This is a genomic window from Streptomyces sp. WMMB 714, assembly GCF_900090125.1.
Taxonomy (GTDB): domain Bacteria; phylum Actinomycetota; class Actinomycetes; order Streptomycetales; family Streptomycetaceae; genus Streptomyces; species Streptomyces daqingensis.
On record NZ_FMHJ01000006.1, the window covers coordinates 1 to 57,671 of the forward strand.

The following is a 57,671-nucleotide window of genomic DNA, read 5'->3' on the forward strand; positions in this document are numbered from 1 at the left end:
GCACCACCATGAACAACGTCGCCGACGACTCACGCGCCAACTCCACCAACCCACGATGCAACCCCGGCTCCAACCGGAAACCCACACTCCCCCCACGATGCGTGAACACCGCAGGACGCGGACGATCCGCCGGAATCTCCAACTGATCCGGCAACCCCGCAAGACACCCACGCCAAAAACCCAACTGACGCGCCATCTCACTACCGCCGTCAGACTCCTCCCCCAACAACTCCCGCTGCCACAACGCATAATCCGCATACTGCACAGGCAACGCACCCCACCCCGGCACACCACCCGAACACCGCGCCTCATACGCCACCGCCAGATCCCGCCCCAACGGACCCAACGACCACCCATCACCCGCAATGTGATGCAACGTCAACAACAACACGAACCGCTCCGCACCCAACACGAACAACTCAGCACGCAACGGCAACTCCACCCCCAAATCGAAGGGGATGCGGACGGACTGGGCGATGGCCTCGTCGAGGCCGTCGGGGGCGACGTCGGTGACGCGGAGCGCGCACGGCGGCGCGGGGTCGAGGATGCGCTGCGACGGGCGGCCGTCGGTCTCGGGGAAGACGGTGCGCAGGCTCTCGTGCCGGGCGACGACGTCGTTCACGGCCTCGCGCAGGGCGTCCTGGTCGAGGGCGCCGGTGATCCGCAGGCCGAGGGGGATGTGGTACGTGGGGCTGGGCCCCTCCATCTGGTTGATGAACCACAGCCTGCTCTGGGCGAAGGACAGCGGTATCTCCGCGGGACGTTCGGCCGGACGCAGCGCCGTGCGCTCCGCCTCGCCGGCTCCGCTGAGGAGCGCCGCGAGCCCTGCCGGGGTGGGGTGCTGGAAGAGCCGGCGGATGGGCAGGTCGACGCCGAGGGTCGAGCGGATGCGGTTGACCAGCCGGGTCCCGAGCAGCGAGTGCCCGCCGAGGTCGAAGAAGTCGTCGGTGGGGCCCGCCTGGGTGAGGCCGAGTACGTCCGCGAAGAGGGAGCACATGATCTCCTCCTGCGGCGTGCGGGCGGCACGGCCCGCCCCGGACAGCGGCGCGGCGTCCGGCAGCGAGCGGCGGTCCAGCTTGCCGTTCGCGGTGCGCGGCAGTTCCTCCAGGACGGTGAGCGTGGCGGGCACCATGTACTCGGGGAGGCGTTCGCGCAGGTACGGGCGGAGTTCCTGCGCCAGAGCCGGGTCGCCGGCGCTGCTCAGGGGATCGTTGGTCAGCCCTGCGGCGGCCGGCCGCGGCACCGGCGTCCCGGAGGTACCGTCCGGCGCCCCCGGGCACAGGTCGGCGAAGACGGGTGCCGGTTCCGTGGAGCGGGGGGTGAAGACGGCGTCGAGACCGGCCTCGGGACCGGTGGCGGACCAGCCGAGGGCCAGGTGGTGGCCGCTGCGTTCGGCGAGTTCCGCGAGGTCGGCGGGGTCGGGGACGCCCGCGCCGGCGGTCGCCGAGAGCGCCGCGTGGGCCTGACCGGGATCCGCGCCGCCGGCGAGCAGGTCCGCCGCGGCGGTCTCGCCCGCGAGGCGTGCGTTGGGCAGACCGGTGACGCGCAGCGCCGTGCCCGCCTCCAGGAGTCCGGCGAGGCCGTCGGTGCTGTCGACGTCGCTGCCCCAGGCGAGGGCGGGCACGTCGGCGGCGCGCGGGGTGTGCTCCGTCGCGCTGTGCAGGACGACGTCGTAGCGGTGACGGCTGAGTTCGTTGTGGTGCACGGCCCGCTTCACGCGGATGTCGACGGCGTCGAGGGCGGGTACGTCGTCCCGCAGCGCCGTGAAGAAGGCCGGGCTGAAGAGGAGTTCCTTCTCCTGCAGGATGCTGCGCTCGACGGCGGCGCGGACGCTCGCCGCGTCGGCGGCGCCGCCGGCGCGGGAGGCGCGCTCCAGCTCGACGGCGGTGCGCAGGACGCGGTGGTGGCGCAGGTCGCGTACGTCGCCGACGAAGATGCGCCCACCGGGGGCGAGCAGCCGCGCGGCGTTGCGCAGCACCTCCACCGCGTACCGGGCACCGGGGAAGTACTGCACCACCGAGTTCAGAACAACCGTGTCGAAATACCCCTCCGGCAACGACTCCGTCTCCAGAGCCGAACCCACCCTCAACTCCACACGATCAGCCCACGGTTGACCCTTGACCGCCTCACGCAACCCCTCGACAGCCGCCGCCGACAAGTCCGTACCCCAATAACACTCCGAACGCCCCGCCAGCTCACGCAGCAACAACCCGTTACCCACACCGAGCTCCAGCACCCGCCCCGGACCCAGCGCCGCGATCCGCTCCACCGCGCCCGCCCGCCACTCCTCCATCTCCCCGAACGGAATCGCCACACCGTCGAAGCTGCTGTTCCAGCCGGCGTAGGGGTCCTCGCTACGCTCCCGGTAGAGGTCCTCGTAGATGCCGTGCCATTCCTGGACCTGTTCCGTCTCGGTGGGCAGGTCGCGGGCGGAGGGCCCCGATCCGTCGGCGGGGACGACGTAGGCGACGAGCTCCCTGTCGCCGGGGCGCTCCTCGCGCACCGTGACGGTCGCCTCCGCGAGTTCCGGATGGCGGGCCAGGGCGGCTTCGATCTCGGCGGTCTCCACCCGGAAACCACGGATCTTCACCTGCCCGTCCGTACGCCCCGCGAACTCCAGCACCCCGTCACCACGCCACGCAGCCACATCCCCCGTCCGATACATCCGCTCCCCCGGACCACCGAACGGATCAGCCACAAAACGCTCACCCGTCAAACCCGCACGACCCGCATAACCACGCGCCAGACCCGCACCCCCCACATACAGATCACCCCGCACACCCACCGGCACCGGACGCAGACCACCATCCAGCACATACACCCGCGTATTCGCCATGGGTGTGCCGATGGTGACCGGGTCGCCGGGGAGCAGCGGGGCAGCCGTGGACCAGATGGTCGTCTCGGTGGGCCCGTAGAGGTTGAGGACCTCGGCGGCGGTGCCGGTCAGGTCGGCCGCGAGGTCGTCCGGCAGGGGTTCGCCGCCGGTGAGGACGCGCAGTCCCCGCAGGGCGCCGGCGTGGCCGGGGACGAGGGTGCGCCACAGCGTCGGCGTCGCCTGCATGACGGTGGCGCCCGAGGAGGTGACGGCCTCCGCGAGGGCCTCCGGGTCCAGGACGGTGTCCTGGTCGGCGAGGACGACGGTGGCGCCGGTGATCAGGGGCAGGAAGAGCTCCAGCGCGGCGATGTCGAAGGAGACGGTGGTGACGGCCAGGAGACGGTCCCCGGGCCCCATGGGCACGCGTTCGCGCATGTCGGCGAGGAAGTTGGCCAGCGCCAGGTGCGGTACGGCCACGCCCTTGGGGCGTCCGGTCGAGCCGGAGGTGTGGATGGTGTAGGCCGTCTGGGCGGGGTCGGGCACGAGGGGCGTGAACTCCGAGGCGCCCGCGGCGTCTTCGGCCCCGTCGCCGCCGGGGTTCACGACGGGGAGCCCGGCCGGCAGGGCCGTCTCGTGGATGCCGTCGCTCAGGACGCAGACCGGGCGGACGTCGCCGAGGACCTGGGCGATGCGCTCGGCGGGATGCCGCGGGTCGAGCGGCACGTAGCCCGCGCCCGTCTTGAGCACGGCGAGCAGCGCCACGGGCATGCCGGCGGTGCGTTCGGCGAGCAGCGCCACGTGGCGCTCCGGCGCCGCGCCGAGCACGGCGAGCCGGGCCGCCAGCGCCGTCGAGCGGCGGTCGAGTTCGGCGTAGGTCAGCTGCTCGTCGCCGGCGCGCACGGCGACGGCCTCGGGCGTCTTCGCGGCCTGCTCGGCGAAGAGCTGCGGCAGGGCGGAGCCGGGCAGGGGGCGTTCGGTGTCGTTGCGTGCGACGAGCAGTTCGTAGCGCTCCGCCGCGGGCAGCATGTCGACCGTCGCGGCCTTGCGGTCCAGGTCGTGGGCGAGGAGTTCGAGGAGGCCGGTGAGGCGCTCGGACAGCGAGGCGATCTCGTCGCGCCGGTACAGGTCGCTGCGGTAGCTCAGCCGCAGTTGCAGGCGGGCTCCGGGCAGGACCATCAGGCACAGCGGGTAGTGCGTCGCGGCGTGTTCGCTCACCTCGGTGAGCCGGATGCCGCCCGCGGCGATCTGGAGGGTGTCCGGGTCCAGCGGATAGTTCTCGAAGATCACCATGGTGTCGAACAGTTCGGCTGGTTCGACGAGGCTCTGGATGGTGCTCAGACCGAGGTGCTGGTGGGGCATCAGCTCGCCGTGCTGGTCCTGCATCCGGTGCAGGGCCGTGGCCAGCGTCTCGCCGGGCATGGCGCTCAGCCGCACGGGGAGGGCGTTGGCGAACATGCCGATCATGGACTCGGCGCCCGCGAGGTCGGCGGGACGTCCGGAGACGATCTCGCCGAACGTGACGTCGTCGCGGCCGGTGAGGCCGCCGATCAGCAGCCCCCAGGCGCCCTGGACGAGGGTGTTGAGGGTCAGGCCCGCGGCGCGTCCGCGGGCGACGAGGGCGGCCGTCAGCTCCTCGGACAGGTCCGTGACGAGTTCGTCGGGCGTTCCCGTGGGGCGGCCCTGCTGCCCCTCCGCGACGAGGGTCGGCTCCTCGACGCCGGAGAGGGCTTCGCTCCACGCCTGCCGTGCGGCTGCCTCGTCCTGGCGGGCCAGCCACGTCAGGTAGCTGCGGAACGGGGGGACGGCGGGCAGCTGACCGGAGTCGCCCGCCTGCTCGTAGAGGCTGAAGAGCTCCTTGATGAGCAGGCCCATGGACCAGCCGTCGAGCAGCAGGTGGTGGTGGGTGAAGACCAGGCGGTGCGTGCGCGGGCCGAGGCGTATCAGGGTGAACCGCATGAGCGGCGGGCGCGCCGGGTCGAAGCGGAGCACGCGGTCGGCGGCGAGGGTGCGCTCGAGTTCGGCGGCGCGCTCGTCCTCGGGCAGCGCGGACAGGTCGAGTTCGTTCCACGGCAGGCGCACGGTACGGGGCACGACCTGCACCGGGCGGCCCTCGCGGCGCTGCTGCCGGAAGCCGGCGCGCAGGTTGGGGTGGCGCACCAGCAGCGCCTCGGCGGCGGCGCGCATGCGCTCGCCGTCCAGGGGGCCGTCGATGTCGAAGCGGAACTGCACCACGTAGACGTCGTCGCTGCCGCTGTCGTCGTACCGGGAGAGGAAGAGCAGTCCCTCCTGGAGCGGGGAGAGCGGGAGTACGTCTTCGATTCGGGACCTGGTCACTGCGTTGCCTCGTCTTCCTCGCCCAGTTCGCTCTCAAGCAGGTCGATGTCCGTCTGGCTCAGTTCCACCATCGGCAGGTCCGAGGGGGTGCGTCCGCCCGAGCCGTCGGCCTCGGTGTGGGCCGCCAGGGCCCGCAGCACCGCGAACCAGCTCTCGGCCAGCTCCCCCATGTCCTCGTGGGTCCACAGCGCGCCCGGCCAGGACCACAGGGCCGTGAGCCGCGGCCCGTCGGCGAGGTCGCGGGTGTACGCGTTGAGCGTGAGCGACCGGCCGAACGGCAGTGCCGGGTCGACGCTGCCGCCCAGGACCTGGCCCTCGGGTGCGGGTGACCAGTCGGTGTCCGCGGGCTCCGGGAAGCGTCCGAGGTAGTTGAAGAGCAGCTGGGCGCGGGCGCCCCGCGCCAGCTCAGGTGCGGCTCCGGGGTCGAGGTACCGCAGCAGGCCGTGGCCGAGGCCCTGCTGCGGCACGGCGCGCAGCTGCTCCTTGACGCGTTTGACGGCGCGCCCCAGCGCGGGCCCCGCGGCGGTGAGTTCGCGGTGGTCGACGCGGCCGATGTCAAGGCGTACGGGATGGAGGCGGGTGAGCCAGCCGACGGTGCGGGAGAGGTCGAGCTCCTCGCCCTCGATGTCGCGGCCGTGCCCCTCGACGTCGACGAGCAGGTCGGTGGCGTACGACCCGCGGGACCGGCGCCATTCGGTCACCGCGGCGGCGAGCGCCGTGAGCATCACGTCGTTCACGCCCGCGTGGAACGCCGCCGGAACCGAGGTGAGCAGCGCCCGCGTGGTCTCGGCGGGCAGTTCGACGGTGAGGAGGCGTGCGGTGCCCGCGGTGTCGCGGGCCGGGTCCGGCGGGACGAGCGACGGAAGGGGCTCCTCGGGGCGGGCCAGGTGGCGCCAGAAGGGGAGCTGGTCGCGCTGTCCGGGCCGTTTCGCGAGGGCTTCCATCCGGTGCGCCCACTGCCGGAGCGGCACGGCGACCGGCTCCGGTTCGGGGGTGCGGCCGGCCGCCACGTCGGGCCAGGCGGCGGACAGGTCGTCGATCAGGACCCGCCACGAGACGCCGTCCACCGCGAAGTGGTGCACCGTCAGGAAGAGGCGGCCGGGCTCGTCTCCGGCGTCGAACCACACGGCCCGCACCATGTCGCCGAGCGCGGGCCGCAGCAGCCGGTCGGCCTCGGCGCTCTCGCGTGCCAGGACGTCGCGCAGCGCGGCGGTTCCGAGGCCGCGCACGTCGACGCGGCGGATGCGCTCCGAAGCGGTGACGGACCCGGCGGGCAGCACCTCGGGGGACCAGGCCCCGTCCGGGCCCGCCGTCACGCGCAGGCGCAGGGCGTCGTGGTGGTCGATGAGGCTCTGCAGCAGCGAGGCGAGCCGCTTCCCGTCCAGCTCCGCCGGGACGCGCAGCACCACGGACTGGCTGAACCCGTCGACGGGGCCGTCGAGTTCCCTGAACCAGTGCATGATCGGCGTCATGGGAACGGGGCCTTCGGCCTCCGTGCCGGGTTCGTCCGCTTTCCCCTTGCGGGACTCGTCCTCGACCGGCACGGCGACGGCGGCGAGCCGGGCGACGGTGCGCTGCTCGAAGACGTCCCTCGGGGAGACCACCAGGCCCGCCTTGCGTGCGCGTCCGGCCAGCTGCATCGACATGATGCTGTCGCCGCCGAGTGCGAAGAAGTCGTCCTCGACGCCCACTTCGGTGGCGCCCACGACCTCCTCGAAGAGCCGGGCCAGCAGGGCCTCGCGGTCGCCCCGCGGCGCGCTTCCGGCCCGCGCGCCGGCGACGACGGGGGCGGGCAGGGCCTGCCGGTCGATCTTGCCGTTGGCGTTGCGCGGCAGTTCGGCCAGGACGACGCAGGCCGCGGGCACCTGCTGGCCGGGCAGCGTGCGGCCCAACTCGTCGCGGAGCGCGGCGGGTTCGACGGTGTGGCCGGGTTCGGGCACGACGTACGCGACCAGCCGGCGCACGCCCGGCGTGTCCTCCCGGGCCAGCACGAACGCCTGGGCGACGTCGGCACGGGCCTCCAGGGCGGCTGCCGTCTCACCGGGCTCGACCCGTTGACCGCCGATCTTCACCTGGTCGTCGGCGCGTCCGAGGAAGTCGAGGCTCCCGTCGGGGCGCAGCCGCACCAGGTCGCCCGTGCAGTACAGGCGGCTGCCGGGCGGCCCGAACGGGGAGGCGACGAAGCGGGCGGCCGTCAGGCCCGGCCGGCGCAGGTAGCCGCGGGCGAGCATGACACCGCCAACGTACAGCTCGCCCGCGACACCGGGCGGCACCGGGCGCAGCCACTCGTCGAGCACGTACAGGCGCGTGTTGGGCACGGGCGTGCCGATAGGGGCGGAACGCGGCCATGCGTCCGGGTCGGGCCCCATGGTGCCGGCGGTGACGACGTGGGTCTCCGTCGGCCCGTACAGGTTGTGCAGCCGGCGCTCCGGATGCCCCCGGAAGAGCCGTTTGACGTCGTCCCCGGGGGTGAGCGACTCCCCCGCCTGGACGATCTGCAGGAGCTCCGGGAGGTCGCGCCCGTCGGTGGCGGCGGCGTCGGCGAGGGCGTCGAGGACGGTGTTGGTGGTGTAGAGGTGTCGGGCGCCGTCCCGCTCCAGCCACGCCAGGAGCTCCCTGGGGTCGTGGCGGGCGAGGTCGTCCGCGACGGTGACGGACTGGCCCTGGGTGAGGGCGCACAGCATCTCCAGCGGCGCGGGGTCGAACGCGAGCGTGGAGAACTGGGAGACCACGGAGCCGGCCGGGCCCGGTATCGCCGCGGCGTACCAGGCCATCAGGTTGAGCAGCGGCTCGGCGTGCATCACCACGCCCTTGGGGCGGCCGGTGGAGCCGGAGGTGTAGAGCGTGTAGACGGGGTGTTCGACGCCGAGCGGGCGGAGGCGGTCGGCGTCGGTGAGGCCGGTGTCCGCCAACTCGGCCGTCTCCGCCTGGCACTTCGGGTCGTCCAGCACGACGGGGTCGGTGCCGGGCGGCAGCCGCCGGGCCTCGTCCGCGGTGGTGACGACCGCCGCCGGCTCCGCGTCCGCCAGCAGGAACGCGATGCGCTCGTCGGGGTAGGAGGTGTCGACGGGGGTGTAGGCGGCACCGGACTTCAGCACCGCGACGAACGCGACGACCTGCTCGGCCGAGCGCGGCAGGGCGAGCGCGACCAGCGCCTCGGGTCCGGCGCCGCGCCGCACGAGCAGCCTGGCCAGGCGGTTGGAGCGGGACGCCAGTTCCCGGTAGGTCAGCCGCTCCTCCCCGAAGACGACCGCCACGGCGTCAGGGGTACGCGCGGCCTGCCGGTCCAGCAGGACGGGAAACGGCTCGCGGGGGAAGGGCCGCTCCGTGACGTGCGGCGTCGGCACGGCCGCCGCGCGCTCCTCGTCGGAGAGCAGGCCGATCCGCGCGGCGGGCACCTCCAGGTCCGCGGCCATGGCGTGCAGCAGCCGGCGGACGCGCGGGGCCAGTTCGGCGGCGATCTCGGGGGCGCAGCGGCCCGGGTGGTACTCGACCCGCAGGCGCAGCCGCTCCCCCGGGATCACGACGAGGCTGAGCGGGTAGTGGGTGGCGTCGCGCACGTCCAGGCCGTGCAGGCGGAGGCCCGCGGACTCCAGGGCGAGGGCTCCGGCCTCCAGCGGGTAGTTCTCGAACACGAGGAGGGTGTCGAAGAGTTCGGGCTGCCTGACGGCCCGCTGGATCGCGGGCAGACCCACGTACTGGTGCCCCGTCAGGCGGGCCTGGGTCTCCTGCAGCCGGCGCAGGTTCGCGGCGAGGCTGTCTCCGGGACGGATGCGCACCCGTACGGGCACCGTGTTGATGAAGAGGCCGACCATCTCGGCGGAGCGGTCGACCTCGGGCGGACGTCCGGAGACGACGGCGCCGAACGTGACGTCGTCCCTGCCCGTCAGCGCCCCCAGCAGCAGGCCCCAGGCGCCCTGCACGAGGCTGTTGAGCGTGAGTCCGTGGCGGCGGCCCTGAGCGGCGAGCGCTTCCGTGGCTCTCTCGTCGAGTTCGATCCACTCCTGACGCGCGGGCGCGTCCGCGGCCTCCTCCGGCCCCGCGCCGGTCCCCGGGGTGCGGGCCACGGTGGTGGGCTGGTCGAGGTCGCCCAGCTCCGCGCGCCAGGCACGGGCGTCGGCCTCGGTGTCGCGGGCCGCGAGCCAGGCGAGGTGGTCGCGGAACGAGGGCGGCGGGGGCAGCGCCGACTCGTCCCCGTGGTGCTCGTAGAGCGCGAACAGGTCGGCGAGCAGCAGCGGCATCGACCAGCCGTCGATGAGCAGATGGTGGTGGCTGAGCACCAGCCGGTGCTCCTCGGCCCCGAAGGAGACCAGCGCGCACCGGGTCAGCGGCGGGCGGGCCGGGTCGAAGCGGCGGGCGCGGTCGGCCGACAGCACGCCTTCCAGGGCGGCTTCACGCTCGCCGGCGGGGGTCGCTGTCAGGTCGTGCTCGGTCCACGGCAGGCGGACGTTGCGCGGGATGACCTGCACGGCCCGCTTCATGCCGTCCTGCCAGAAGCCGGCCCGCAGATTCGGGTGGCGGCGCAGCAGCGCCTCGGCCGCGGAGCGCAGCCGCCCGGCGTCCAGGGGGCCGCGCAGGTCCAGGACGAACTGGACGACGTACACGTCGGCGGCCCGCTCGTCGTAGAGGGCGTGGAACAGCAGGCCGTCCTGGAGCGGCGACAGCGGAAGAACGTCCGTCAGTCCCGTACGCGTCACTTCGTCTCCTCAACTCGCGCCCGGCCGGTGGTGCATGCCGTCCCCCCGCGCCGTTCCGGATTCCGCAGGGCAGCATCCTTACAAAGGGCGCTGATTCCTCGCTGACGGAAACCTGACGGAATGGCCGCACCGAAGTGCGGGGCGGCGGCGGATTCTTTCGGCCCCTTCCGCCGGGGGAACCGGCTGCTAGTCTCCGGAAAGACGGAGCGGTATTCGGGCCGGCCGGGTCCGGGCCGCGGGCTGCCGGTGTGCCGGAGCGGCGGATTCGGATCCTTCGTGACTGGTCAGGCTGCCCGCCAGGGCTCACGCATACTCCTCACCGAGCCCCGCCGACCACGACAGGAGGCCGGACACGATGGGTGATGAAAATGCCCGCTGACATACGCGTCACCACCGGGGAGACGGGGTTTTCCTTTCCAGTGACACGCTTCGGAAAACATGCCGGGAATTGTCACGCATACCCGGCCCCGGAAGAATTCCGGGCGATGAGCGGTCCCCGTTCCCGGCGGCCGCGCGGCAGCGGCCCCTATTGCTGCCGGAGGCCGTGAAATGCCTGCAGCCGACACCGGCACCGCCGCCGTATGGCGGCCCGGCGCCACCGGCCCGCTGCGCGACCCCGGGCCGCTGCTGCCCGACCCGGCGCCGGTCCGCCGCGCGGGCACCCCGGAGGCGGCGCGCGTCGAAGGCGGCCTGGCCCGCGGGCTGTACGCCTCGCTCGTGCGCGGCAGGCGCTTCAACGAGCAGGCCACGGCGCTCGCCCGCCAGGGCCGTCTCGCCGTCTACCCCTCCTCGACCGGGCAGGAGGCCTGCCAGGTGGCGGCGGCAGCTGTTCTGCGGCCGGCCGACTGGCTCTTCCCCACCTACCGCGACACGCTCTCCGTGCACCTGCGGGGCGTCCCCGCCGCGGAGACCCTGGCGTTGCTGCGGGGATCCGAACACAGCGGCTACGACCCGCGCCGCTGGTGCACCGCTCCCCTGTGCACGCCCCTGGCCACGCACCTCCCGCACGCCGTCGGCCTGGCCCACGCCGCCCGGCTGCGCGGCTCCGGCGCCGTCGCGCTGGCGCTCGCCGGGGACGGCGCCACCAGCGAGGGCGACTTCCACGAGGCGCTGACCTTCGCGGGCGTGCTGCGGGCGCCCGTCGTCTTCCTCGTCCAGAACAACGGTTTCGCGATCTCCGTGCCGCTGTCCCAGCAGAGCGCCGCACCCTCCCTCGCCCACAAGGCCGTCGGCTACGGCGTCCCCGGGCGGCTCGTCGACGGCAACGACGTGTTCGCCCTGCACGAGGTCCTCGGCGACGCCGTCGACCGCGCCCGCTCCGGTGCGGGCCCCGTCCTCGTCGAGGCCGTGACGTACCGGATCGATCCGCACACCAACGCCGACGACCCGCGGCGCTACCGCAGCGAGTCGGAGGTCGCCGCCTGGCGCGAGCACGATCCGGTGCCGCTGGCGGAGAACCAGCTCCGCGCGGCCGGGCTGCTCGACGAGGCGACCGTGCGCGACGCCGCGGAGGCCGCCGAACGCACCGCCGCCGAGCAGCGCGCCGCCTTCGGCGAGCCCGCCGGCCCGGACGGGCCGGACGGCCCCCGGCCGGCGCCCGACGCGCTCTTCCAGCACGTCTACGCCCGTCCGACCGGCCAGCTGCGCGAACAGGCCGCGACGACCGCCGGGACCCGCGTGTCCGGCGGTCCCGAGGAGGCGCCGCGATGACCATGCTCGAGGAGGGCGGCCCGCCGCCGGGGACGGAGCCGCACCCGCCCGTCCGGCCCGGGGCGCGCGACGGGGACTTACCGCCCGTCGCCATGTCCCGCGCGCTCAACCGGGCGCTGCGGGACGCCATGCACGCCGACGCCACCGTGCACGTGCTCGGTGAGGACGTCGGCGCGCTCGGCGGCGTCTTCCGCGTGACGGACGGCCTGGCGGCGGAGTTCGGCCCGGAGCGGTGCACCGACACCCCTCTCGCGGAGGCGGGCATCCTCGGCACCGCCGTGGGTATGGCGATGTACGGGCTGCGGCCGGTCGTGGAGATGCAGTTCGACGCGTTCGCCTACCCGGCCTTCGAGCAACTGGTGTCGCACGTCGCGAAGATGCGCAACCGCACGCGCGGGGCGATGGCGCTGCCGCTGACGATCCGGATCCCCTACGGCGGGGGCATCGGCGGCGTCGAGCACCACAGCGACTCCTCCGAGGCGTACTACATGGCCACCCCCGGGCTGCATGTGTTCACGCCCGCCACGGTGGCCGACGCCTACGGCTTGCTGCGTGCGGCCGTCGCCTCCGAGGACCCCGTGGTCTTCCTGGAGCCCAAGCGCCTGTACTGGTCGAAGGAGCCGTGGAACGAGCGGGAACCGGAACCCGTGGAACCGGCCGGCCGGGCCGCGGTACGGCGCGCCGGACGGTCGGCGACGCTGATCGGCTACGGCCCGTCGGTTCCCGTGTGCCTCGACGCCGCCGAGGCGGCCCGCGAGGAGGGCTGGGACCTGGAGGTGGTGGACCTGCGTTCGCTGGTGCCCTTCGACGACGACACGGTGTGCGCCTCCGTGCGGCGGACCGGGCGTGCGGTGGTGGTGCACGAGGCGGCCGGGTTCGCCGGGCCGGGCGCGGAGATCGCCGCCCGGATCACCGAACGCTGCTTCCACCACCTGGAGGCGCCGGTGCTGCGGGCCACCGGGTTCGACATCCCGTATCCGCCGCCGCTGCTCGAACACCACCATCTGCCGGGCGTCGCCCGCGTCCTCGACGCGGTGTCCCGGCTGCAGTGGGAGCAGTGGTGAGCGCCGTGCGCCGGGAGTTCCGGCTGCCCGACCTGGGCGAGGGCCTCACCGAGGCGGAGATCGTCCGCTGGCTCGTGGCGGTGGGCGACCGCGTGGACGTCGACCAGCCGCTGGTCGAGGTGGAGACGGCCAAGGCGCAGGTGGAGATCCCCAGCCCGTACGCCGGCGAGGTCCTCGAACGCCGCGGCGCTCCCGGGTCGACCCACGCCGTGGGAGCCGTCCTGGTCGTCATCGCCGAGCCGGCCGGACGGGACCCGGGCGGCGGAATGCCCGCCGGGGAGCCGGTCCTCGTCGGCTACGGGACGCGGGACGCCGCCCCCGCGGTCCGCCGGCCCGCATCCGTTCCCGCCGCCGCGTCCGCCGGCGGACGCGCCGCCGCGCCGGCTCCCCCGCGGCAGGGGACGCTGGACGGCCCGGTCCCGGTGGTGTCGCCGCTGGTGCGCCGCATGGCGCGAGAGCACGGCGTCGACCTGCGGACGGTGCGGGGCACGGGTCCCGCCGGACTCGTCGGACGCTCCGACGTCACGCGGGCGATCTCGGCACCGGTCCACCCACGGGGCGCCACCCCGCCCGCCCGGAACGGCACACCAGCCGCGACCGGCAGCGGCCCGCCCGGAACGGGGCCCGGGGACGGCGTGACCGTCTGGCACGGAGCACGCCGCGCCGCCGCCCGGAGGGTGACGGACGCTCACCGCGAGATCCCGGCCGCGACGTGCTGGCGGGACGCCGACGCCACCGGTCTCCTCGACCTGAGCCGCGCATCCCGGGAGGGCCCCGGCCCGCGTGCCGGGGTGCTCGCTCTCCTCGCCCGGATGTGCGTGGTGGCCCTCCAGCGCCACCCGGAGCTGTGCTCACGCGTGGTGCACGGCGCGGACGGCACGGCCACGGGCGTCCGGGCCCCCGCCTCCCTCGGCCTCGGCATCGCCACCCACACGGAGCGCGGCGTGGTGGTCCCCGTCGTCCACGACGCCGGGCGGCTCACCACGGCCCAGCTCACGGCCGAGATCGGCAGGCTCGTCGGCGCGGCGCGCGACGGCACCCTCACCCCTCACGAGTCGACCGGCGGATGCTTCACGCTCAACAACCACGGCCCCCTCGGCACCGACGGCGCCGTCCCCCTGATCAACCATCCCGAGACCGCGATGCTGGGCGTCGGCCGGATCGCCCGCAGGCCGTGGGTGTCCGGCGACGCCGTGGTGCCCCGCAGTGTCGCTCCGCTGTCGCTGACCTTCGACCACCGGGTGTGCGACGGCGGCACGGCGGCAGCCTTCCTCGCGTGCGTCGCGGAGGCCGTCACTCGGCCCGGCACCCTGCTGCTCCACCTGTGAAGCCGCCTCCCCGGCCGCCCCCCGCCACCGCGTCGACGTGCAACTGCGCCGCACCGGACGGGAATTGCCGTTGTCCGCCCGCGCCCGCGGACGTACACTCCAAGGCATGATCTTCTGACCGGAGCGGCGGGATTCCACGAAACCCCAGCCATCCGCCCATGCGCAGGCGCACACCGCGCCCCGTGCCGGACGACGTCCGGCGATGGGCCGTGGGGCACCCCCGTGTCCCGGAGGAGATCCACACACATATGCCTTCTCAGCTCACTCTTTCCGGCGTGTCCAAGGGATTCGCCGACCATCTCGTCCTCGACCAGGTCTCGTTGAGCATCCGGCCCGGTGAGACGGTCGGCGTCGTGGGCGAGAACGGCGCCGGCAAGACGACGCTGCTGCGTCTGATGGCCGGTGCCGACGCCCCCGACGAGGGCACGGTCACCGTCGACACCGAGGGCGGCGTCGGGCTGCTCGGCCAGACCCTCGACCTTCCCGCGCACTACACCGTGAGCGACGCCATCGACTGGGCACTGGCGGACCTGCGCGAGATGGAGAGCCGGCTGCGCGCCATGGAGGCGGACATGGCCACCGCGGCACCCGCCGAACTCGACGCGTACGACGAGCTGGTGAACCGCTTCGAGGCCCGCGGCGGCTACACCGCCGACGCCCGCGCCGCGGCAGCCCTCGACGAGCTCGGCGTCGGGCACATCCCGCGCGACCGTCCGCTGAACGCCCTGTCCGGCGGCGAGCAGAGCCGCCTCGCCCTCGCCTGCATCCTCGCCGACGAGCCGAGCCTGCTGCTGCTCGACGAGCCCTCCAACCACCTCGACGACCGGGCCATGGGCTGGCTGGAGAACAAGCTGCGGCGCTTCCGCGGCACCGTCGTCGCCGTCTCCCACGACCGCGTGTTCCTGGAGCGCGTCACCGACGTGATCCTCGAGGTCGACGGCGACCGGCACACCGTCAACCGCTACGGCAACGGCTACGCCGGCTTCCTGGAGGAGAAGGCGGCGGCCCGCAGGCGCTGGGAGGAGGCGTACCAGACCTGGCTGGACGACATGGAGTTCCAGCGGGTGCGCAGCGTGACCACCGCGCACCGCGTCGGCTACGCCAACCGCTTCCACTCCAACAAGCTGCAGTTCCACAACCACGGGCTGCGGGCCGAGCGCCAGGTCGGCAGCCGCGTGCGCAATGCCCTGGAGAGGCTGCGGCGCCTGGAGGAGGACCCGGTGCCCCGTCCCCCCGACCCGCTGCGCTTCGCGGCGGGCCTCTCGGGCACCGGTGAGCAGTTCGACGGCCCCCTGGTGGCGCTGAAGGACGTGGTGGTCGACGGCCGGCTGCGCGTCGACGCGCTCAGCGTCGGCAAGCAGAGCAGGCTGCTCGTCCACGGACCCAACGGGGCGGGCAAGACGACGCTGCTGAACGTCCTGGCAGGGGTGTGCGAGCCCGACTCGGGCGAGGTGCTGCGCCAGGGAGGCATCAGCTACCTGCCGCAGGAGGTGACGGTCCGCAAGCCGGAGCAGTCACTGCTCGCCGCCTTCGCGGAGGGACGGGTGGGGACGCTGGACGAGCACCGCGAGCAGCTGACATCCCTCGGCCTGTTCCCCGCGGACTCCTTCCACGTGCCGGTGGGCGGGCTGTCGGTGGGTCAGCAGCGGCGGCTGGCGCTGGCACGCCTCGTCGTGCAGCCCGCGGACCTGCTGCTGCTCGACGAGCCCACGAACCATCTCGCGCTGACGCTGATGGAGGAACTGGAGGACGCGCTCGCCCTGTTCGAGGGGGCCGTCGTCATCGTCTCCCACGACCGGCGGCTGCGTGACCGCTTCGACGCCTCCCCCGTCGAGGTACGGGACGGCGTCCTGCGGGCCGCCGAGCCCGCGGGCTCCGCCCCGGCGTGAGGGCGCGCCGCCCCGGCGAACCGCGCCGGGGCGGCGGTCACCCTGTGATCGCCGGCGGCTCCGACTCCGGGCAGGGCACGGCCCGTTCGGCTTTCCGGGCCTGCTCCTGGGAATGAGTCTGGGTCTGGGCCTGCTCCTCTTCCGCTCCCTTGCAGCGCGGGCACCGGCACGGCGGGTACGCGATGGAGTACGGCAGGCTCACGGCACGTCACCGTCCTCGTCCGGTTCCTCCGGCCCGTCATCCCCCACCGGCAGCCGCTCGCCCCGGGACTCGGCCACAAGCAGCACTTCTTCCAGGGACTCCGTCAGGCGCCGGATCACGTACATGGCCTCACCGGGATCCGGCTCGCGGGGCAGCCCCAGCATGTCCCGGGCAACCGCGGCCATGAAGCGTCCGGACTTGACCTGCGACTCCTCCACCTCGTCTGCCAGCTGAGCGATCCGGCCGCCGGGGCAGTCGTCGGGCGTGCAGGCGGCGCGTCCGTCCGGCTCGCTCCAGGGCAGTCGGCGCAGCCGGGCTCTGCGCATCTCGGTGACGTTCATGCCCTGCATGTGGCATCGCTCCTTCGCGGTGGTGCCCACATCCCGGGCCGTTCGTCGCGGTCGCGGGGCGACGCTCCCCGACAAGGGAGCCTCCGTGTTGTGACGTTGTGCATACGGAGAGTTTCGCGGCAGCACCAGGGCTCTGTGGGGACGAAGGACGGGACGCTTCGACCACCATGGCGTAGTGTCTCAAGTGGCCCAAACGTCCCTGGAGTTCCCCTTGAATCGCGCCCTTTCAGATGCTATGACCGCTGCCGGTGTGAAGCCCTATCAGGTCGCAGACGCGGCTGGCGTGACCACCAAGACCGTGGAGCGCTGGCTTTCCGACACCGAGCGATGCCCTCATACAGTTGTGCGGGAAAAGGTCAGCGTCTACCTGGGAGTCAGTAGCGACATGCTGTGGCCACGCGCCATGCGGTCCACCGTCAAGACAGGGGCGGACCGGGAGATCGTGTCGGCGTACCCGTACCGGAACGCCTGCCCGTCGACCGTCTGGTCCACGCTGATCGACCGGGCGGAGCGGGAGATCACGTTCGCCGGGTACACGAACTACTTCATCTGGCAGGAGCAGCCCGCCTTGGCGGAGCGGCTGCGACGGAAGTGCGAAACCGGCGTTCGCGTCCGCTTCCTGATCGGCGACCCGGACAGCGAAGTCACCCGTCAGCGCGAAGAAGTTGAGGCAGTCCCTCTGACGGTGCGCACGCGCATCAACATCACGTTGGACGCGCTGGAGAAGATGCGCCCCTGCGAGGGCCTGGAGGCCCGTTACTCGGACAAGCACATCGCACTGTCCGTCTTCAGCTTCGACAACGAGGCGCTGGTGACGCCCCACTTGAGTTCGCTCCTCGGCCACGAGTCACCCATGCTGCACCTGCGACGGCTCAGCGAGGACGGTCTGTACGACAGGTTCTCCGGCCATGTGACGGCCCTTTGGTCCGAGGCCCGCCCCGTCTGGTGACCGGGCACGGCTCCGGCAGGGCGGCGCGTGCGCGCCGCCCCGCCGGGGGTTCGGGTGACCGCGGGCCGCGCGTTCACCGGGTCACCACGTCACGGGGATCTCCGAGAAGCCGCTGAGCATCGAGCCCGGGCTCGACCAGCGCAGGTTCGCCACGTCGGTCGCCAGGTCGAGCTTGGGGAAGCGGCGCAGCAACGAGCCGATGGCCACCTGGAGTTCGACCCGGGCCAGTGCCGCGCCGAGGCAGAAGTGGATGCCGTGGCCCAGCGCCGTGTGCTGGTTGTCGGGGCGGTCCAGGATCAGGCCGTCGGGCTCGTCGTAGCGGCGCGGGTCCCAGTTCGCGGCCTGTGTCGACGCGAGGACCGCGCTGTTGGCGGGGATGTGCGTCCCGCCGATGGTGACGTCGTCGAGCGTGACCCGGAACAGCGCGCCGTCGCCCGCGGGGGCGTAGCGCATCAGCTCCTCCACCGCGGACGGCAGCAGATCCGGGTCGCGGCGCAGCTGTTCGAGCCGGTCGGGGAAGCGCAGCAGCGTGAGGATGCTGCTGCCCAGCTGGTTCGAGGCCGGTTCGTACCCGGCGAGCAGCAGGATGAGCGAGAGCGAGCGCACGTCGTGCTCGGTCAGGTCCTCGTCGGTGGCGGCCGTCTGGACCAGGGCGCTGAGCAGGTCGTCCCCGGGGTTCTCGCGCTTGGCGACGACCAGCTCGTCCAGGTAGTTCTCCAGGGAGTCGCGGGCGGCCGTCCACTCCTCCATGGAGTAGCCGGTGAGCGAGACCATGATGTCGGCCCAGCCCCGGAACCGGGCGACGTCGACCATGGGGACACCGAGCAGTTCGCAGATGACGGTGATGGGGAACGGCGCCGCGAGCGACTCGACGATCTCGGCCGGCGGCCCCTGCTTCTCCATCTCGTCGAGCAGGCCGTCGACGATCTCCTGAAGCCTCGGGCGCATCCGCTCGACGCGGCGGGCGGTGAAGTTGCGGGAGAGCAGGCGCCGCAGCCGCGTGTGGACGGGCGGGTCCGTCGTCATCACGCTCTCGAAGGTCATCTCGGTCAGGCGCGGCGCGCCCGGCAGGTCCTGGCGGACGCTGAACCGGGAGTCGGAGAGGACGAATCGGACGTCCTCGTACCGGGTGACCAGGTATCCCGGGTCACCGGTCGCCATGGTGATCCTGGCGACGCGCTCGGTCTCGCGGAGCTCCTCGTACAGCGGCGGGATCTCCGTCGGGACCGCACGGTCGAAGGGGTACTGGTGACGCGTGTCGCTGGCTGCCATGTCTCTCCATGTCCCTCGGTGCGGACAGTCCGGTAAGCCCGCTCGTCTCGTCCGCCAGTGAGTGTCCTCGCCCACGCGCCCCGGCGAGAGGGGGCGTTCACGGTCCGTCAGTCCGTCATCAGGGAGCCATCAGGCATGCCGCTCATAGTGGGTCGGCAACCACCGGACCGGCGAGGAGGCCTGATGGCAGTCGGCACGACGGGGGACGACCGGGACGGCGGCGGCAGCGGCTGTACGGACGACTCGACGGTGCTCCTTCCACAGCTGGCCGAGGACGTCGCCGAGACACGGCTGTCGAGGACCTACCGCCGGGCCGGCGAACGCGTCACCGCCGGCGAGCCGCTCTTCGAGTGCGAGACGGACAAGGTGACGGTGGACGTCGACGCCCCCGTCAGCGGCGAGTTGACGCAGTGGCTCGCGGAGGAGGGCGACGTCGTCGCGGTCGGAGCGGCCGTGGCCCGCGTGCGCCCCGACGCCCCCTCCCCGGCCGCCTCCCCGTCCTCCTCCGCCGGCACGTCCTCACCGTCCGGCACCGCGGAAGCCCCGGGCACCTCCCCCGGCGGAGAAGGCGAACCCCCCACGCCTCCCGCCCGCGCGCCCCTCCCCTCCGCCGCGTCCCCCTCGGCCGAGCCCGCACCCCCGCGGGCCGCCGGCGGCGACGGCGGAGGGGAGGCGGAGCGTGCGGGGGACGGCGCGGCCCCCGCGGTGCGGATGGCGCCGCTGGCGCGCAAGCACGCAAGGCTGCTCGGACTCGCCCCGGGCGAGCTGGCCCTGATACCCCGTCGAGGATCGCTGCTGACGCCGTCCGACATCGACCGGTACCTGGCCTCCGCCCGGCGGGACGGCCCGGAGGAGGCCGGTGCCGTCACCGAAGACGCCGGACCGGACGCCGCCGAGACGGGCGGCCCCGCCGGCCCGGCGCGGGGCGGGTTCGACGACGTCCCCCTCTCCGCCGCCCAGCTCCGGCTCAACCAGGCGCTGGAGCGGTCCCGTGCCGAAGTGACCGCCGGCACCGTCACGGTGGCCCTGGACGCCCCGTCGCTGAGCCGCGCCGCGGACCGGCTGCGCACGGAGTCGGGAGCGGGCTTCGTCAGCGACTTCCAGGCCCTGGCACGCCTCGCCGCGCTCACGGCGCGGGAGCACCCCCGGCTGCGGGCCCGGCTCGTGGGCCGCGGGACCTTGCGGACCTTCCACCGCGTGACCCTCGGCGTCGCCGTCGCGACCGGCGACGCCGACCTGCAGGTGGCGGGCCTGCCGGACGCCGACGAGGACGACTTCGGCACGTTCGCGCGCCGCTGGGTGGCGGGGCTGGAGGAGGCGGGAGCCGGACGGTCCACCGTCGACGGCACCGCCACCCTGCTGGTGTCGTCCCTGGACGACGACGGCGCTCTCCAGGCGGCGCCCGTCGTCGTACCGCCCGCGGTGGCGACGCTCATGCTCGGTGCGGCCCACCCGGGGCCGGACGGCACGCGGCTGCTGACCCTCGCCTACGACCACGCCGTACTCAACGGCCGCGAGGCGGCGCGTTTCCTCGACGCGGTACGGCAGCGCGTCCACGACACGGCGGCGGAGACGGAGACGGAGACGGGCGGAGACGCCGCCGGGCGGCACGCGTCCGGCGGGCGGGGCCCGGACCGGACGCACGCAGAACGGACGGGCCCGGACCGGACGCCCGCAGAACGGGAAGGCGCGGTCCCGGCGGCTGCGGGCCGGAAGGACGCGGACCGGCAGGCGGGCCGCGCTCCCGGCCCGTCGACCCTCGGCGCGCTCACGTCGCTCGTGCGGGACATCACCGGCGCCTCGCCGGAGCCGGACCGCCCGCTCGGCGAGGCGGGACTCACGTCGAGGGCAGCGGTCCAGCTGGTCGCGGCGGCCAACGAGGCATTCGGCGTGCGGCTGCCGGACACCGCCGTCTGGCATCACCCGACGATCAGGGCCCTGGCGGCGGCGGTCGAGGAGGCCGGCGGACGCCCTGCGCCCGGCTCCCCCACCGGGACCGCACCGGAGGCGGACGGGCCGTCCTCCACCGGGGCCGGAAGGCGCCCGGCCGCGCCGGTGCCGTCGCCCGTCGGGGACGCGGCCCCGCCCGTGTCCGGCCGGGACCGGGCCGCCGTCATCGGCATGTCCTGCTCCTTCCCCGGCGCGGAGGGCCCCGACGCCTTCTGGGACCTGCTGGAGCGCGGCGACTGCGCCGTCACGGACCTGCCGCCGGAGAGGCTGGCGGGCCCCGCCCCGGCACCCGGCACCGCCGGGTCCGTCCGGCACCGCGCCGGCCTGCTGGCCGAACCGGACGCGTTCGACGCGGAGTTCTTCGGCGTCCCGCTGCGGCAGGCCCGCTCCATGGACCCGCAGCAGCGTCTGCTTCTCGAACTCAGCCATCACGCCCTGGAGGACGCCGGGCTGGTGCCCGACCGCCTCGCCGGCAGCCGCACCGGCGTGTTCGTCGGCGCCTCCAGCTACGACTTCCGGGAGCACACGGTCGCCGCCGGCGGCGCCGACGGTTACGCCACGCTCGGCACGTTCCCCACGTTCCTGGCCAACCGGATCTCGTACCACTACGACCTGACCGGGCCCAGCGTCACGGTGGACACCGCCTGCTCGGCGTCGCTCACCGCGCTGGCCCTCGCCGTCGCCGCGATCGAGCGCGGGGAGTGCGAGACGGCCCTCGTGGGCGGAGTGAACCTCCTCGGCAACGGCTTCAACCAGGTCGCGTTCCAGCAGGCCGGGATGCTCTCCCCGCAGGGCCTCAGCCGGGCCTTCGACGCCGGTGCCGACGGGTACGTGCGCGGTGAGGGCGCCGCCTGGCTCGTCCTCAAGTCGCACCGCAGCGCCGTCGCGGACGGCGACCCGCTGCTGGCCGTGGTGCGCGGCGCCACCGCCAACCACGGCGGCCGGGCCAGCGGGCCGACCGCCCCCAACCCCCGGGCGCAGGCGGCGCTGATCCGCGACGGGCTGGCGCGGGCGGAGCTCGGCGGCCGGGACCTCGGGTACGTGGAGGCCCACGGGACCGGCACACCGCTCGGCGACCCGATCGAGATGGAGGCCCTGCGGGCGGCGCTCGAACCCGGCGGTCCCGACGGGGGACGCGCGGCGGGCCCCGGCGGTGTGCTGCGGGTGGGCTCGGTGAAGGCCAACATCGGCCATCTGGAGGCGGCCGCCGGACTCGCCGGCACCGTGAAGGTCCTCCTGGCCATGCGGCACGGAACGATCCCCGGCACCCCGCACTTCACCCGGCTCAACCCCGCCATCGACCTGTCCGGCGGCTTCCTCGCCGTCGCCGACCGGGCAGTCCCGTGGGTCTCGCCGGGGACGCCCCGCCGGGCCGCGGTCAGCTCCTTCGGCATCGGCGGCGCCAACGCGCACGTCGTCCTTGAAGAGGCGGAAGCCGCGGCCGCCGCGGCGTACGACAGCCCCGGGCCCTGGCTGCTCCCCCTCTCGGCGGCGAGGCCCGAGGCCCTTCCGCTCATGGCCCGCCGTCTCCTCGACCACCTGGACCGCGGCGCGGACCGGGGACGTCCGGCCGTCCTCGCCGAGTGGGCGTGGACCCTTCAGACAGGCCGTCAGACACTGCCCGTGCGGCGCATGCTGACGGTGCGTGACCGCGCCGGGCTACGCGAGGCGCTGCGGGCTCTGGCGGCCGGGGAACGGCACCCCGCGGTCGCCGTCCCGGGCGAGGGCGCTCCCGCTGCCCCGGGGCACCCCGCCCTCGCGGCGGCCGGGCAGTGGCTGGCGGACGGAAACGCCGACTGGGCCGCTCACTGGCCGGAGCACGAACGCCCCCCGCGCCGAATCCCGCTCCCCGGCCACCCCTTCCGCAGGGTGCGGCTCGCGCCGCCGTGGGAGGACGGCGCCCCGCACGCCTCCACCCGTGCCGTCCCGACGCCGGCTGCAACGGCACCTCCGTCGGTGCTCGTCCCGCGCTGGGTGCGGGCTCCCCTCACGTCGCGGCAGGACGGCGGCGATCCGCCCGGCACCGTCCTGCTGGTGCACGACGACAGCACCCGCGTCCAAGCCCGGGCGTGGGCGGGCCACTTGGCGGCCCGCCACGGCGCCCGTCCGGGCGGCGGCCCGCATCCCCACGCCCCCCGGGTGATGGTGACCGGCCGCGACGAGCCGCCGCCCACGACGGAGGACGGGCCCGTGCGCGTGCTCTTCCTGGCCGGAGGGGCGCAGTGGCCGCTCGGCGACGCCGGACTGGGAGAGCTGCACCGCTGGCTGGCGGCCATGGTCCGTACGGCCCGGGAGCTGGACGCACGCGGCACCCCGGCCGCCCTCACGCTCGTGACGACCGGGCTGGCGGCGCCCGAAGCTCCGGCAGGACCCGGCGCCGCCCAGCAGGGAGCCCTGCTCGGAGCCCTCCGCGCGCTCCCCCACGAGTCGCCTCTGCTGACCGTCTCGGCGGTCGACCTGCCCGGCCCGCTGCCCGCCGCGGCCCCGGCGTGTGACGCCGTGCTGGCCGAACCGTGCGGCGTGCGGGCGCCTCTCGTCTCGCTCGACGCGGCGGGCGGCGGCAGACGCGTCGAGTGCCTCGTGCCCTCGGAGAACGCGGCCGGAATCGGCGAAGCCCCGGGCACCGGCGGTGGGAAGGAGCCCGGCCCGGGGGCCCTGTGGCCCGGGCACTCGCCCGTCCTGATCGTCTTCGGCGGTGCGGGCGGGGTGGGCGGCGCGGTCGTCAGGGACCTCGCGGCGCGGCGGGCCGCCCGGATGATCCTGGTGGGCCGTTCCGCCCCGGACGAGCCGGTGCGGGAGATCCTGCGGTCGGTGCGCGACTCCGGAGGGAGCGCGCACTACGTACGCGGCGACATGCGCCGGGAGGCCGACGTCGACGCGGCTTTCGCCCAGTGCCTGGAGCGGTACGGCACACCGCACGCCGTGCTGCACGCGGCGGGCGCCGCGCACGACGCGCTGCTCCACGAACTCACCGACGACGCCCTCGATCCGCGGCTCGACGCGAAGCTCGCGGCACTCGGTCCGCTGCACCGGGCGCGGGCGCGGTTCCCCGGCACGGCCCTGGTGCTGTTCTCGTCGTTCCTCGGCACGTTCGGCAGCCAGGGCGGCCTCGGCTACGCGGCGGCCAACGCCTGCCTCGACCGGGTCGCCGCCGCGCTGGACGGACCCGGCACGCCGACCCGTGCCGTGGCCTGGGGCCTGTGGCGGGACACCGGGCTCGCGCGCCGCTACTCGGATCCCGTCCTCGCCGGCTTCCCCGGCCTGGAGACCTTCACCGCGGAGGACGGGTGCGCCGCTCTGGAGGAGTGCGTACGCGCGTCCCACCCGTTCTCGCTGGTGCTCGGCGGACGGCCGCACGCGCTGGACGCCTTCCAGCTCAAGGCGGTGGAGACCGCCTCCGCTCAGCACGCCGGCGGCGGCCCGGCGGACGCCTCCCCCGACCCCGACGACCAGGAGGTGCCCGGCATGCCGGAGGAACGGCAGGCGTTCGCGTCCGGGGCTCGCGCGGCGGAATCGCACGCCGCGGAAGCACATGCCGCGGAAGCACATGCGGCGGATTCCCGGCGGCCGGTGACCCGCGCACCGGAAGCGGGCGCGGCGGAGCCGGAAGCGGGCGCGGCGGAGCTGGACGCGGGCGCGGCAGAGGCGGGCGCGGCGGAGCTGGAGGCGCTGGAGGAGCGCATCCGCACCGTGGTGCGCGAGGTGCTGCCGGGCGACCGGCCGCTCCCCGCCGACGTGCCGTGGCGGGAGCTGGGCCTGGACTCGCTGCTGCACGTGGAGCTGACGACGGCCCTGGGCCGCGTCTTCGGGCCGCTGCCCGGCACGACCCTGCATGAGCACGGCACGATCAACGCGCTGGCCGGACGGCTCGTCACGGACCCCGGCACCGCTACCGCGCAGGCGGGCGCACCCGGGATGCCGCCCGCCGTGGCGGCGGCCGCGGACGGCGGCCGGCCGGACGGACCCGCGTCCCCGCCGCCCCCGGCACCCGAGCACCCGGTCGAGGCCGCGCCCGCCTCCGCGGAGAGCGGCGACGGCCGCGTACCGGAGCGGCCGGACCGGTCGCCCGCCGACGGCACCGCCGGACCGGCCCGCGCCACGACCTCGGCGCCCGAACGCAGCGCGGGCCGGTCCGGCGCCGCGCAGCAGCCGGTCGCGGTGGTCGGCCTCGCCGGCCGCTACCCCGGCGCCCCCGGCCCGGACTCGTTCTGGCGTCTGCTGGCGGAGGGGCGCAGCGCCGTGCGCGAGGTGCCGTCCGACCGCTGGGACTGGCGGGTGGCGCACGTCCTCGATCCCGCCACCACGCGGTTCGGCTGCTTCCTCGACGACTGGGACCGGTTCGACGCCGCGCTGTTCCGCATCCCGCCGCGCGACGCCGCCGTACTCGACCCGCAGGAGCGGCAGTTCCTCCAGACGGCCTGGGAGGCGTTCGAGACAGCCGGCTACTCCCGCTCGTGCCTCTCCCAGCGGGCGACCGGGGACCGGATCGGCGTCTACGTCGGCGTCACCTCGCACAGCAACCTGCTGGCCCAGCGGGACGCGCGTCTCACCGGCGCCGACAACGCGGAGTACGGCATCACCGCGTACTCCTCCATCGCCAACCGCGTCTCCTACGCGTTCGACCTGAACGGCCCGAGCCTGGCCGTCGACACGATGTGCTCCTCGTCGCTGACGGCCGTGCACCTGGCCTGCCAGGCGCTGGCCGCCGGCGACGCCGACGTCGCGCTCGCGGGCGGCGTGCACCTGTTCCTGCACCAGGACCGGTTCGCCGCGCTCGGCTCGGTCGGCATGACGTCGCCCGGTCCGCTGAACCGGGCGTTCGGCGCGGGAGGCGACGGCTTCGTGCCGGGAGAGGGCGCGGGGGCGGTCGTCCTGAAGCCGCTGGAGCGGGCGATCGCCGACGGCGACACCGTGTACGCGGTCATCACCGGGAGCGCCGTCAACCACGGCGGCCAGGGCAGCGGTTACACCGTGCCGAGCCCCGTCGCCCAGGCGGACCTCGTCACCCGGGCCCTGGAGCGGTCGGGTCTGCGGCCCCGGGACATCGGCTACGTCGAGGCGCACGGCACCGGCACGGAGCTGGGCGACCCCATCGAGGTGCGGGCACTGGCACGGGCGTTCGGCGGCGATCCCGGGGCGGGTCCGGGGTCCGTGCGGATCGGCTCGGTGAAGTCGAACATCGGGCACGGCGAGGCCGTGGCCGGGGTCGCCGGACTGACCAAGGCCGTCCTGCAGCTCTGGCACGGGCGGCTGGTGCCGAGCCTGCACGCCCGCCCCGAGAACCCCCGCCTGGAGCTGGCCGGCAGCCCGCTGCGGGTGCAGCACGAGGCGGAGGAGTGGCCGTCCGCCCCCGGCGGGATGCCCGCGGTACGGCGCTCCGCGGTCAGCTCGTTCGGCGCCGGCGGGTCCAACGCCCACGTCGTGATCGAGGAGTTCCCGGTGCCCGCGGCCGCGTCGGCGCCGCCGACCGGGCCGGCCCTGCTCCCGCTGGGCGCGCCGGACCACGAACGGCTCGCGCTCGTCGCGGAACGTCTCGCGGCCGTGCTCGACGCACCCGGCGGAACCCTCACGGGCGACGCGTCCCTGACGGACGTGGCCGCCACCCTGCACACCGGCCGGGACGACTGGCCGTGCCGGGCCGCGGTGGTCTGCGACGACCCCGCCGGCGCGGCCGCCAGGGCCGGGGTCGTCGCCGCCCTCCGCGCGCTGGCCGCCGGCTCCTCCCACCCCGCGCTGGTCACGGACGGCGGCGACGGCACGCCGCGCGGGTCCTCAGCGGCCGGCGGGCCGGCGGACGGCTCCGTGGCGGGGCGCGCCCGCGCCTGGGTCGCCTCGGGCGACCGGGGCGGCCGGCAGCCGGAACCCGGGACCTTCCGCAGGGTCGCGCTGCCCACGACCCCGTTCGCCGGCTCCCGTCACCGGGCGGCGGGTCCCCCGCCCGGCACGGTCGAGGCGGCGCTGCTGGGGGCGCGCACCACCCGTGCGCTGCCCCTCGTGGAGGGCGCGCCCGAGAACGGCACGGTGCGGCTCTCCCTCCCGCACGGTCACCCGTGGGTGGCCGACCACGTGGTCGACGGGGAGCCGATCGCTCCCGGCGCGCTCGCCCTGGAAGCGGTGCTCGAGTCGCTGCTCGCCCACGCCGTGAACCCCTACGAGGCGGCGGTCGAGGACGTCACGTTCCTCGCTCCGTGGCGCGGTCCCGCCCTGGCCGGCTCGCTCTCGTACGAGGACGGTCCTCCCGCGGGAGGCCGGCACCCCTTCGCCATCGGCAGCGGCGGCACCGCCGTGGTGCGCGGGACCGTCGAGACCGGGGGGCGGCGCCGGACGGGGACCGGCGCCTTCGACGGGCTGCTGGCCTACGCGCCGGAGCGTCTGTCCGCCGTCCTGGCGGACGGCGCCGCCGACTCCGCCGAGGCGTTCTACCGCGTCCTGGACGCGCACGGCTTCTCCTACGGGCCCGGCTACCGGCCCGTGACCGCCGTCTCCCGCTCCGGCGGCGAGGTCCTGGCCCGCCTCGTGTGCGACGCCCCCGCCGGGCCCGCGGGGCGGCCCGTCCTCCATCCCGCCGTGCTCGACGGCGCGTTCCAGGCGGCCGGTTACGCGGCGATGGCTCCGGACGGGCAGGAGCCCACGGAGTGGCTGCGTCCCCTCTCCGTCGACCGCCTTGTGGCGCACCGGCCCGTCACCGGTCCCGTATACGTCCATGTGCGCCCGGCCCACGGCGGCACGGGCTCCAACGTCCACCTGTTCGACGTGCGCGTCCTCGACGAGGACGGGGCGGCCGTCGCCGACGTGGACGGCTTCCTGCTGCGGGCGGAGCCGCTCGCACGGCGGGGCGCCGCCGCCGTAGCCGCTGCCGCCGCGCGCCCTGCCCCGGGAGCTGCGGCCGCCGCGCCCGTACCGTCGCGCGCCGCCGCCGCGGCGCTGCCCGGAGACTCCCCCACGGCCCGGCACGACGCGCTCCGCGAGCGCACCGCGCCGTACACCCTGGGCTGGTTCCCCGACCGGGCCGCGCAGGCGGAGCCCGGCCGCAAGGTGCTGCTGATCGGCGGTGCGGGTCCCCTCTCCCGTGCGCTCGCCCACCGCGCGGACGCACGGCTGGGCTGGGAGTCCGTCACGCCCGGCGACCCCGAAGGGACGCGCGCCCGGCTCGACGCCGCTCTGGCGGAACTCGGCCCCGACGCGGGAGTGCTGCTGGTCCCCGACGAGGACGGCCCGCTGTGCTCCCCGGAGACGTCGGCCACACCGCAGGCGGCCGCGGACGCCTACGACCGGCTCTCCGGGACGGCCGTGCTGCCGCTCTTCGCGGCGCTGCGCGCGCTCGTCTCCGGGCGCCGCCTCGACGCCGGGCAGGTACGCCTCGCGGTGTGCGCCCGTCCGGAGGCGGGGAGCGCCGCGCAGTACGCGCTGCACGGGCTCGTCCGCACCGTCGCGGGCGAGACGGGGCGCTTCGGCGTGGGTCTCGTCACGGCCGACCGCGCCTGGTGCGAACGCGCCCCCGGCGACGCGGAGACCGCGGTACGGGCGGAGCTGGCGCACGCCGATCCGCCGGCCTGGGTGCGGCTGGGCGCCGGTGGCCGCGAGCGTGCCGGACTGGTCGGGGCGGCCCGCGCGGACGAGCCGTTCGCGCTGCGCCCCGACGGCTGCTACCTGATCGCCGGCGGGACCGGCGGCCTCGGCACGGCCGTCGCCGAGTCCGTGCTGCGCCGCGCCCCGGGCGCCCGCCTCGTGGTCACCGGACGCGGCGCGCGGGCTCCGCGCCCGGGCGCGGGCACCGCGAACGGCTCCGGGCCGGCACCGGTGACGTATCTGCAGTGCGACGTGACCGACCCTCGGTCCGTGACGGCGCTCGCCGCCGGACTGGACGCACGCGGCCTGCGCCTCAACGGCGTGGTGTGCGTGGCCGGGGTGCTCAGCGACGGCTTCCTGCGGACGAAGACGGCGGCAGCCGTCGACGAGGTGTGCCGCGTGAAGCTGCTCGGCGCCACGGCCCTGGACGCGGCACTCGCCGGCCATCCGCTGGACTTCTTCGCCCTCGCGTCCTCCGTCGCCGTCCACGTCGGCAACCAGGGCCAGTCCGACTACGCCTTCGCGAACGGCTTCCTCGACGGCTTCGCCGAGGACCGCGCGTCCGGGGTGCTCGGCGCCCGCCCGGGCCGGACCCTGTCGGTGGGCTGGCCCGCCCTCGCGGGCGGCGGCATGCGCCCGCCCGCCTCGACCCTCGACCATCTCCGGGAGGCCTACGGCCTGGAGCCGCTTCCCGTCGGGGAGGCCGCCGAGGAGCTGTGGCGGCTGCTGGGCTGTATCCCGGCACACGACGGACCGGCGGGCGGCGGACCGGCGCACGCCGTGCTCGCGCACGGTGACCTGGACAGGTGGGCGTCGGCGACGGGTGCCGTGGGCGGCGCCCCGGAGCCCCCGGAGGTGCGCGGCCACCCCGAGCATCCGGAGCCTCCGGCCGTCGCTCCCGGCGCCGGGCTCCTCCCGCCCGCACGGCCGTCGGGGACCGCTCCCCTCGACGCCGCCGTGCGGTGGCTGACCGGGCAGGTGCACGCCGTCACCGGGCTCCCCGAGGACGCGCTGAGCCCGGACGCCGACCTGGCGGAGCTGGGCGTGGACTCCATAGCGCTCACCCGGCTCGCCCGTGCTCTGGAGGGCTCGCTCGGCCATATGCCGCGCAGCACCCTGTACGACCACGACACGGTCGCCGATCTCGCCCGGAGCCTGCTCGGCACCCACGGTCCCGCCCTCGCGGCGGTCACGGCAGCGGATGCGCCCGCGGGCGACGGGCCGGACGCCGTCCCGGCGTCCGCGGCGCCGCGCGCCGTACCGGAACCCCAGGACGAGTCCGCCGGCTGGCCCGTGTCGGAGCGTCAGATCCCGCTGTGGACCGCCGAGCACGCGGCCGCCCCGTACGCGCCGTACAACCTGTCGGTCGCGTGGCGGCTGGCGGAGGACAGCACCCGCGAGGCGGTCGCCGCCGCCCTGACGGCGCTCGTCGCTCGCCACCCGGCGCTCGGCAGGCGCCTCGCTCCCCGGGAAGGGGCGCTCCGGCTCCTCCCCGCGGTGCGGGGCGGCGCGGCGCTTCCCGACGGGACGCTGGAGGTCCGCGCGGTGACAGCAGACGGCCTCTTCGACGCGATGCGCGAGGAGGCCGGAAGGCCGCTGCCCCTCGACACGGGACCCGCGCTGCGCGCCGTGCTGTGGCAGGAGGACGGGGGCCGCACCGTCCTCCAGCTGTCCGTCCACCATCTGGTGGCGGACGGACGGTCCGTGGAGCTGATCGGCCGGAGCCTGGAGACCCTGCTCCAGGACCCGGCGGCTTCCGTCGCGCCGTCCGGGAGCGCCTCCTTCGGCCGCTTCCTCGCCGAGGAGGAGGCGGCGGCGGACGGCCCGGCCCGCGCGGAAGCGCTGCGCGCCTGGCGGGAACGGCTGCGGACGGTCCCGCCGGCCCCCCGCTTCCCCGGAGGCAACAGCTCGGCGCACCCCTGGGCCGCCGGGCACGCGGAGTACCACATGCCCGCCGCGCTGCGCGACCGGCTGCACGCCGCCGCGTCGTCGGCCGGGGTCGGCGACTTCACGGTGCAGCTCGCGGCGTACGCGCTGGCCGTCGCCTCCTTCACCGGCCGGCCGTCGTTCCTCGTGTCGGTGCCGGTCTACGGGCGTCCGGGCGCCGAATACGACCACGCCGTGGGGCACTTCGTGAACTCGGTGGTGGTACGGGTCGAGCCCGCCGAAGAGCGTCCGCTCCGCCAGTGGCTGACCGCGCTGCAGGACCAGGTGCGCTCGGCGCTCGCCCTCGCCGACCTGCCCTACCCGTCAGCGGCGGAGCTGTGCCGGGAGGCGGGCGGCGACACCGCCGTGCCGAACCTGACCTTCGCGTACCAGAACTGGCCGCGCCCCGAGGGCGCGGAACGCGGTCCGCTCGGCGAGCGCGTCTTCATCCAGGGCCAGGGCGGCCACTGGGACCTGGGCCTGGAACTGACGGACCGCCCGGACGGCGTCGAGATCCTCGCCAACCACCGCAGCACCGCGCTGACGGCTGCGGAGCTCGACGCGTTCGTCGACACCTGGTTCACGCTGGCCGCTGCGCTGGCCGACGGCCTGGACGCCCCCGCCGGAGAGCTGACGGGCCCCGGCGCCCTGACGCTGCACGGCCGCTTCCGGCGCCTCGCGGCCCGGCATCCGCACGCCGAGGCGGTACGCGACACGTCCGGCGCCCGCCTCACCTACGCGGAGGCCGACCGGTACACCGCCGCGGTGGCGCACGCCCTGCACGCGGCGGGGGTCCGCCCCGGCGAGCCCGTCGCCGTACTGGTGGGGCGGAGCTGCCGGCTTCCGGTGGCCCTGCTCGGTGTGCTGCGGGCCGGCTGCCCGTACGTGCCGCTCGACGCCTCGTACCCGGCCGAGCGCATCCGGCTGATCCTTCAGGACGCGGGGTGCGCGCTGGCGGTGACCGAGCGGGCCGAGGCGGGGCCCCTGACCGGCACCGGGCTGCGCACGGTGCTCCTCGACGAACTCGACGAACTCGGTGAACTCGGCGAACTCGACGGAAACGGCGGACCGAGCGCCGACGTGCCCGTCCCGGAGGACGGCGCCGCGGACGCATCGGGCGGCGGCGCGCCCGCGTACCTGATGTTCACCTCCGGCAGCACAGGACGGCCCAAGGGCGTGCAGGTCAGCCACCGCAACGTCCTGCACACCCTCGACGCGTTCCGCCGGCTGACCGGCTGGAGCGAGCGGGACCGGCTGCTCGCGGTCACCACGGCGAGCTTCGACATCTCCGTCCTCGAACTCCTCCTGCCGCTGGTGTCCGGAGGCGGCCGCGTGGTGGTCGCCGACCGCGACACGGTGCGGGACACCTCCCGCCTCGGCCGGGTCCTCGACGACGAGGGCATCACGGTGATGCAGGCGACGCCCAGCGGCTGGCAACTGCTCCTCGACAGCGGCTGGAAGGGGAGGGCCGGGCTCACCGCCCTGTGCGGCGGCGAGGCGCTGCCGCACAGGCTCGCACGTGAACTCACCGCCAGGGTCGGGTCGTTGTGGAACGTGTACGGGCCCACGGAGGCGACCATCTGGTCCACGGCCGCCCGTCTCGGGCCCGGAGAGCCCGTCGTGCTCGGCGAGCCGGTCGGAGCCACGGAACTCCTCGTCACCGTCCCCGGCGGCACCGGGAGCCCGGCCGCAGCCGCGACGGACGGGACGGGGGAGCTGTGGATCGGCGGTCCTGGCGTCGCACACGGGTACTGGCGGCGCCCCGAGCAGACGGCGGACCGGTTCACGCCGCACCCGCTGGAGCCCGGCTGCGGCGGCCGCTGGTTCCGCACCGGCGACCTCGTGCGGCGCACGCCCGGCGGTCTGCACTTCGTGGGCCGGGCCGACACCCAGGTGAAGATCCGCGGCCACCGGCTGGAGCTGGGCGAAATCGAAGCCGTGCTCGGCGAGCATCCCGATGCCGCGCGTGCCGTGGTCCTCGTCCAGGGCGAGGGTGCGGGCGCCTGCCTCGTGGCCGTCGTGGTCCCCAAGCCGGGAAGCGCGGCTCCGTCCGCGCGGGAACTCGGGGAGTTCGCGGCGCGGCGCCTGCCCGAGTGGATGCGCCCGCTGCGGTACGTCTTCCGCGACGACCTGCCGCATACCCCCAACGGCAAGACCGACCGGAACACCCTGGCGGCGGAGGTCGAGGCGGCGAAGGGTCCGGCCGGCCCCTCCGGTCCGACCGGTCCGGCCGCCGGGTCCGGGGAGGCCGCGGCCTCGCCACCGGCGTCCTCCGCTGTCACGCGGGAGCGTGACGCTGCGGCGGGTGAGGACGTCCGCGAGGAGATCGCCCGCGCGTGGCGGGAGCTGCTCGGCGTGGAGGAGGTGCCGGGTGACGCGACGTTCTTCGCGGCGGGCGGCAACTCCATGCTGCTGGGCACCCTGTTCGTCCGGCTGACGGAGCGCTTCCCGGACGCGCGGCTCGTCCTCGGCGACCTCTTCTCCCACCCCACCCTCGACGGCCAGCGGGAGCTGGTGTCCGCGCGTCTGGCAGGCACCGCGGCCACGCGGCGTCCCGGCACGGGGCGTCCGGACGAGGGAACCGCCGCGGGCCCGGAAGCCCCGGACGTCCCGGAAGGCGGCACCGTCCCGGACGGCGGGACCGCCGCACCCCCGCCTCCCCCGCCCCGGCACCCCACGCACCAGCTCTCCCCGCAGCAGCTCCGGCAGGCCCGCCGGCGGGCCTCGCGCAGCGCAGTCACGGAAGCAGGATGACCATGCCCTTGGCACCCCAGGAGACGATCCCGGCCCAGGACGACCCCACCGCGGTCGCGGTGGTCGGCGCTTCGTGCCGGTTCGGCCCGCTCTCCTCCCCGGCCGCGTACTGGGACCTCCTCGTGCGGGGCGGCACCGCGATACGCCGCTACACCGACGAGGAGCTGGTGGCGCTCGGCCACGACCCCGCCGGGCTCGGACGTCCCGGCTTCGTACCGGCGGGCTGCGCCATGCCCGACGCGGACCGCTTCGACGCCGCGCTGTTCGGCCTCAACCCCCGGCAGGCCGAGTGGCTCGACCCGCAGCAGCGCATTCTGCTGGAGCTGGCGTGGTCCGCCCTCGAGGACGGCGGCCTGGCGCCGGACGGCACACCGGGCGCCACCGGCGTGTTCACCTCCACCGCGCGTCCCACGCTGCCGCCCGTCGGCATCACCGAGCTGGACGCGGCGGGAATGGCGCGCTTCTCCTCCGCCGACCGCGACTTCGCCGCCACCCGCATCGCACACCAGCTCGGCACGACCGGCCCGGCGCTCAACGTCCAGACGGCGTGCTCCAGTTCGCTCGTGGCCGTCCACCTGGCCGTCGAGAGCCTGCTGGGCGACGAGTCCGACACGGCGGTGGTGGCGGCGGTGTCGCTGCACCTTCCGCAGGCGGGCTACCCGTCGTCGCCGGACATGATCCTCTCGCCCAGCGGCGTCTGCCGCCCGTTCGACGAGCAGGCCGACGGCACGGTGTTCGGCAACGGCGGCGGCGCGGTCGTCCTGCGCAGGCTCGCCGACGCGCTGCGCGACGGCGACCCGGTACGGGCCGTGATCCGCGGCTCCGCCGTCAACAACGACGGCGCCGCCCGCCAGCACTTCCAGGCGCCCTCGCCCGGCGGCCAGGCGGCGGCGCTGCGCGAGGCGCTGGCCGTGGGAGCGGTCGAGCCGGAGTCGGTGGGCCTGATCGAGACGCACGGCACGGGCACGCAGCTGGGCGACCCCGTGGAGTTCTCCGCCCTCCGCGAGGCCTACGGCGACGCGGGCGGGCCCTGCGCGCTCGGCTCGGCCAAGTCCGCCGTGGGGCATCTGAACACGGCGGCGGGGCTGGCCGGCCTGGTCAAGTGCGTGCTCGCGCTGGAGCAGGGCCTCGTCCCGCCGCAGCACGGCTTCGGCTCCCCCAACCCGCTGCTCGGCCTGTCCGCGAGCCGCTTCTTCGTGCCGGAGACGCCGCGGCCGTGGCCGGTGCCCGACGGTCCCCGGCGGGCGGCGGTGAGCTCGTTCGGCATCGGGGGCACCAACACGCACGTCGTCCTCGAACAGGCCCCGCAGCCCGCCGGAGAGACACCCGGCAGCGGGTCCGCGCAGCCGCTGGTGCTCTCGGCACGTACGCCCGGTGCGCTGCGGGAGATGGCGGAGCGGCTCGCCGTCCATCTGGAGGGCCCGGGCCGGACGGCTCCGCTGGAGGCGGTGGCCCGCACCCTGCGCGACGGCCGCAGCCGGTTCCCGCACCGGCTCGCCGTGGCCGCACGGGACACCGCGCGCGCGGCGCGGGCGCTGCGGGACCGGGCCCGGGACGGCGCGACGGACGGTCCGGGCCGTACGGGCGACGGGCCGGGAACGTCCGATCCTGCCGACGGCGGCGCCATGGCGGCCGCGCTGCGGGCCTGGGAGGCCGGTGAGACGGACGAGGTGCCGCCCGCCGGGACCGGCCGGGGGCCGCGGGTGAGCCTGCCCGGCTACCCCTTCGACCACAGCCGCAGTTGGCCGCTGAGCGGGCCTCAGCCTCCACGGGCCCAGGCCCGCACGCACGGCCGGGGCATGCTCGACCGCAACACCTCGACGCTGCGCGGGCTCTCCTACGAGCGGGACCTGGACCCCGGCGAACCCCTCGTGGCCGACCACGTCGTCGAGGGACGTCCCCTGCTTCCCGCGGCCGCGTTCGCCGAGTGCGTACGGGCCGCCGCCGGGGCGGCGGCGGGCGCCTCGCCGCGCCGTGTCGAGGACCTCGTCCTCCAGGAGTCCGCGGAGGTCACGCGGGCGCTGGTGCTGCGGGCCGAAGTGGCCCCCGCCGAGGGGGCGCTGGACGTCACCGTCACCTCGTCCCCGCGCGGCGGCGGGGACGGGGAGCGCCGCGTCCACGTCACGGCCCGCGTACCGCAGCCGCAGCCGGGCACGTCCGGGGCGGCACCGTCGCACTCCCCGGTCGCCGAGATCCGGGAGCGGTGCCGAACCTCCCTCACCCCGGACGAGCTGTACGCCCTCTTCGCCCGCCACGAGGTCCGCTACGGGCCCCGGTACCAGGTCGTCACGGAGTTCTCCTGCGGAGAGGGCGACGTGCTGGCCCGTCTCGCCCGGCCGGAGGGCGCGGAGGACGGCGGCACCGGCGACGACGTGCTGGACCCGCCGCTGCTGGACGGCGCCCTGCAGACGGTGATCGGCTTCCTCGCCCGCGACGGCGGGGCGAGCGAGCGCTACCTGCCGTTCGCGGTGGAGCGCCTGGAGATGTACGGACCGCTCCCCTCCGACGCCCTGGTCCACGCGCGTCCGCGGCAGCTGGCGGGCCGGGGCGGCAGGATACGCAAGTTCGACATCACCGTCCTCGCCCCCGACGGTTCGGTACGGATCGAGCTGGCAGGGCTTGCGCTGCGGCCCACCGCCGCGTCGGCCCACGGGGAACCCGGAGTGGCTGCGGGACCCGCCCCGGCCCGGGGAGCGGCGGATCCCGCCGCCGCTCCGGCACCGGACCCCGGTGCGGAGGGGCCGGTGCTGCACGTTCTGGCCCCTGCCGACGTGCCCCTGCCGCCTGCCCCGCCCCCTCCGGCGGACGGGTCGCGCGGGCCGCTCGTGGTGCTCGGCGGCGGCGCGGCGCTCCGCGCCGAACTGGCGGAGCGCCTGGGCGCGGTCACCGGCGTGCCGGACGGCGACGCGGAGGAGACGGGGCGCCGCATCGCCGAACTGGCCGCCGGCGCCACCGGAGCGGGCACCGCGTCGGGCACCGCCGCGCGCCGTCCGACCGTGATCTGGCTCGGCGCGCACACGGCGAGCACGTCGGGGCCGTCCGCCGCGGTGGACTGGGTGCGCGACGCTGTGGCGATGCTGCGTGCGCTGCTGCGCCCGCTGGCGAGGACGGGTGCGCAGATCCTCGTCCCGTATCTCGCCGGCGATCCCGCGCACGGTGCCGTCGGGGAGGGGTTCGCAGCTCTGGGGCGCTCGCTCAGCCGCGAGAACCCCCGCTTCGACCTGTGCGCGGTGGCACTCCCCGAAGGGCTGACGGACGGCGGGACCGCCGCCCTGCTCGCGGCGGAGACCTCCCCGTCCCCCGGCACCCGCCACGTCCTTGTGGACGCAGGCGGTGAGCGCCGCACCCGCGAGTACCGCCCGTCCGCGACGCCTCCCGGCGGCGGGCCCGGACTGCGGGAAGGGGGCCGCTACTGGATCAACGGGCACGGACGGCTGGGCGCGCTGCTCGCCGCGCACCTGGTCGCAGTGCACCGCTGCGACGTCGTCCTGATCGGCCGCACGGAGCGCACGGCAGGCGATCCCGGGTGGGAACGGCTGCGCGAACTCGCCCGGGACAGCGGCGGATCGGTGGAACACGTCGCGGCGGACGGTACCGACACCGCCGCCCTGGCCGCGCTGGCCGGACGGTTCGCGGCGCAGGGCCGCGCCCCGCACGGCGTCTTCCACTGCGCGGGCACACTGCGCGACGGCTTCCTGCTGGCCAAGGACCCCGCGGCGGCGGCGGAGGTCACCCGGCCCAAGGTGCTGGGGGCGTGCGCTCTCGACACCGCGACGGCCGGGTTCGACCTCGACTTCTTCGTCGCGTACTCGTCGGTCTCGGCGTCCCTGGGAAGCGAGGGCCAGGCCGACTACGCCTTCGCCAACGCCGCCATGGACCGGTTCGCAGAGGACCGTGCGGCACAGGTGCGTGCGGGCCGCCGTACGGGCCGCACCCTCTCGGTGGCCTGGCCCTACTGGGCGGAGGGCGGCATGGCGCTGCCCGGTGATCCGGCGGAGCTGCTCGCACGGATCGGGGCCGCGCCGATGCCCACGCGGGTGGGGCTGGAAGCGCTGGAGGCGCTGCTGACCGCGGCACCCGGCGGCCCCGTGTGCCCGCTGGTGTTCTACGGGGATGCGGCCGGTCCCCCACCGGAGCTGCTGCCCGGGGGTTCCGCCCCGGCCGCTCCGGCGCCCGCGGCGGAGGCGACCGCTGCCGCCACGGCGGACGCCGGGGGCCCGGCGGGTCCGGGAGGCCCGGGGGGAGCCGTCGCCGCTGACCCGGCGCGGTCCGGCCGCTCCGGGGGCGATCCGCTGCTCGGCATCGTGCGGGGCGTGCTCGCGGACGTGACGGGCCACACGCCTGAGGACGTGGACCCCGACACGCTCTTCGACGACCTCGGCGTCGACTCGCTCACCGGGATACGCGCCGTGGACCGGCTCTCGGAACGTTTCGGGCGGCTGCCGCGCACCCTGCTCTTCGAGTGCCGGTGCGCGGCGGAGATCGTCGAGCACCTCCGGGCCGAACTGCCCGCGGCGGAGCTGGAGCGGGCCCTGGGCGCGTCCTCCCCGGAGACCGCTACGGTGGCCGCTCCGGAGACGGCTCCGGCAACCCCGCCCGTCCCCGCAGACCCTTCGCCCCCCTCTCCCTCGTCACCCCCTGTTCCGTCCTCGCAGGCGGCCCCCGCCGCCACGCCCCCGACCGGGGCAGTACCGGAGACCGGCGCGCCGCCGGTGCCGAAGCCCGAGCCGGTGCCGGGTGCCGGGGACGACGGGCGGGCCGTCGCCGTCATCGGTCTGGCGGGCCGCTTCCCCCAGGCCGTCGGCCTGGAGGAGTTCTGGCAGAACCTCCTGGACGGCCGCGACTCCATCACCGAGATCCCCGCCGACCGCTGGCCGCTGGAGGGCTTCTTCCGCGCCGAGCGCGACGTGCCGAACACCTCGTACGCGAAGTGGGGCGGCTTCCTCGACGGCATCGACCGCTTCGACGCCCCGCTGTTCAACATCTCCGCGCGCGAGGCGGGCACCGTCGACCCGCAGGCCCGGCTGTTCCTGGAGAGCTGCTGGGCGGCGATCGAGGACTCCGGCTACACGCCGGCCGCACTCGCCCCCGGCACCGATCCGACGCGTCCGCGGGACGTCGGCGTGTACGTCGGCGCGATGTACAGCGAGTACCAGGTCCACGAGGGCGAGGAGCGGCTGCGCGGCAACGCCGTGCACGCCAACAGCGCCTTCTGGTGCATCGCCAACCGGGCGTCGTACTTCTTCGGCTTCGAGGGGCCCAGCGTCGCCGTCGACACCGCCTGCTCGTCCGGTCTCAGCTCGCTCCACCTGGCGTGCCAGGCGCTGCGCGCCGGGGAGTGCACGGTGGCCGTGGCCGGTGCGGTGAACGTCTCCGTGCACCCGAACAAGTACCTGATGCTCAGCCAGGGGCGGTTCCTGGCAAGCGAGGGCAGGTGCCGCAGCTTCGGGACAGGCGGCGACGGCTACGTCCCGGGCGAGGGCGTGGGGGCCGTGGTCCTCAAGCCGCTCGCCGCGGCTCTCCGCGACGGCGATCCCGTCCACGCCGTGATCCGCGGCAGCGCCGTGAATCACGGCGGCCGCACCAACGGCTACACCGTCCCCAATCCCAAGGCGCAGGCCAACCTCGTCGGCAAGGCGCTCGCCGACGCCGGCATGACGGCACGCGACCTGACCTACGTGGAGACGCACGGCACCGGCACCTCGCTCGGCGATCCGCTGGAGATACGCGGGCTCGCCTCCGCCTTCGCCCGCCACGGCTGGACGAGCGGGACGGGAGAGCGCTGCCCCATCGGCTCGGTGAAGTCGAACATCGGCCACCTCGAATCGGCGGCCGGGATGGCCGCGTTCGCCAAGGTCCTGCTGCAGTTCCGGCACCGCACGCTCGTACCGTCCCTGCACTCCGACCCCCCGAACCCGGAGATCGACTTCACGGCCACGCCGTTCACCGTGCAGCAGGACGCCGCCCCGTGGTCGCCCACCGGGCCCGACGGGGAGGCGGCGGCGCTCCGCGCGGGCATCAGCTCCTTCGGCGCGGGCGGCGCCAACGCGCACGTCGTGGTGGAGGAGCCGCCCCGTCGCGCGCCCGCTCCGCCCGACGACGCGCGGACGATGACGGCGTTCCTCTCGGCCCGTACTCCCGCCGCCCTCGCCGAACTGGCCGCCCGCCTGCGCGAACGCCTTGGGTCCGCGTGGGCCGGCGGCGACGGCCCCGCCCGCGCGGACGTGGTCTACACGCTGGCCGTGGGGCGTGCGCAGCTCGCCCGGCGGGCCGCGGTGCGGCACAGCACGAGGGAGGAGCTGCTGGACGGGCTCGCCCGGATCGAGGCGCAGCCGGAGTCCGCGGCGGCGCAGACAGATCACACGCCGCGGACGGCCGAGTGGCTGGGAGGGAAGCGCGCCGACCTGGCGGCCGAATGCGGGGCCCGGGACATCGGACGCCGCATCTCCCTGCCGCACTATCCCTTCGAGCGGATCCGGTGCTGGTACGACAACCAGCTCGAACGTCAGGCCGGACCGGGCGACGGCGGAGCGGTCGGCGAGGAACGCCTCGTGCGGGGCCACCTCCGGGACTTCGGACGCGTACCGGAGGCCGGAACGGCAGCCTCCCCGCCGGCACTCGACGCGGCTCCCGAGCCCCCGCCGCCCGCTGCCGTCCCCGCAACGGAACCAGGACCGGAACCGGGACCGGAACCGGGACCGGGACTGGGACTGGATGTGCCCGCGCCGGGCCGGCTGGACGTCCCGCACATCCGCGACACCCTGCTGGACGCCCTCGGCGAGGTGCTCTACGAGGACCCGGCGTCGATCGGTGAGGACGCGCCCTTCGAGGAGATGGGCCTGGACTCGCTGCTGACCGAGGAGCTGATCGTGGCCGCGCGCGAACGGCTCGGCCTGGAACTCGACGTGAGCGACCTCTTCTCGTACACGACCGTCGGACGGCTCGCCCGGCACCTCGCCGAGTCCGGCACGCCCGTGGCTCCGCCGGAAGCGGCGCCCGCGTCAGGCGGGACGGCGGACGGGACGTCCGGCGCCGCGTCCGGGACGCCCGGCGCGACGCCCTCTCCCGGGGAGGGGGCCGCCGCGGGAGAGGCCGACGCCGTACTCGACGCGCTGGCAAGCGGCGGAATCGGTCTCGACGAGGCCGTGGCGCTGCTGGAGGCGAGCCGGTGACCCCCCACGAGGAGAGAGAGCGGAACGGCATGGAAACCCGAGAGATCCTGGCCCGGTTCGCCTCCGGCGAGCTGTCGAAGAGCGAGGCCCTGGCCCTGATGCGTTCCGGCACCCCGGGCGCCGCCGCTCCCGCGTCCCCCTCGTCACCGGAGTCCGCCGGCGCTCAGGAGCCGGTCGCGGCAGGGGAGCCTGCCGGGGTGCCGGAGCCGGTCGCCGTCATCGGGTGCAGCGCCAGGTTCCCGGGAGCCCCCGACCTCGACGCCTTCCGCCGGGTCGTCCGCGAGGGCAGGGACACGGTGCGCGAAGTGCCGGCGGAACGCTGGCCCGCGGAGCGCTGGTACGACGCGGACCCGGCGGCTCCGGGCAGGTCGCTGTCGCGCTGGGGCGGTCTGGTGGAGGACGCGGCGGCGTTCGACGCCGAGCAGTTCCGCATGACTCCGCGGGAAGCCGAACTCACCGACCCGCAGGCCCGGTTGTTCCTTCAGGAGTGCTTCCGGGCCGTGGAGAACGCGGGGTACGCGCCGTCGGCTCTGGCCGGGACGCGGTGCGGTGTCCACGCGGGCGTGATGCTCAACGACTACGCCCACCGCATCGAGCGCTCCAGCCCGCACGCTCGGCTGCCGCAGGTGATGCAGGGCAACTCGCAGTCGATCCTGGCCGCACGGGTCGCCTACCTGCTCGACCTCGCCGGCCCCGTCACAGCGGTGGACACCGCGTGCTCCAGCTCCCTGGTGGCGCTCCACCAGGCCTGCCAGGCCCTGTGGCTGGGCGAGGCGGACATGATGCTCGCGGGCGGAGTGACGCTCTACACCACCGAGTTGCCCTACATCTTCATGAGCAAGGCCGGGATGCTCTCGCCCACAGGCCGCTGCCGTCCCTTCGACGCCTCGGCGGACGGCTTCGTGCCCGGCGAGGGCAGCGCCGTGGTGATGCTGAAGACGCTGCGGCGCGCGATGGCCGACGGGGACCCGGTGCAGCTCGTGATCCGGGCCTCGGGGGTCAACCACGACGGCTTCACCAACGGCCTGACCGCCCCGTCGCCCCGCGCGCAGGCCGCGCTGGTGCGGGACGTGTACAGCAGGTTCGGCATCGACCCGGCGACGATCGACTACGTCGAGTGCCACGGCACGGGCACCCCGCTGGGGGACCCCATCGAGATCGCCGCGCTCAACGAGGCGTTCGGCGGCGCGGGGCTGCCCGCCGGGCACATCCCGGTCGGCTCGGTGAAGGGCAACGTCGGGCACACCTCGGCGGCCGCCGGACTCGCGGGGCTGTTCAAGGCGCTGGAGGTGGTCACCTCCGGGCAGGTTCCGCCGTCGCTGCACTTCACGCACCCCAACCCGCGCATCCCGTTCGGACAGGGGCCGTTCCGGGTCGCGTCCGGGCCGGAGGCGCTGCCGTCCGGGAACGGCAGGCCGTGGCGGGCGGCGGTCAGCTCGTTCGGGCTGAGCGGCACCAACGCGCACGTCGTGGTCGAGGCACCGCCGGCTCGCGAACCGGACACCGCCACGGGCCCGGCGCTCGTCGTGCTGTCGGCGCGGCGCCGCGATCTGCTCACCGCCCAGTCCCGTGCCCTGGCGGCGTGGCTGGCGGGCCCGGGCAGCGGTGCCGGAGTCCACGAGGTGGCCCGCACCCTCGCGCTCGGACGGTCCCACGGTCCGGCCAGGCTCGCGGTGGTCGCCCACGACCGCGCCGAACTGCGTTCCCTGCTCGACGCGTTCGCGGCGGGGCGGCCCGACGAGCAGTGGGCGGCCTCCACGGCGGACGGCGCCGAGGGCGACCGTGTCAGGCAGGCCCAGCAGCCGCTGCTGGAGCGCCTCTACGAGCGGCTGTCGTCGCGCACCCGGGCGTCCCGCGACGACCTGCTGGCTCTCGGCCGGCTCTACGCGCAGCAGCACGACGTCGACTGGCGGCGGATCCATCCGGCGGGAGGCCCCCGCGCGGTGGCGCTGCCCGGCTCCGTCCTGGCCTCGGACCGGTACTGGGTCGAGGAGGCCGCGGCTGCGGACCCCGCTCCGGTGGGCACGCCCGGCCCGGACGGCGTGACCGTGCCCGACGGCGGCGCGGCAGCAGGTCCGCGCGGTGCGGAATCCGCTCATGGGAGGGACCAGGTGACTCACGGCAGCGACCACGTGAACGGTGCCCGCCCCCTCGGGGATCCCGTGGACCCGGGAGCCGCCGCCTGGCCCGCGGCACGGGACGGCCGGGACGCGGGCGGCCCGCCGGAGCTGCCCGGCGTCAGCCTCTACGTTCCGCAGTGGCTGCCGCAGCCCGCCGGTCCGGCGGCGGAAGCTCCCGGCACCCTGCTGCTCCTGGCACCGCCGCCCGGCACGCGGGCACCCGGCGGCCCGGACGGCCCGGAGGACCTGCGGTCCGCCCTCGCCGCCGCCTGGACCGGGCCGGTGCGGCTCGTGGGCACCGGCGGCGAGCCCGTCGAGGACGCGGCCGACCCCGCGGCGTACCCGGCGGGCGAACCCGTCACCCTGCTCGTGCCCCTCGCCGGAAACGCCCCGGCCCCGTGGTGGACGCCGCTGTTCGGAGCGGTGCGTGAACTCCTCACCCGCCTGTGGAAACGCCACGTCCACCTGGTCGCCGTGGCCGAGGAGCGGACCGCGGCGCTCGCCGCGGCGGGCTTCGTCCAGACGCTGGCCCACGAGAACCCGCGTCTGACCGGCCGCGCCGTGCGCGTGGACCGTCTCACCGCCGACCGCGCGGACCTGCTGGCCGCGGAGTGCGCGGACCGCGCACCGCAGTCCGGCCGGATCTTGGAACTGCGGCCCGGCCACCGCGGGCGCCGCCTGCTCAGCCGCCTCGACGCCCCGGCCACGGCCCCCGCGGCGCCGTCCCCGCTGCGCCGCGGCACGACGCATCTGGTCACCGGCGGGCTCGGCGGACTCGGCGTGCTGACGGCGCGCCACCTCATCGAGGGTCATGGCGCACGAGTCGTCCTCTGCGGCAGGAGGCCGGAAGCCTCCCTCACGGACGCGGACCGTGCGGCGCTCGCCGGCCTGGGTTCCGCCGCGCGCTACGTGCCGGTGGACGTCACCGACGAGACCGCCGTACGCGGCCTGGTCGAGAACGTCCTCGCCACGGAGGGCGCGCTGCACGGCGTCTTCCACGCCGCGGGCACGCTCCGCGACGCCTACCTCGTCAAGAAGCGGCCCGCCGACGCGGACGCCGTCATCTCGCCGAAGGCTCTGGGGGCCCGGGCGCTCGACGCCGCGACGGCCGGACTCGGCCTGGACGTCTTCGTGCTCTTCGCGTCGCTGTCGGGCACCGTCGGCAACCTCGGCCAGTCCGACTACGCGACCGGCAACGGCTTCCTGGACGGCTTCGCCGAGGAGCGGCGCGACGCCGTGGCGCGCGGCGAACGCTCCGGACGGACGCTGTCGATCGGCTGGCCGCTGTGGCGGGACGGCGGCATGTCGGTGCCGGACGCGGTGCTGACCACCATGCGCGAGCGCACGGGCGCCGAACCCCTGCCCGCCGGGCCCGGGTTCGCCGCGCTCGACGCGCTGCTGCGCCTGCCGGACACGGTGCCGGCCGTGGCGGTCTTCCACGGCGAGCGGGAGAGGTGGGAGAGGTCGCTGGACGCCTTCGCCGTCCTCGGCCGGCCGACCGCGGCACTGCCTTCCGCAGAACCCTCCGGAGCGGACGGCCCGCGCCCCTCGCACTCCGCAGGCGTACAGGGCGCCGAACCCGCCTCCGGGAGGACGGCTTCCGCACCGGCCGCACCCTCCGCACCGGCCGCGTCGTCCGAAGCGCCCGCGCGCTCCGAAACCGTCCCGGCGGCATCCGGCGCTGCCGCGTCCGGTCTGGTGCGGCGGGCAGTGGCCGACGTGACGGGCGTGCCGGAGTCCGCGGTACGCATGGGGGCATCGCTGCAGACCCTCGGCTTCGACTCGCTGACGCTGCGGGCGCTCTCCGCCAGGCTCGCCGAGTCCCATGCCCGGGTGGAGCCCACCGAGATCTTCGCGGCCGACTCGCTCGACGAGGTCGCCGCGCTGGCCGCTGAGCGTTCGGGCAGGGAGACGGCCGGTTCCGCGGCGGCCCGCACGGGAACGCGGGAGGCCGCCGATGAGCCCGCTCCGGCTCCCCCCGCCCCCACGGCGGCCTCCTCACCTTCCCCCGGCACCGCCTCTCCGGCTGCCGGGGTGAGTCCGCGTCGGTCCGCCGGGGCGCTCGCCGTCGTCGGCATGAGCGGCCGCTACCCGGACGCCCCCGACCTCTCCGCGTTCGCAGCCAACCTCCGCGAAGGACGCGACACCTCGGGACCGGTACCCGCGGACCGCTGGGACGCCGCCGGGACCGCCGGGAGCACCGACGGCGTACGCGGGCACTTCCTCACCGGAGTCGACCGTTTCGACCCCGAGTTCTTCGGTCTGAGCACGTACGAGTCGGCGCTCGTGGATCCGCAGGAGCGGCTGTTCCTGGAGACCGCCGTCGAGGCGCTGGAGGACGCGGGAGCACTCGGCGAGCGTCTCGACTCCCTGCGGGACGCTGCGGGCGAGCCCCGCAGCGTCGGCGTATTCGTCGGCGTCACCTCCAGCGACTACCAGAAAGTGGGCGTCGAGACCTGGGGCCTGGGCAACCGGACCGTTCCCGCCGGGCACTACTGGAGCATCGCGAACCGGCTGTCGTACCTGCTCGACCTGAGGGGCCCCAGCCAGCCGGTCGACACCGCCTGCTCGTCCTCGCTGACCGCGCTGCACCTGGCGGCCCGGGCCGTCGAGCACGGCGAGTGCGCGGCGGCCCTCGTCGGCGGCGTCAACCTGTATCTGCACCCGTCCCGTCTGATGCTGCTGAAGGAGTTCGGCTTCCTCTCCCCCGACGGCCGCTGCCGCTCGTTCGGCAGCGGGGGCACCGGATTCGGACCGGGCGAGGGCGTCGGCGCCGTCGTCGTCAAGCCGCTGGAGCGCGCCCTGGCCGACGGGGACCAGGTGTACGCCGTGATCCGCGGCACGGCCGTCGGCCACGCGGGACGCTCGCACGGCTACACCGCGCCCAGCCCGCGGGCGCAGGCCCGGGTCCTGCGGCGGGCGCTGGAGCAGGCCGGTGTGGACCCCTCCACCGTCGGCCTGATCGAGGCGCACGGCACCGGCACCGAGCTGGGCGACCCGATCGAAGTGGCCGCCCTCACCGAGGTCTTCGGCGAGCGGGCCGGGACCGGGGCGGCGCCGATCGCGCTCGGCTCGGTCAAGTCGCAGATCGGGCACGGCGAGTCCGTGGCCGGACTGGCGGCGCTGACCAAGACCGTCCTCCAGCTGCGCCACCGCGAGCTGCTGCCGACGCTGCACGCCGACGACGTCAACCCCGCGCTGGACCTCTCGTCGGGGCCCTTCGCGCTGTCCACCGGGCACGCCCCCTGGCCCGCTCCGGCCGCTCCGGGAGAGCCCGGCGGACAGGGCGGAACCGCACCGGCCGGAACGCCCCGCAGGGCCGGAGTCAGCTCCTTCGGCGCGGGCGGCGTGAACACGCACGCCGTGGTCGAGGAGTACGACCCCGCCTGGCACGGCGCACCACGGCCCGGCGGCGCGGCCCGCCCCGAGGGCGCGGCGGCGCTCGTCCTGCTCCAGGCGCCGACGCCTCAGCATCTGGCCGCTCTCGCCGGGCGGTTCGCGGCCTGGCTGGACGACACCGCCGGGCCGGGTCCGGGCACCGACCTGCACGATCTCGCCTACACGCTGCGCAGCGGGCGTGCCGAACAGCCCTGCCGTCTGGCCTGCACCGCGCGATCCGCACGGGAACTCGCCGACGCCCTGACGGCCGTGGCCTCGGCCGGGGCCCGCGCCGGTGCGCGGCTCCCGGCGGGGGTGCACGTGAACGACGTGCGGTCGCACACCGCGGACGCCGAGTCCTTCCCGGACGACCCGGCGCTGCGCGACTACCTGACCGCGCTGTGGACCGCCGGCGAGTACGGGCGGGTGGGCCGCCTGTGGGCGCAGGGCGTTCCGGTGCGGTGGCACACGCTGGTCGACGCGGGACGCATCGTGCCGCTGCCCCCGTCGGTCTTCCTGCGCCGCCGGATCTGGGTGGACGCGGCGGCCCCTGACGGCCCGGCACCCGCCGCGGCCACGGCCGCCGGTGCTCCGGCCACGCCGCTGCAGCCATCGCTGCCCGTACCGGTCCCGGAGCCGGAACCGGTACCGGTCCCGGAGCCGGAGCAGGCGCGCCGGGATGCGGCGGGGACCACGCGGGAGGAACGCCCCGCCGCGCCCGACGCACCCGCCGAGCCTGCCGGACCGGATACGTCCGCCGCCCCCGACGACGGCGTTCTCGCGCGCCTCCTGGGTCTCGTGCGCGGCCGCATCCCCGATCCGCAGCGCGGCATCGCACCGGAGAACTCGCTGATCGAGCTGGGCATGGACTCGCTGAACCTGATGAGCCTGCGCTTCGCGGCGGAGGAGGAGTTCGACGTCGAGCTGCCGCTGGACCTGCTGGGCGGAGACGCCCCGCTCTCCGCGATCGCCGCCCGCATCGGCGCACCGCCCTCCCCGGCGTCCCGCACGGGTCACGGCCCGGACAGCGCGGCCCCGTCCTCCGACCCCCTCCGCCACCACTCCTGAGGAGCCGCAGTGCAGCCGACCCGATCCGACAGCGCGCGTACGGCCCCGGCGTCGTCCGGCGGTACCGGACCCGCGGCACCGGAGGACGCCTTCCCGCTCACCGACATGCAGGAGGCCTACTACGTGGGCCGGTTCCTGGATCCCGGCTCGGCCGCGAGGATCTACGTCGAGTTCGACGTGGAGTTCGAGGACGACGGCCGTGACGCCCTGGCGGCGATGGAGGACTCCTGGAACAGGCTCGTCGCCGAGACGGGGATGCTCCGCGCCAGGATCCTGCCGGACGGGCGGCAGGCGATCCTCCCCGAGGTCGCCCGCCACCGGCTGCCGGTCACCGACCTGCGCTCCGCCGCGTCCGGCTCCCGCGACGAGACGCTGGCACAGCTGCGCGAGCACGTCCAGGGGACGCCTTTCGACGTCCACGCCGGGCCGCTGTTCGCCGTCGAGGCGGCCTGGCTTCCCGGCGGCCGGGCCCGGGTGCATCTGGCGCTCGACGAACTGGTGGTGGACGGCCCGAGCGTCCCGCTGCTGCTGCGCCGGTGGTACGCCCTGTACCGCGGGGGGCCGGTCGCCCCGGCGCCCGGCTTCGGTTTCCGCGAGTACGTCGAGGCCGTACGGGCCCGCGAGAACCCGGCACGGACCGGGGCGGCGCTGGCCTACTGGCGGGAGAAGCTCGCCGGAGTGCGCATTCCGGCGGCCGCGACCGGCGGCGGCGCCGGGCGGCCGGGACGCGCTCGGGAGCGGGGGCGGCGCACGGTGCGCCTTCCCGCCGACCGCTGGCGGCGGGTCGTCTCGCACGCCTCGGACCTGGGCGCCACCCCGTCCGCCCTGCTGCTCACCCTGTTCGGGAGCCTGCTCGCGGACGTCGTGCCGGCCTCGGAAGCGGGAGCTGGCGACCCGGTCCCGCTGGTGATCACCACGTACAACCGGATGCCGCTGCACCCCGACGTCCCCCGCGTCGTCGGCCCGTTCGTGTCCACGTCGGTCTTCCTCGCACCACCGCCGGCAGGGCCTCTGCCCGCGCTGGTCGGGGCGGTGCGCAAGCAGCTCTGGGCGGACCTGGAGCGCAGCTCCGTCAGCGGGGTGCGGGCGCTGCGGGAACGCGCGGCGCACACCGGCGACGACCCGGGCGCACCGCCGTACGTCTTCACCAGCATGCTGGGCACGCTGGGCGACGGCGGCGAGGACGACGGGGTCTGGGCCGCCGCCGCGAGCACCTCCGCGGGCCGGACCCGCACTCCGGGCGTACGGCTCGAATGCGTGGTGCACGAGATCGACGGCGAGCTGCACCTCAGCCTCGACCACGACGAGGACGCGCTCGGCGGCGTGCCGGACGAGCTGGCCGCGCGGATGGCGAAGGCGCTGGACACCCTGGCCGGCCTGGCCCCCGGCGAGGCCGCCCAAGTGGCGGACGCCGCCGCGCTGTTCGGGACACCGGAGCCCGCCGCCGGGGACCCGCGGGAGGGCTCCCCGGAGAAGTCGCGGGCGGAGGGCGCCGCGGCGGGCCTGCCGTTGACGTCTCTGCAGACCGCGTACCTCGTGGGCCGCATGACGGAGCCCGGCGTCGACGGCGAGACCCGCGTCCATCAGGAGTTCCGGCTCCTCCAGCCCGACGTGCGGCGCCTGGGAGAGGCGTGGCGGCTGCTCGTGCGGCGCCACCCTGCGCTGCGTTCCGAGATCGCCGAGGACGGGACGCTGACGGTTCGTGAGGCGCCGCGCGACCCGGCCCTCCCCCGCATCCCCCACAACGATCTGACGCGTCTGGCGCCCGAGGAGGCCCGCCGCGCCGAGAGTGAACGGCGCGTCCGGCTGGCCGCCACGCCCCTTCCGCTGGAGGGCGGCCCTCTGTGGCACCTGGAGACCAGCGCGCTGCCGGACGGCTCCGTCGTGCTGCACGTGCTGCTGGACGCCCTGGTCGCCGACGCCCGCGCGGTGGCCCTGCTGTTCCAGCAGCTGTTCGCGCTGCACGCCGGTGAGGCACCCGAGGACGTACTCGGCGAACAGCCCGTCTCCTTCGCGGCGTTCCTGCGGGCCCGGGAGGCCGCGGGGCGCGGCGCGGCGGCCGGGGCCGCGCGCGACGCCTGGCACACCCGCCTCGCGGAGGTGCCGGACGGGCCCGCTCCCGCACGCCGCGCCCCGGTGCCGGCCGGGGCCCGGAGCGAGCACCGGCGCCTCGACGTACCGCGCTGGCGGGCACTGCGGGAGCGGGCCGAAGAGTGGGGGGTGCCGCTCGACGTCGTGCTGCTCACCGTCTACTGCGACGTGTGGCGCCGGGCCTGCGCACCGGGCGAACCGTTCACCGTCGTGGTGGTCTCCTGGGACCGGCCCGCCGATCCGCCCGGCGCCGAGCGGCTGGTCGGCGACTTCACCAGGCTGAGCTGGCTGGTCGTGGACGACGCTCTGCCCGGCGCGTTCGGCCCCCGGGTGCGCGCCGTCGCCGAGCGTCTGCGCGCCGACCTCGACAGGTCGGCGGTCGCCGACGGGCTGGCGGCGGCCCGTGCCCGCTCGCAGCGGCGCCCTGGCGCCGTCCCGCCCTTCCCCGTCGTCTTCACGCGCCTCCCCTCGGAGCAGCCGGACGGGCTGGAGGGGGTGGAGCTGCGGCACAGCCAGTCCCGCACCTCGGGCGTCGCCGTCGACCACGTGCCGATGTTCGTCGGGGACACCCTGGTCTGCCAGTGGGACGTACGCGAGGACTCCCTGCCCGACGGCCTGCTCGACTCCCTCTTCGCCGACTACGCCGAGGCGCTGCGGCGGCTGGCCGACGGCGGAACACCCGAGACCGGAATCGGGACGGGAATCGGGACGGGCATCGGGACGGGAACAAGAATCGGAGCCGAAGCCGGGACAGTAGCCGGAGTCGGCACCGGCGCCCGCCAGTCGCCCCTGTCCGGCCCGGTGCGCGACTTCTCCCCGGAGCTGACGCTCGCCGACCGTCTGGAGCGGTCCTTCGCCGAGCACGGCGACCGGCTCGCCCTGGTCTCCGGGCAGGGGGAGCTGAGCTACCGCGAACTCGGCGCCCGCAGCGCCCGGCTCGCCCGCTTCCTCCGCGCCAACGGCGTGCGGAACGCGGGCGACAGGGTGGCGGTGCACATGGAACGGTCGGCGGACCTGGTGACGGCGCTGCTCGCCGTGGTGCGGGCAGGCGGGGCGTACGTGCCGCTGGACCCCGCCAACCCGGCGGCCCGCACCCGGCTGCTCGCCGCGGACTGCGAGCCCTCGCTCGTCCTCACCGACGCGCGCTGCCGGGCGAACCTGGACGGGGCCGCCGCACCCGTCGTGGTCCTCGACTCCACCGGGGATGCCTACCGGACGTACGGGGAAGGCCCGTTGGACCCCCTGGCAGGGCCCGGGGACCCGGCGTACATGATCTACACCTCGGGCACCACGGGCGTCCCCAAGGGCTGCCCCAACTCCCACCGTGGGGTGTCGAACCGGCTGAACTGGGCGCAGCAGACGTTCCGCCTCGGCCGGGACGACAGGGTCGCGCAGAAGACGCCGTACGGCTTCGACGTGTCCGTCTGGGAGTTCTTCTGGCCGCTGCTCGCCGGGGCGTCCGTCGTCGTGGCGGAGCCCGACGGGCACCGCTCCCCCGCGTATCTGGCGCGGTGGTTCAGGGAGCAGGGGGTGACGGTCGCGCACTTCGTGCCGTCGATGCTCTCGCTCTTCCTGGACGAGCCCGCCGCCGCGCGGGCGGACGCGCTGCGGTTGGTCCTGGCCAGCGGCGAGGCGCTGCCCTCGCCCACGGTACGGGCCTTCCAGAGCGTGCTGCCCGGCGTCGCGCTGCACAACCTGTACGGCCCCACGGAGGCCGCCGTCGACGTCACGCACTGGGCGGTGCCGCCCGGCTGGGCGGGCACCGACGTGCCGCTCGGCGGGCCGATCGACAACACCGTCATCCACCTGCTGGACGGGGAGTTGCGGCCCGTCGGCGAAGGGGAGCCCGGTGAGATCTGCGTCGGCGGCCCCGCGGTCGGCCTCGGCTACCACCGCAGGCCCGAGGAGGAGGCGCAGCGCTTCGTGCTGCCGCCGTGGGCGCGGGGCGGGGACGGCCGGCTGTACCGCACCGGCGATCTGGGGCAGGTCGACGCCGACGGCGTCCTGCACTACCTCGGGCGTGAGGACGACCAGTTCAAGATCCGCGGGCTGCGGGTCGAGGCGGGTGAGATCGAGGCGGCGCTGCTCGCCGAGCCGGGCGTCGTGCAGGCACGGGTACTGCCCTGGCGCGGACCGGCGGGCGACGACCCGCAGCTGGCCGCGGTGTGCGTCGGTGAGGGCGCGTCCCCCGTTGACACGGCGACCCTGCGGGAGTCCCTGGCGCGTACGCTGCCCGCCCATCTGATCCCGTCGCGGCTGGTCTTCACCGACGCGCTGCCGCTCACCACCAACGGCAAGCTCGACCGGGCGGCGGCGACCCGGCTGCTCGACGCCCCTCCCGGGGCGGACGGGCCCGGCGCGGCCCCGCCGTCCACCGGACCCGGCCCTGCCGCCGGACAGGACGCTGCCGCCGGGCCGGACGCGGCCGCGGCGGGCGGACAGGAGGAGACCGGCGCGAGCGTGGACAGCACGTCCTCGGGCGGCCCCGGCGGCGAGGCGGTGGCCGCCCTCGCGGCATCCCTGCTGAACTGCGCGTCCGTGGACCCGGACGCCGACCTGTTCGCGCTCGGCGCCACGTCGTTCACCATGATCCGGCTGGCCAGGGCGATCGAGCAGCGCTACGGCGCCAGGGTGCCCGTGGACCTGCTGGTGACGCGGCCGACCGCGCGCGGCGTGGCCGAGGGCCTCGCCGTACCCGCGGACTGTGCGGCCGGTTCCGGAGCGGACGACGGTGCGCCGGACGTGAGCGTCGCTCTCGACCCGGAGGCCAAGGCCGCCTTCAAGGCGGAGCGGCGCTCGCTCCGCCGGTTCGCCGCCTCGCATCCCCGTGTCCCCCTGGAGCTGGAGGACGGGGGCCGTCCCGCCGCGGCGGCGGGGTCGGTGCGCGAATTCTCCGCGGAACCGCTGCCGCTCCGGCGCATGTCTCAACTGGCCGCCACCTTCACGGAGTTGGGGCCGGAGCACGGCACCCGGCGCCCGTACCCGTCGGCCGGCGGCTTCTACCCGGTCCAGGTGTACGTGTACGTCAAGCCCGGGCGGGTGGCGGGAGTCGACGCCGGGGTGTACTACCTGGACCCGGCCGGGCGTTCCCTCGTACCGCTGACGGATGGCGAGGTGCTCGACGAGCAGTCCCAAGTCCGCTACAACCGGCCCCTGTTCGCCAGTGCCGCCATCGGCTTCTTCCTCGTCTCCACCCCCAGGGCCATCGAGCCCGCGTACGGCCGGGCGCTGGGCACCCGCTACACCGCGGTGGAGGCGGGGCACATGTGCCAGGCCGCGATCGAGCGTGCCGACGGGCTCGGGATGGGCCTGTGCCCCATCGGGGACATGGACTTCGCGTCGGTGCGGGAGCACTTCGACCTCGACGACGGCCAGGAGCTCGTGGTCTCCCTGTGGGGCGGTGCGCTGCCCGAGGCGGACTCCGCCGCGGACGGCGCGGACGCTTCCGCATCCGCCGGGGCGAGCGCTTCTGCACCCGACGGCCCGGGCGCGGACGGCGCTCCGGATCGCGGCCCGGCCGTACCGGCCGCACCGAACGCACCGGCCGGGGACCTCGCGACGGGGGCGGCCGCGAATGCGAGGCCGGAGCGCGGACGCGGCGGCGGCCGCCCGTCAGGGGCACCGCTTTCCGCCGTCGCGGTCATCGGGTTCGCCGCGCTGCTGCCGGGCACCGACCCGGCCGACAGCGTCGCCGGTCTCGGCCGGCTGCTCGCCTCCGGCGGCAGCGCCATCGGCGCCCCGCCGCCGGGCCGGGAGCCGTCGCCCGCGCCCAGCACGAGCCGGGGCGGCGCGACGGTGGGCGCCTACCTGCCGGACGTGTCCCGGTACGAACCGGCGGAGACGGGAATCAGCCGCGAGCAGGCCGCCGCCGTCGACCCGCAGGAGCATCTGCTGCTCGCCGCCGTACGCGCCTGCATCGAGAACGCCGCGGCACGTCCCGGGGAACTGTCGGCGGCCGGGCCCGTCGGCGTCTTCACCGGCGCGATGTGGCACGACCACGGACGGAACCGGTCCGGCGCAGGCGACGGCGGCGGCTCGGGAGCCGAACCGACGTCGACCGGCCTCGCGCACCGCGTCTCCCACGCCTTCGACTTCCACGGCACGAGCCTCGTGCTCGACTCGGGCTGCGCCTCGGGGCTCGCCGCCGTCGAGGCGGCGCTGCGGGCGGTGCGCGGCGGCCAGTGCGGCACGGCCGTGGCGGCCGGCGTGAACCTCGTCCTCGACGGCTCGCACCTGCAGTTCCTCGCCGACTCGGGGCTCCTCGCGGAGTCCGCCGACTCCCGTCCCTTCTCCGGGAGTTCGGACGGCTGGATACCGGGCGAGGGCGTGGGCGCCGTGCTGCTCAAGCCGCTGGAGCGGGCGCTGGCGGACGGCGACCCGGTGCACGCCGTCCTGCGGGGCGGTGCCTCCCGGCACTCCGGCACGACCCGCGCGTACGGGATGCCCGGCCCGCCGCTGCAGGAGGAGACGGTGCGGGCGGCGCTCACGGACGCCGGGGTCGCCGCCGCCGACATCGGATACGTCGAGTCGTCGGCGACCGGGGCCGCACTCGCTGACGCTCTCGAACTCGACGTGCTGGGACGGGTGTTCGGCCACGACGGGCAGCCCGTCCCGGTCGGCTCGGTCAAGGGCGCCCTCGGCCACATGGAGGCGGCCTCGGCCTTCGGTCAACTGGCCAAAGTGCTGGCCCAGTTCAGACAGGACCGGTTGCTGCCGACGGTCGCGGCCGACCCCGCGGCGGCCGCCGGCGGCGGCCGGGTGCGGATCGTCACGGACGTGGAGCCCTGGCCCGCGCAGCGCCGCGTGCTGCTCAACAGCTTCGCGGGCACGGGAGGTTACGTCAGTGTGGTGCTGGAGGCACCGCCGCTGCGCGACGCGGGCCGCGACCCGGCCGGGCCCGTGACGCTCGCGCTCAGCGCGGACGCACCCGCTGAACTCGCCCGTCATGCCCGGCAGCTCGCCGACCACCTGGATCGGGAGCGGCCGCACCTGCACACCGTCGCCGCCGCCCTGCGCCGCCGGCGAGTGAGGGACCGCCGGGCGGCCGTGGTGGCCACCACGGGCGAAGGCGCCGTCCGTGCCCTGCGCGGCCTGGCGGCGGAGGCGGCCCGGCAACTCTCCGCGGCCGGCGGTCTGTTCGTCCGCGCCGACGACACCGGCGCGGAAGCCGGGCCGGATCTGCCCGCGGGGTGGCTCGACGGTGCGGACGCGCCGTGGCCCGCGGAGAGCGCCGCGCCCCTCCGGGCTGCGCTGCCCGCCACGCCGGTCGCCACCGAGCCCACCGGCGCCGAGCCCAAGGGTGCCGGGCCCAAGAGTGCCGGGCCCACCGGCGCCGGACCCACCATCGCCCCCGCCCGACGAGCGTCCGGCCGCGGCACCGCACCCGAAGCGGTCGGCACGGAGACGGAGAACTCCGCGACGGGCACAGGCCGGGCTGACTCCGCTCCGGAGCCCGCAACCGACGGGTCCACGGCTCTCACCCGGCTCACCGCGATCGTCGTCAGGGAGACGGGTCTCGACGCGCGGCGGCTCGACGAGGACACCGACCTCATCGCCCTGGGCGTGGACAGCCTGCGGCTGGTCCGGATCGCGCACTCGATCGCCGGGGAGGGCGGCAGCGCCCCGACGCTCACGGAGCTCTACGCCGAACCCGTCCTCGGGGTCCTCGCCCGCTCCGCTTTCGGTACGGGAACGGCCACGCCGGCACCGGAGCCCCCGGTGCTGTCCGACGAGGCCGTCGACCTCCTGGACGAATCCACCCTGGACGCCCTGCTGGCGCGGCACGCAGCCGCCCCCCGATCCGCCGAGGACTCATGAGCGCACCGTCGAGCACCTTCACCAACGGCAACGCTGACGGCTCCGTCGAGGCCAAGCGTGAGCTGCTGAAATCCCTGCTCCGCAAGGGCGGAGGCGCCGGGACGCGCGGCGACGCCTCCGCGTCCGCGCGACCGTCCGGACGGGCCGGGACCCCCCTGACCCCGGAACAGCGGGGCCTGCTCTTCCTGCACCGGCTGGACCCGGAGGCCGGTCTGTACGACATCCCGGTGGCGGTGGAGCTGCGCGGCCCACTCGACACCCGCCGTCTCGCGGCTGCCTTCGACGCGCTGACGGACCGCCACCCGATCCTCGCGACCCGCGTCGCCGGAGACCCGCGCGGCCCGGTGCTCGCCCCCGCGCCGGACGTGCCGCGGCTGGAGGTGCGTCAAGGGACGGCCGCCGGAGCGCCGCCCAGCGCCCCGGCACAGGTGGTGGCCGCGGAGGCGGCCCGTCCGCTCGACCCGGAGCGGGCCGTGCTGCGCGCGGTGCTCTTTTCGCACGCCCCCGACCATCACCATCTCCTCCTGCTCGTACACCACTTGGTTTTCGACGGGCACTCGTCGGTCGTCGTGCTGCAGGACCTGTGGGCGCTGTACCGGGAAGCGGGGGGCGAGGCCGGGGCTCCGGCGGAGGACGAGGCCGGCGCCCGGACTCCGTCCGCCGCCACGGGGGAGGCTCCCGCCGGTCTCCAGCCCGCCGGGGCGCCGTTCGAGGTCTACGCGGCCGCACGTGCCGCGGACGCCGCCGCGGCCGAGCAGCGGCTCACGGACTTCTGGCGTGAGCGGGTCACCGGGGTGACCGGCGCCCCCCTGCTGCCCTTCGACCGGCCCGGGACCACGGTGCGCACGCGTGAACCCGGCCACGTGCCCGTGCGGTTCGGCCCCGCACGCACCGCCGCGTTGCAGGCCTTCGCGGCACAGAGCCGCACCAGCGTCTTCGCGGTGCTGCTCTCCGCGTACCTGCTGGTCCTCGGCCGCCACGACCCGCGGCGGCTGGCCGTGGGCACCCCCGCGGCCATGCGGCACGACCCCCGATTCGACCGCACGGTCGGCTACCTCACCAACATGCTTCCCGTCCGCTCACCGCTGCCCGCGGGAGACACGGGCACGGCGGTCGCCGCCGGGGACTACGTCCGCGGCGTGCGTGCCGAGCTGGCCGCCTGCCTCGACCACGCGGCGCTGCCGTTCCCCCGCATCGCCGAACTCCTCGACGACGGCCCGGACCCCGAGGACGGCTCCCCGTTCACCTGCCCCTTCGCCTTCCAGCACTGGCACGGCGACTCGGACGGCGACGTGTCCCCGGGCCTGCGGGCGCGGATCGACGAGGGGATCCAGCAGCCGGGCGTGGGGCACGTCAACCTCACCCTGGTGGAGCGCGACGGCGACATCCGCGGCCAGCTCAAGTACGACCGCGAACGGTTCGACAAGAGCTCCGCGGTGCGCATCTCCGAGGAGATCGCCGCCGTGGCCGCGGCGCTCGCCGCACGGCCGGGAGACCCGGTGTCCGAGGTGCTCGGCAGCGCCCTGCGGTCCGACGCGGGACCCGGCACACCGCGGGCCGAACGAGCCGAACCCGAGCCCCCCGAGACGCACGAGGCCGTCGAGACGCACGAGGCACCCGGGGTGTCCGGGACCGGCGGGAGCCACCCGGAGAGCGGTGAAGTGCCGTCCGCCGGGCGGGAGTCCGGCGGCGCCTGCCGCGCGGAGCAGGCCGACGAGGCCGTCGGGACCGCCGGTAGGGCCGCGACCGCCGACGAGGACGTCCTGTCCGCGTGCCTCGCCGGATGGGCGGCTCTGCTCCCGGAACCGGAACCGGAGGGAGACGCGGCGACCCTGCCGGAGCAGACCGACTTCTTCGCCGCGGGCGGCGACTCGATCGTCGTCGTGCAGCTCGTGACCAGGCTGCGCAAGGCGGGCCACCGGCTCTCCGCCCGCGACGTCTTCCGCAACCCGACGCCGCGGGCACTGGCCCTGCTGCTCACCGAGCGCCGCGCCGAGGACACCGGCGCGGAGGGCGGCCCGGCGCCGACGGCCGCCGCTCCGGCGCCCTCCCTCCCCGCGGCCGAGGCCGCGCCCGCCCTGTCCCCCGTGCAGTCCTGGTTCTTCGAGCGGATCACCGAGGGCCGCGGGCACTGGAACCTGTCCGTCGCGGTGCGGCTGCGCCGTCCCGTCGATCCGCTGCTGCTGCGGCTGGCCCTGCAGTCCGTCGCCGACGCGCACCCCGCGCTCACCTGCCGCGTCCAGGAGTCGGGGGACGGCCACGAGGTGCGCCCCGGCCCCGCGCCCACGGGCCGGGACGCCCGCGAGATGCTCACCGTCGCGGACGGCGGTGAAGCCGAAGCGGAACAGCAGTGGCAGGCCGTGCAGCGCGGGCTCGACCCCGCCGCGGGCCGCGCCCTGCGCGCCCTGCTGGTGCGCGACGGAGACTCGGGAGGCGAACTGCGGCTGACCGCACACCACTTGGTGATGGACGCCGTCTCGTGGGGCATCGTCCTGGCCGACCTCGACACCGCGCTCGCGGCGCTCGCCGAGGGCGAGCTGCCCCGGCTTCCCCCCGAGGCCACCGGGGAGCGCGCCTGGGCCGCGCTGCTCGCACGAGCGGCGCGGGACCCGCGGGGCGCTGCCTACTGGCGGTCGGTGGTCCAGGTCAGGCACGAGTGCGACGGGCTGCTCGCGTCCGCACTGCCGGGGCCCGAAAGCGCCGCCCGACACGAGGAGTTCGCCCTGGGCGAGAGGGAGACCCGGCTGCTCCTCACCGACGTGCCGCGGCGGTCCGGCCTTCCCGTCCACACCGTCCTCACCGGCTCCGTGGCGCTGGCGCTCGCCCGGTGGCGCGGATGCCGGCTGGTGACACTGGACGTGGAGACGCACGGCCGGCCGGACAGCGCGTCCGAACCGGGCCCGGAGCCGCTCGCACCGACCGACCTGTCCAGGACCGTGGGCTGGCTGACGTCCGTGGAGCCCGTGGTCCTCAGCGGGCCCCGCGAGGCCGGGCCGGAGACGTACCTGCGCGAGATCGCGCCGGCGCTGGCCGCGCGCACCGCTCACGCGGGCTGTCCGACGTACCGGTGGCTGTCGCCGGATCCCGCCGTGCGCGCCGAGCTGGCGGCCGTGCCGCCCGCCCTGGTCTCGTTCAACTACCTCGGCCAGACCGACCGGCTGGTGGACTCCGGGCTGCTCGCCCCGGCCCCTCCCCCGGGCGGCGACCGTTCACCGG

Annotated in this window: 14 protein-coding genes (1 of these 14 running past the window's edge); 10 read left to right on the plus strand and 4 right to left on the minus strand. The window is 75.7% G+C overall.

The annotated features are described in order from the left end of the window. Both H181DRAFT_RS12290 and H181DRAFT_RS12295 read right to left on the minus strand, forming a co-directional pair. On the minus strand, positions 1 to 5,149 hold a 5,149-nt coding region (locus tag H181DRAFT_RS12290; protein ID WP_139131699.1), incomplete at its 3' end, for a non-ribosomal peptide synthetase. Beyond that, on the minus strand, positions 5,146 to 9,846 hold the full coding sequence (locus H181DRAFT_RS12295; RefSeq protein ID WP_052708560.1) for a non-ribosomal peptide synthetase: 4,701 nt from the start codon (positions 9,844 to 9,846) through the stop codon (positions 5,146 to 5,148). The genes H181DRAFT_RS12290 and H181DRAFT_RS12295, both read right to left, overlap by 4 nt. 549 nt (positions 9,847 to 10,395) lie before the next feature. On the opposite strand from H181DRAFT_RS12295, the gene H181DRAFT_RS12300 reads away from it, so the two are divergent. The 4 genes from H181DRAFT_RS12300 (at position 10,396) to abc-f (ending at position 15,837) form a co-directional block, all read left to right on the plus strand. After that, positions 10,396 to 11,556: a thiamine pyrophosphate-dependent enzyme gene (locus H181DRAFT_RS12300; protein WP_045864453.1), complete on the plus strand. Its 1,161-nt coding sequence runs from the start codon at positions 10,396 to 10,398 to the stop codon at positions 11,554 to 11,556. 92 nt (positions 11,557 to 11,648) lie between these two features. After that, entirely contained in the window at positions 11,649 to 12,620 is a 972-nt protein-coding gene (locus H181DRAFT_RS12305; RefSeq protein WP_045864724.1) for an alpha-ketoacid dehydrogenase subunit beta, read from the plus strand. Further along, positions 12,617 to 13,948 carry a dihydrolipoamide acetyltransferase family protein gene (locus H181DRAFT_RS12310; protein ID WP_045864454.1) on the plus strand — a complete coding sequence of 444 codons (1,332 nt, stop codon included), beginning with the start codon at positions 12,617 to 12,619 and terminating at the stop codon, positions 13,946 to 13,948. The genes H181DRAFT_RS12305 and H181DRAFT_RS12310 overlap by 4 nt, the downstream gene beginning before the upstream one ends. A 248-nt stretch (positions 13,949 to 14,196) precedes the next feature. After that, positions 14,197 to 15,837, plus strand: coding sequence for a ribosomal protection-like ABC-F family protein (abc-f, locus tag H181DRAFT_RS12315; protein WP_045864455.1), 1,641 nt, complete (start codon positions 14,197 to 14,199; stop codon positions 15,835 to 15,837). 198 nt (positions 15,838 to 16,035) lie between these two features. On the opposite strand, the gene H181DRAFT_RS12320 is transcribed toward abc-f, so the two are convergent. Next, complete coding sequence (locus tag H181DRAFT_RS12320; protein WP_052708561.1) at positions 16,036 to 16,389, minus strand: hypothetical protein; 354 nt, start codon at positions 16,387 to 16,389, stop codon at positions 16,036 to 16,038. Between the two features lie 283 nt (positions 16,390 to 16,672). Between H181DRAFT_RS12320 and H181DRAFT_RS12325 the strand changes: the two genes are divergently transcribed. Continuing rightward, on the plus strand, positions 16,673 to 17,338 hold the full coding sequence (locus H181DRAFT_RS12325; protein WP_254666811.1) for a hypothetical protein: 666 nt from the start codon (positions 16,673 to 16,675) through the stop codon (positions 17,336 to 17,338). A gap of 81 nt (positions 17,339 to 17,419) precedes the next feature. Here H181DRAFT_RS12325 and H181DRAFT_RS12330 read toward each other — a convergent pair whose 3' ends face one another. After that, positions 17,420 to 18,610: a cytochrome P450 gene (locus tag H181DRAFT_RS12330; protein ID WP_045864457.1), complete on the minus strand. Its 1,191-nt coding sequence runs from the start codon at positions 18,608 to 18,610 to the stop codon at positions 17,420 to 17,422. Between the two features lie 183 nt (positions 18,611 to 18,793). Between H181DRAFT_RS12330 and H181DRAFT_RS28805 the strand changes: the two genes are divergently transcribed. The 5 genes in view from H181DRAFT_RS28805 to H181DRAFT_RS12355 are tightly spaced (at most 29 nt apart) and all read left to right on the plus strand, a layout consistent with a single transcriptional unit that may run on beyond the window. Beyond that, positions 18,794 to 32,809 (plus strand): non-ribosomal peptide synthetase, encoded by a 14,016-nt coding sequence (locus H181DRAFT_RS28805; RefSeq protein ID WP_045864458.1) that lies wholly within the window; start codon positions 18,794 to 18,796, stop codon positions 32,807 to 32,809. Further along, positions 32,806 to 39,981 carry a beta-ketoacyl synthase N-terminal-like domain-containing protein gene (locus H181DRAFT_RS12340; protein WP_078895693.1) on the plus strand — a complete coding sequence of 2,392 codons (7,176 nt, stop codon included), beginning with the start codon at positions 32,806 to 32,808 and terminating at the stop codon, positions 39,979 to 39,981. The genes H181DRAFT_RS28805 and H181DRAFT_RS12340 overlap by 4 nt, the downstream gene beginning before the upstream one ends. A gap of 29 nt (positions 39,982 to 40,010) precedes the next feature. Next, positions 40,011 to 46,547, plus strand: a complete 6,537-nt coding sequence (locus H181DRAFT_RS12345; RefSeq protein ID WP_052708563.1) for an SDR family NAD(P)-dependent oxidoreductase — start codon at positions 40,011 to 40,013, stop codon at positions 46,545 to 46,547. A gap of 9 nt (positions 46,548 to 46,556) precedes the next feature. Beyond that, entirely contained in the window at positions 46,557 to 54,455 is a 7,899-nt protein-coding gene (locus tag H181DRAFT_RS12350; protein WP_045864459.1) for a non-ribosomal peptide synthetase, read from the plus strand. Beyond that, positions 54,452 to 57,671 carry the 5' portion of a condensation domain-containing protein gene (locus H181DRAFT_RS12355; RefSeq protein WP_045864460.1) on the plus strand. The gene runs 2,816 nt beyond the window's last position, so only the first 3,220 of its 6,036 coding nucleotides appear in the window; the start codon lies at positions 54,452 to 54,454; the stop codon falls past the right edge of the window. Before H181DRAFT_RS12350 ends, H181DRAFT_RS12355 begins: the two co-directional genes overlap by 4 nt.

Bases quoted from the DNA above. Each gene is read 5' to 3' on its own strand.
- H181DRAFT_RS12340 (WP_078895693.1), top strand. From the start codon at position 32,806: ATGACCATGCCCTTGGCACCCCAGGAGACGATCCCGGCCCAGGACGAC.
- H181DRAFT_RS12320 (WP_052708561.1), bottom strand. From the start codon at position 16,389: ATGCAGGGCATGAACGTCACCGAGATGCGCAGAGCCCGGCTGCGCCGA.
- H181DRAFT_RS12345 (WP_052708563.1), top strand. From the start codon at position 40,011: ATGGAAACCCGAGAGATCCTGGCCCGGTTCGCCTCCGGCGAGCTGTCG.
- H181DRAFT_RS12300 (WP_045864453.1), top strand. From the start codon at position 10,396: ATGCCTGCAGCCGACACCGGCACCGCCGCCGTATGGCGGCCCGGCGCC.
- H181DRAFT_RS28805 (WP_045864458.1), top strand. From the start codon at position 18,794: ATGGCAGTCGGCACGACGGGGGACGACCGGGACGGCGGCGGCAGCGGC.
- abc-f (WP_045864455.1), top strand. From the start codon at position 14,197: ATGCCTTCTCAGCTCACTCTTTCCGGCGTGTCCAAGGGATTCGCCGAC.
- H181DRAFT_RS12330 (WP_045864457.1), bottom strand. From the start codon at position 18,610: ATGGCAGCCAGCGACACGCGTCACCAGTACCCCTTCGACCGTGCGGTC.
- H181DRAFT_RS12305 (WP_045864724.1), top strand. From the start codon at position 11,649: ATGTCCCGCGCGCTCAACCGGGCGCTGCGGGACGCCATGCACGCCGAC.